Raw genomic sequence first — 57671 nt, 5'->3', positions numbered from 1 at the left:
GAAGTGACCGGCTATCGTTATTATGATTACGATAAAATGAAAGAGCTGAATACTATTCAGGTTCTAAAAGATTGTCACTTTTCATTAAAAGAAATTGAACAGGTTATAAAAAGGGAAAATGATAAGCAAGATTTAGAGCTAAGATTACATAATAAAGTTCAGGAGTTAGAGCACCAACAAGAAATAATCGCTGAACAAATTCAAAATATTGTCCAAGTAAAAAATTCTATAAAGAACGCTGAGACATTTAATCCAAAGCCAACATTATCAAGTTGTTACATAGAAGAACGACCAGAAATACAGGTGCTTTTCATTCGGGGGAAAATCAATATTATTGAAATGGACAGGCTAGTACAAAAATTATTTGAACGAATTTATGCATATCAATTAGAGGTAGTTGGGGAGCTTACTGCAATTTTTCATCAACAGGATAGGAAGCAAAATGTAGCAGATGTTGAACTACTGTTGCCAGTAAAAGTAACTCAACCGGCAAATTATATTAAACTAATACCAGCAGGCAGATATGCTTGTATAAATGTAAAGGGACCGTATTCAGAGTTGAATTTTGGCTATAGTCGCTTGCAGGAATGGTTGACGGAGCAATCTCTTGAGACAGAAGGGGTGTTTATGGAGCAATACATAAAGGGGTTAATTCCATCTGAAGTAGTAAATCCAATTAATATTAGGCCAAATATTGAGATCCATCCAAACGATTTTTTGACAACAGTGTTTGTGAAAATAAGAAACTAGCTAAAGTCTCCAGTAAATGGAGACTTTATTCTGTAATTAGCAAGGTAACAACGTCTTGCTAGTAACATACAGAATGGAGTACATCAATGACAACAAATACAGGACAGTTTGCATTTCTTAAAGGTAGTTCGTATGAGATTGGACATCAACAAGCGCGAGAATTTCAAAAAAACCCTTTTGCGAAATCTCTATTCTTTACGGAAAAATTAGCTTCGGACAAAGCTTATTTTCAAATGAAAGCACAAATAGAGCAGTATTGCCCAAGTTTAAATAAAGAATTGGAAGGCTTTGCAGAAGGCTTTGGCTATAAGCCCGAGCAACTACATTTTTATCAAAATGCGTGGTTAATTCCTGGAGGATGTAGTTTAGGGGCTATTTTGCCTGGAAAAATGGCGGATGGTAAAACATATGTCATAAGAAATTATGATTTATCGCCCTCTATTTCAGATATGTGTTTATGTACGACAGTCGTCGAAGGGAAATATACTCATACAGGATTTTCTGTTTCTACATTCGGTCGAAGCGAAGGCTTAAATGAGAAAGGGCTATGTGTTGCGTATGCATCGTGTGGTATGCCCATTGGCAAATATCCTGGTATGAGACCACCAGTAGTACCTGGGTTTCAGTTTATGGTTATTGTCAGAGCTCTATTAGAAAATTGTAAAAATGTAGAAGAAGCTATTTATATGGTAAACAATATGCCAGTAGGAACGAATATGAATTTACTGATAGCTGATGCAAATGGCGACGCAGCATTGATTGGAACATATGACGGAATAAAAGAAGTGAAACGTGCAGAACTAGATTATCTTATTGCCACTAATCATGGTCTATTTTCTTCAATACAAAAAATGGAGCCTGGTAAGCTCGAACATTCTCAATTAAGATATGATATTTTAGAGGGAAAATTGAAGGAAAGTGGCAAAAGATCTGTTAATGAAATCCAAGAGCTTCTTTTTACAGAGTTCCCTAAAGGATTATCCGTCCATAATTACAACGAAAGCTTTGGAACCGTGCATTCAATTATGTTTAACCTTACTGACTTACAACTGGAATTTTCATTTGGCTCACCATTACAAAATCAGGTAAACAAGATAGAAGTCGGAGACAACTTGGCAAAAACACAAATACCTGTTGAATTTACTAATAATAGCTATGGAACGGAATTTTGGAAAATAATAAAATCCTAACTAACAAAAAGACCTCCCACCGTGAGAGGTCTTTTTGCTGTACCCGAAAGGTAAGGCATATTGTGTCCAACTGAAATAGCACTTGCCAATTACACACTTATTTAATAACTTAATTCGTACGTTACTACTTCGATAAATTTATCTCGATCATGTGATTCAAAAATAGTAATCCCTTTATCTCTAGAAAGTTGTAGTAACTTTTGAATATTAGCTTCATCTTTCTCCATAAAGGCTTTTTTTACATATTTTAAATCTTGCAAGATATGATGAATAAATGTATCTCCTTCTCTTTTTATATCTATAGCAATAAAGTCGAAAGATAATTTTGTTTTAGGTGGAGTAATAATTGTATCAAACAAATAGTTTAAAGCTTTAAAGGGGACATAAGGGATCCCTTTTTTATATTCATATTTCTCTATAATAGGTAAAACCTTATCAATAAATTTTTGTATTGTATCAATATTGTAAAGCTTTGTATCTTCTAAATTATTCCTCTTAATAATTTGTTGTATTTTTTCATATTGCTTTTGTTCTAGCAGTTCTTTCATATATAACAGTTCTTTTTTGAATTTTGATCGTTCTTTTTTACTTAATTGTCGATGTTCAATAACAGCGTATTCGATTAGCTCCCATCCTATTTTTAAACCAAAATGAGGTTCTAAAAAATACTTAAGTTCTTCAAAATCGCGCACTTAGGTAACTCCTTTTAAGTTAGTATTATTAATCTTGTAGGGAAAATAAGATAAAAATTTCTTGCCTTAACCGCTCATCAAACATCTTGTGTCAGAGCCATATTAAGATAATATTCCTTTTCCTTTACTTAATTCCCAATAATTATGTATTTTACATAAAAAAATAATTTTATAGAAATATATAATTTTATTTCATTTTTAAAAAAAATAAAATGAACCTTTTCCATTTGCCGTTTGTATAGTCATTGAACATAGAGATAAGGAGGGATTATTTTGGAGCTTATAGTGAAGGATATTGTGAAAAAATATAATGGTGTGAACGTTTTGGATGGTGTGTCGGCCACATTTGAAATGGGGTATTGTTATTTATTATTAGGTCAAAATGGAGCGGGTAAATCTACATTATCAAAATGTATAGCTGGAGATGTAAAACCTGATGCAGGTACTATTGTATTCAATGAAGCGTCTCAACATGTACAAGAACAAGTTGCGCTACAGTACCAATTTTTTTCGAGTTATCAGCATCTGAAAATTCGTGAAGTGATCACTCTTTTTACTAAATTGACGAACAATAAAGTTGATTTGGGAGAGCTATATGAAATATTAGGGTTACCGACTTATGACCACATCTTATTGAAAAATGCGTCAGGCGGTCAGAGAAAAGCAGTATCGATTTTCCTTTCATTTTTATTAAATAAACCAATTATCATTTTAGATGAGCCATTTGCTGATTTAGATTTAACGAAGAAAAAGCAATTGATGTTTTACTTACAAGGTGAAATTCGTCAACGTAACAAAATGATTATTATTATTAGCCATGAGGTAGCAGGATTAGAATCTTTATTTGATTATGTAGTGATTTTAAAAGACGGAAAACTCATTGAAAATAGCACACAGGATGAACTTTATAGAAAATACGCAGAGGCGAAATTGCCGGGAATCGAAGGTCTCTACTATGAAGTGACAGGCCAAATTTTAGGAGGAAGAGCAGGATGATGAAGCAAATTGCACGCATGTATATGTTAGAAAATATTCGTAGCCTAGGAATGACTATTGGGAATTTGTTACCAGCTTATATCTTTTTAGGAATATCATTTTTTGCTAAAAGCGCGATGACTGAAGAATCATTTGATTTTTTGATTAAAGGTCAGTTTTTACCGATTTCTATAATAATGTTAATCTTCTTCTTTTGTTTTTCCAGTGCTACAATCTATTTAACAGATATGAAAGCCAATAAAACCCTCCAATGGGTGCAGCGTACAGGCATTAAGCCACACACTTACTTTATAGGGATGGGAATCGGTGTTTTTACTTTATTAAATCTATTCTTAGTGTTGCTACTCATTGGCTACTCTTTTATTATTGATATTTCATTATCTTCATTTTTGCTAATTATTTTAATGAGTAACTTTGTGTTACTGGCATTATATCCATTGAGTTTTATATTGGCCGGTCTATTTAAAAATGAAAAAGTGGCAACAAGTATGTTGCAACCGATTATGTTGATATTTATGTTTTCAATACAAATGTCAACGATGTTTTTAACATTAGCGAAAAAAAACCCCCAGGATTATTTTATTTTCTTAATCTGGAATCCGATGCTATATTTATTTGATAGCTTGCAAGTGTCTTTAAATTTAATAGGCGAAACTTGGCTTCCGCAATATCAGTATTTTATGATTTTAACAATTCTTAGCTTGGTGCTAGCAGCTATCGCTAAGAAAGTATATACCAGTAAGTAGGTGATTTTATGGGAATTGGATTTATTGTATCTTTAATTGCAAATGTAGTTTTGACTATTATTATTTTGGGAATTACAATCCCGATGGATAAAAAATATGTTGTACGCGAAAATAGAAAAATTAATTATAAAAAAACAACAATTTATTTACGTTGGAATGTATTTGATACTTTAACGCTCGTTTTAGCCATTTATACAATACTTTGTGTGCAGGCAGTTTTCATACTTTTGACTTCCTCTCAAACAATCGAAAATCCATATTTGCAGTTTTTTGCAAATCAATCGTCAACATGGGTCATTGTAATAGTTGGATACTTAGTTTCACGTCTTTCTATGACATTAAAGTCCATTAAGGCTCATTGGGGGGATGAGCAAGATGATGAGTAATGAAGAGTGGATGGAGGCCTATAAAAACGGCGATGTCGAGGGCTTTGAACAGCTCTATAGTCGTTTGTATGAGCCATTATACTGCTTTTTATTTCGCTATACTCGAGAAGATCAGCTAAGCATAGATATTGTGCAAGATACCTTTGAGCGTTTACAATATATAAAAGAAGATTTTGATGAGCAAAAGGGTACAGTGAAAGCATTTTTATTTCAAATCGCCTATCGCTTAATGATTAATAAATTGAATCGGCGCAAAAAATGGCGTACGCTGTTCCCGTTTTTAGTACCGACGTCCAGTCATCGAATGTCTGCTGACGAGAAATTAACGATACAAGAAGCGATTCTTCAATTACCCGAAAAGCAACGGGCTGTTATTTTGCTTGTCTATTATCATGATTTACCGCAGGAGGAAATTGCACAAATTTTGTCCATTCCCCTTGGTACAGTTAAATCAAGGCTACATAATGCGATAAAGACTTTAAAGGAAGAGCTAAAGGAGGATTTCGATGCTTAAGGATGAATTTCAAAAGGAACAATGGTTAAAAGACAACTTAGATCAAGATAAAGTGGAGATACCTAAGCAGCTAATGACATACAAGAAAAGTCGCTGGCAACGTTTTCTTCAATATTTAGCTTCACCAACGAAGGATCCGTTAGAGCCAATATGTACATCTTCAGTCGGCTATACCTCTTTAAAAATAGTGCCCATTGTTGTGGCTGTATTTATAACAATTCTCCAAATTTTATTGCAATAATTTTTATCAACTAATCAATTATGCCTTGGCATAATTGCGTCCGGAATCGGCTTTGTGCTTAGGCCTGCACGAGGGCCGACACGATGTCGGTCATTTCGGTAGTGCCACAGGACGTGGCGTTAATTACCGATGCAGGTCAGTTAGCCGTTATCGCATGGATGCGATGATTTTAGGCTAACATCCCCTAAGAACTCCTTTCTGATTTCGTGACATCTGCCGGAGGCAAACTTCTTTCATTTAGATGTATGGACACCCGCTGAAAAGTAAATGAAACACGCATTCATCTCACCGCTTATAGAGGTGGGAGACTTCTGTAGCTGACGTTTTACTTTTACTACCAAAACATTTGCTGAAAAAAGTTAAATTTCTCACTGCCACAATCATTCGGTTGTGGTATTTTTAATGAATAAAATACTATTTATTGCCCATTTTTAGGAAATGTTTAGATTAATTTGGAGGTTGGTGCTTTGAGGGTTTTGAAAAAATTTCCACGACCAAACGCGATAAAAGGTCAGCTACATCGAGCGCTTTTATGGATTACTTTTATTATTGGTCTATGTATTTTTATTCCAACGCTTTACATTGAATATCGGCAAACTATTCAGCATCAGAATGAAGAGATGACGCATTATTTGGATGCTCAAACATATTTTTTTGAAAGCTGGTTATCAGAACGATCCAGTGATATACATACAATAGCTAATTTAGATTTTGTAAAGAATTATAATTATGAAAAATCGCAAGCTTTTTTTCTAGATTTTAAAGAAAAAACAGATTTTACAGACTTAATATTCGTTAATAGAGAAGGCATCGTACAATTTGATACAGTTACTAAATATAGTACAACTGGTGTTGGTGTTGGAATGGATGTAAAGAATCGTAAGTATTTTCAGGTTGCTACAAAAACGAAACAACCATATATAACAGATATTTTAATTAGTAAAGTTACGAAGAAGCCTATTCTTGTATTTGCTTCACCGATTCTAAATGCACAACAACAATTCAATGGTGTAGTTTTTGGTGCAGTAAATTTAGACACAATCGATCAACTGCTACATGAATCAAGAGTTGGCTTTTTAGGAAAAGCTTATATAATAGATCAGAAAGGTACTATGCTCACCGAATTTAATAATAAACAGCACCGGACTTCTAGCAAATATTTAGTGGATGAGCATATCTTGAACGCAGCTAAAAAAAATACAATAAGTGACCTAGAGCTTTATAAAGATGCGAATAATAAGCGAGTTCTTGCTAAAAGTAAGCCTATAAATGAAGGAAAATGGTTTATCATCTCAGAAATAGGTCTGTTTGAGGCGTATCAGCCATTAATCATTAGAATTTTATTGATAACCTTATGTTTAGTTGTAGGTTCGTTTTTTACGATTAAAATGATGTTACATCTTTCTAAAAAAATTGAAGAACCAATCCAACAGCTTCTTACAGGCGTTAGAAAAGTAGAACAAGGATTTTATGATTATCAAATAGATGAACAACAGCTGGCACCTTATGCACATGAATTTCAGGAGCTCTGTTCGTCCTTCAACGAAATGAGTGCTAAGGTGAAAACAGATACTATCTTACTGAAAGAATTATCAGTTACTTGTCAGTTGACGAAGCTGTATAATCGCCGTTATTTGATTGAACATGGGGAGCTTGTTTTTCAAAAATGTTTAGAGGAACAAAATCATTGTTCATGTATAGCGATTGATATTGATTTTTTCAAAAAGGTCAATGATACATATGGGCATTTAATCGGTGATGAAGTTCTAAAACACGTCGCAAATATCATTACAAATTCTGTGCGAGGAATCGACATTATTACAAGATATGGGGGAGAGGAGTTTGTCATTTTATCTCCAAATACTACGTTAGAGAGCGCAGTAAAGATAGCGGAAAGAGTTCGAAAGCATGTTGAACATCATCCTTATTATGCGGACGATGTTGAGATCAATGTGACAGTGAGTATTGGCATCGCAGGGTACGGTCATTCTAAAAACATTTCAACATTTTATGAGTTACTTGACAAGGCGGATCAAGCACTTTATATTGCAAAGGAAAGCGGTCGAAACCAACTGAGAGTATGTGATTATACTGGTAAAGTTGATTCAAACCAGATGCTTTAGAAGACTAAATTTGGAAAGTGGTATTTACATGAAGGAAATTATACTAAGTAAATTAAAAGAAATTGAAAAAGAGTATCAAGTGAAAATTTTATATGCAGTAGAATCAGGTAGTCGTGCTTGGGGATTTCCTTCCAAGGATAGCGATTATGATGTTCGTTTCATATATATTCATTAACCTCAGTGGTATCTTTCAATTGACCCTCAAGGAATTGGTGCTAAGAGGGATGTTATAGAATTACCTATTAATGATTTGTTGGATATTAGTGGATGGGAAATAACAAAGGCATTAAGGCTATTTCGCAAAAGTAATCCACCTCTATTAGAATGGTTACGAAGCAATATTGTGTATGACCAACAATATTCATTTATTGACAATGTACTATTACTGGAAAGTGAAGTTTTTTATCCGAATGCAAGTTTATATCACTATTTAAACATGGCTAAAAACAATTATCGAGAGTATTTACAGGGATCAGAAGTGAAAATAAAAAAATATTTCTATGTCCTCAGACCAGTTTTAGCATGTAAATGGATAGAGAAAAACAATACGGTTCCACCAATTGATTTTCAGGAATTGTTAAATGCAATTATTTCTGAAGGTCCTTTAAAAGCCGAAATTGAGCAACTTTTGCAGAGGAAAATGGCTGGTGACGAACTAAATATGGAGCCACGTATTGAAAGTATTAATGAGTATTTAGATAAAGAAATAGAACATATTGAGACATACTGTAAGAGTCTTCACGTTAAAGTCGATGATCCTACACAAAAATTAGATGTGTTATTTAGAAGTACATTGCAAGAAGTGTGGGGATAGAAAACTGAATAATTTTAAATCGCAAGGTCATACTAAAAAAGGTTTCACTTATGAAATCTAATATTGATGAGGAGGATGGCGCGAATGAGTAGGTTCGAACATTTAGACCCAAAATCTCAAAAAATCCACCGCAACTGGTCAAGGATTAAGCATTCAAAATCTCAAGTAAATGGTGAAACGGAGATTACTCTCCATAACCGTATCTTGAGAAGTGAAGCAAAAGCCCGACAGTTTTAATCATGCTAGAAAAGTAAGTGTCATCAAGCCCAGAACATATTCTGGGTTTTTTTGTTTGTTGTTTACGGGGTTTTTCATTCTTGTTTTGATAAAATGAATATATGAAAAATAAATACAATTTTAGGAGGGGAAAGTAAATGAGCAGCGTAGAAAAACTAAAAAAGGGATTAAAGGAATTTGGCCTAGAGCATAAAACGGAGGAATTATTACCTCTCGCAAAGGAATCCATTCGAATGATGGTAAATCAAATACCTGAAGAAAAAATACAGATTGGCGTCTCCAAAGTTGGTGGCTGTCCGGATGTACCATCTGATTTCTCATGGCCACATATAAACGACAATAGAGCGTTGTATTTTCTTTGCCAACTAAATCTAGTAGAAATCAAGCCTTATGATACAAACAGCTTATTACCTGTGGATGGTGTGCTATCCTTTTTCTATGATGCTGTCGAGCAACCTTGGGGATACGATCCGAAAGATTATGATGGCTTTAAAGTTTTCTATTTCTCTCAAGAGACTAGTAGCCTGAATAGAATGGAAATTCCTGTATCATTACTCGAGCATGGTAACATCGACAGCGCGGCGCTACAATTTAAGAATGAATTGACACTTCCATCATGGGATTCGCCATACTCGATGTATTTAGAAGAGATATTAAGTGAAGAAGAAGCTGATAAATACAGAGATTTTGAATATGAGTGGATGGAGGAAGGTGATTTGTCTATGGCTACTCACCGGATAGACGGATATCCAGATGCGATTCAAGGTGATATGTATTTAGAATGCCAACTGGTGACAAATGGTTTATATTGTGGAGACTCAACAGGATATAGCGATCCTTTACGAAAGGAATTAGAGGAAGGCGCAACTGATTGGCGATTATTACTCCAATTTGATACGGAGGATGATCTAGGGCTTATGTGGGGCGATAGTGGCAGATTGTACTTCTGGATACGTGAGGAAGATTGTAAAAATAAACAATTCGATAAAGCATGGGTTGTTTTACAGTGCTTTTAAAGGAGACTGATGGAATGCGTGATATTACATTTATTCAAAACTATTTAACGAATCTTGATGATGAACTATTAGAGGAACACGTTTTTTGGATTGACTGGTGTGAAGACAATGCTGATATTGTCCATTATAGCGAGAAACTATTACACACAGGGAAGCTAACGTATGAGCATGTTGTAAACAATGAGAGAGGTGTTGATTTATATATTATCTATGGTGATAAAAAATCCCTTGTGGTGATGGAGACGGATGATAGCTGTGATCCAACTATCATTGCCTTAAACGAGATTTTACAGCCTGATTATGAAATACGCATGTGGATGGAATCAATAGGCTCAGATACACTAGGCTTTATTTTCCTAACGCCTGATGAATGGTCAGCCCTTGAACAGCAATTCGGATTAGAAAACGTAAAAGAGTATTTTATGAGTATTACGGCTGATACAAAAATATTCCGACTTACCTATGATGATGTCGAGCAGCTATTGTAGAATTTATTTTAATGTATAAAATGGTTCGCAAATAATAAATTTTTGCTTTTGATAAGAGGAAGGAGCATGCAAATTACATGAAAAAATATAATTTTACACAAGAATTGGCCAATCAAATCAATAATTATCAATCGATAGATGCTTTTTATACGAAAATCATGAAAACGGTGGAGCCTGCTAATATTGGCTTCATTTATATAGAACCTGGTGGTGTTGTTGGGATGCACGAGGCGCCCGTAACACAGTTATTTATTGTAATTCAAGGCGAAGGATGGGTTTGTGGTGAGGACCAAGAGAAAATAATTTTAAAGGCTGGGGAAGGTGTTCTTTGGCAAACAGAAGAGGCACATGAATCTGGGAGTCAATCAGGCTTGACAGCACTTGTCATCCAATCCGAGCCAATCCATCTTGCATAGATTACATATAAAATGTTTTAACGGAGTAAGTTTTAACTCCGTTGCACTAAGCAGTAAGAGTTAAGCAAAGTTTAACTGTTTTCAAGAAGTGTCCATCAAATAACTCGTCAAATTCCTCTATTTTTTTTAAAGCCCTTAACCTCGTAAAAGTTCATACCAATCGTATTTTCCTTTTCTACACATACTAAAAGGGATGTTAAATCTGGAAGCATTTTGATCCCTTCCTGTAATAGAGCTGTACCAATTCCTTTGCCCTGAGTTTCAGGAAGCAAATATATTGAGAACAGTTCTGCCTCTCCATTTACAACATTTGAAAAATTGGCAAAGCCTACAATCGTTTCTCCAATTATAGCAACTAAGAATAAACTTTTTTCCAAACGACCTTGCAATCGGTCTCTACTATAAGCGGCTTGTAAAAAACGATCTTGAACCTCATGAGGGATAATTCCTTCATATGTTTGGTGCCAACTCTTTTTGGCAATTTCTTGCACAGAAATGATGTCATTCTTTTGCATATGTCGTATAATAATTGAACTCAATACTTTTTCACCTACAATTCCAATTTTTCTATTTATTGTAACGTAAATCACGAGAAGGGGGATGACTTCATGCAAGTTATTGAAAAAGCATTTGGCTATATTACGAGAGAGCATGAGGGTCAGTTACAAGTGCTAGTATTTGAGCAAAATATAGCAGGAGCAGGGATTCAAATTCCGAAAGGCACGGTAGAGGAAGGGGAAACACCGCTAGAAGCAGTAACACGGGAGATGTTTGAGGAGACGGGGTTAAACTATTTAGTAGTGAAGGGGTTAATTGCCCAAGATTATTTTAATCATCATTCAGGGGTATTACAAAAGCGCTATTTTTATCATTTAACGGCAAATGAAAAAAGAGATTCATGGAGGCATTGTCCGACAGGTGTAAACGAGGCAGACTTAGAATTTTCATTTTACTGGATATCAGATGAACAAGAAGTAACACTAGCAAAGGGACATGGAGATTATTTATATCGAGTACTAGCTCGTGTGAACAATTGAATCATCTAGAAGGTCCATAATAAATAAAACGCGTTTCCGAATTTAGGAAACGCGTTTGTTCTATTATATTGTCTTTGCGGCAACCTCTAATGCTTGAGCGAAATCTGCAATCAGATCGTCAACATGCTCAAGCCCTACTGAGAAACGTAATAAACCATCAGTAATACCGCGTTTTGCGCGTTCCTCAGGCTCCATTGCTGCATGACTCATTTTAGCAGGGTAGGATAAAATCGATTCTACGCCACCTAGAGAGACAGCGAACACTGGAATTTTCATCGCTTCTACAAGTACTTTTGCGGCTTCATAGTTTGGTAGGCGGAAGGATAATACTGCACCTGTACTAGTTGACTGATTTTGATGAATTTCATAACCAGGATGTGATGCAAGCCCAGGGTAGTATACTTGCTCGACAAGTGCATTTGTGTCTAAAAACTCCGCAATCTTTTGTGCCGATTGAGTAGATCGACTAAAACGCACATCTGTTGTTTTCATGTTTTGCAATAAAGTAAAGCAGTCCTGTACACCTAATATATTGCCGAATGAATTTTGGATAAAGTAAAGATCCTGACCGATCTTTTCATCAGCAGTGACTGTTAATCCTGCAATAATATCGGAATGCCCAGATAAAAACTTTGTAGCACTATGAATAACAACGTCAACACCTAGTTCAAGTGGACGTTGGTGTAAAGGTGTCATAAAGGTATTGTCTAAAAACGTTAAGCAGTTATGCTGCTTGGCAAGTGTTACTACTCCACGAATATCTGTGATGCCAAGTGTTGGATTCGACGGTGTTTCCATATAGAGTAGCTTTGTAGCTGGTGTAATGGCTGCTTCTATCGCCGCTAAATCTGTGAAGTCGACGAAAGTATGTGAAATACCGAAGCGTGGTAAGACTTTTGAGACGAAGCGGTATGTTCCTCCATAAACATCCTCTGTAATGACTATATGATCACCCTGTGATAATAGCATTAATGCTGCAGATACTGCGGCAATTCCAGAAGAATATGCATGAGCTCTGACCCCACCTTCAAGCTCTGCTACTGCTTTTTCTAATGCATCCCGCGTAGGGTTGCCAGAACGTGCATAATCATATTCGCCGAATTCATCGATACGCTCCTGATGGAAAGTAGATGATAAATACATAGGTACATTGACTGCACCTTTTTTATTTTCATAACCGTCACGAACACCTGCGTGAATTAAGCTTGTTTCAATATGCTGTTTCATCATTAAGCCTCTTTTCTAAGGGTATCGAATACTTGTTTTAAATCCGCAATTAAATCTTCAGCTTCTTCAACGCCAATAGAGAAGCGGAGTAATCGGTCACAAACACCACGTTCAATGCGCTCTTCATAAGGCATATCCGCATGTGTTTGAGTAGCAGGATATGTAATAAAACTTTCAACACCACCAAGACTTTCAGCGAATGTAATTAATTTCAAGTTTCGAAGGAATGGATCTATCCACTCGGCCTTTTTCAAACGGAATGAAAGCATACCACCTTTTCCTGTGTAGAGCACGTCTGTTACAAGCTCTTCTTCTTCTAAATAGACAGCAATTGCTTTTGCGTTTGCATCGTGTTGCTTTAATCGAAGATGCAATGTTTTTAATCCACGAATAAGTAACCAGGAATCCATCGGACCTAATACCATACCGCTACCATTGTGAATAAAGCCAATGCGTTCTGCTAATTCAGCGCCCTTAGCGACAACTAAACCAGCTAACACATCATTATGACCGCCAATATATTTAGTTGCTGAATGAATGACAATGTCTGCACCTAATTCGATTGGACGTTGGAAATAAGGTGTATAGAACGTGTTATCGACAATTAACCATGCCCCATGCTTGTGAGCTAATTCCGCATATAATTGCAAATCAAATTCCTGCATAAGCGGATTTGTCGGCGTTTCAATAAATAGGGCACGCGTATTGTCGGTGATTAATGCTTCTACCTGTTCAACCGATTCGAATTTTGAGTAGACAGGCTTAATATTATATGTTTCTTCAAAGAAATTAAAAAGTCGATATGTACCACCATATAAATCATCAGGCACCACTAATTCATCACCAGGCTTAAACAATGATAAAACTAATTGAATCGCCGCCATACCAGAGCTACAGGCAAAGCCCATATCTCCGCCCTCTAAATCCGCAATTCCGGCTTCTAATAGGGCACGAGTTGGATTTTTTGTTCGTGTGTAATCAAAACCAGTGGATTCACCGATACCTGTATGTTTGTAAGCTGTCGATAAATGGATTGGTGGGTTAACAGCACCTGTTAACGGATCACTTAAATTGCCAAGTTGTACAAGTTTTGTTTCAATACTTCTGCTGTTTGTCATGTCGTCACTCTTTTCTTCATCATAATAATGGGGAGTCAAAATATCTAAAAGATTAGAACTTCTTGTCCCAATATTCTCAATAATAGTTACCAATTTAACATGTATACTAAAGAAGAACAAGATGATTTCAGAAAATTAGAGAGATTATTTAAATTTAATCATCTAGGAATAGTAGGAGATAAGTGAGGGAGGAAAATAAAATGAAAAAATGGTTAGTGATAGGTGGGACAGGAATGCTAAAGGATGTTTCTTTATGGCTTATACAGCAAGGTAATCATGTAACCGTTATCGGGAGACAACAAAAGAAAATGCAAAATTTGATAGATGAAAATAAAAATGGTTCGAAATTGTCAGCTATATTAGTTGATTATACGAATTACAATCGCTTTAAATTGGCCTTAACAGAGTCTCAGTAAAATAATGGATCTTTTGATTGTATTATTGCTTGGATTCATGGCTCTGATAAAAGAGTGTGGGAGTCACTTTTAGAAGCAATTCCTACTACAAAAAATAAGATTTTATACCATATAAAAGGCAGTAGCCCTTTCATAAAAAATGACGGTATAAAAAGTTATTTACCTTCTAATATGGTTTATCGAGAAGTGAGACTTGGATTTGTCATAGAAAAGAACAACTCTTCAAGATGGCTAACAAATAGTGAAATTGCAAAAGGAATTATTGATGCAATAAAACAAGAAATACCGGAAAAACATGTGGGCGTATTTGAACCATGGAATTTGCGTCCATAAATAAATCTATTCAATAAAAAAGAATCTGCCCATTACCTCGGCTTATCCGTGGTAATGGGCAGATTCTTTTTTGAATATGGTTTAAGCTTGTTCTTTTTTTAATAAATCTCGAATTTCTTTTAGAAGCTCTTCTTTAGAATCTAATTCTGGTGCTGGCTCTTCCACAACAGCCTCTTCTTTTTTGCGAGATAGTTTGGTCATAATTCGTAATGCCATGAAAATTGCAAAGGCGATAATTAAAAAGTCAAGAATCGACTGTAAGAATACGCCTAACTGAATTTGAGCTTCACCTGAACCATACTTAAAGCTTTTTGTTAAATCAATACCACCAGTTAAGATACCGACTAATGGCATAATGATATTTTCAACTAAGGAGGTAACAATTTTACCGAAAGCACCACCGATTACTACTGCCACTGCTAGATCGACAATATTGCCTTTCATAGCAAACTCTTTAAAGTCTTTCCACAAAACAAATTCCTCCCTATAATTATCCATAAAATTAATCGAATTATATTTTACTATATTTTTCCCTATCTTTTCAACTACTAAAATAGTGGTAAATATATTCGGAAAAATCTACTACATATAACGGTAATTTTGGTAAAATAGAAATAGTATTAGAGAGATTAGGTGTGACATATGGCGAATAAAAAGAAGAAAAAACAACCGAAGCTATCGCCTTCCGTTCAATTAGGCATGATAGCTTTACTAATACCAATTGCGATAACTGTTTGTGTTTTCGCCTTTTTTGCATGGAAGGAGCTACAAACATTAACTATATTTGAAAAATTAGCAAAGCAAAAAGAACTAGAAGAAATTCAACAAAATTTCGATATGAACATTCCTGAGAAATATATTCCCATCTATGTAGCAGCGGAAGAGAAATACGGTGTGCCTTGGACGTTGCTGGCCGCCCATCATAGAATTGAAACACGCTTCTCTACTATGAAATCGCTCGTTTCATCAGCTGGTGCAGAAGGGCATTTGCAATTTATGCCTTGTACATTTGTCGGCTGGAAACATTCATCCTGCTCGGGGTTAGGGAAAGGGGATATTTCGAAGTCTGAATTAATGAATCCAGAAATCATTCAAAAATATGGTGGATACGGAGTAGATGCAAATGGAGATGGTATAGCAGATCCTTATGATATTGAGGACGCTATATTTAGTGCCGCGAATTATTTATCGAAAAATGGTGCAGCAGATGGTCATATTCAGCAGGCGGTCTATACATACAATCACAGTGAGGAATATGTTGATAAGGTGTTACATTATTTCAATTTGTATAATGATTATCATGATGAGCTTAAAGAAGTAGTCCTATATAAAGAAAAGTAACTGCTCGTATATAATGGCTTTATTCTTTCGGCAAAATGAATGGTTGATTTCCGTTCCTCTATTGCTGATCCCCAAGGAGTCGTGCAGTCTCCACTCCAATCAACCACAACATTTACCTCCGAAATGTTTTTTTACAACAAGTAAAGAGCCATCAAAAATGATGGCTCTTTATTACATATTTAGGTTGCTTTACGCATACCTTTTAAAATAAGGCTTACGATGAAGATCAGCACGACAGCACCAATTAATGCTGGGAATACGTAAAAATTACTAACTCGCCAACCCCAGTTGCCAAGAACCATACTACCGATCCACGAACCGACAACCCCTGCAACAATATTTCCAATAATGCCGCCAGGTACATCTTTACCTAAAATTACGCCAGCTAACCAACCTAAAACTCCGCCGATGATTAAATACCAAATGAAGCTAATCATTTTTTTCATCTCCTTAAACTAAGATATAATGGCGATTGCTTAGTTATGCCCTGAATGGAGTATATTAAACGCGCCTCGCTTCTTTAGTAATTATTACAAATTCACAAGAAGGTTTTATCTCTATTTAGCTTATGCTGATACCTCATTTTTGTGCAAAAAACATTTGTAAGTGTTTTCTGTAGCGAAGAAACTACAATTACGCTAACGCGAAATGGATTACTTAATAACAGTTGTACCTAATGTATATTCAAAATGACGCAATGCCCATTCATGACCTGCAGCATCAAAACTTGCAACACCATCTGCATAAATGATCGTTGAAATGCCCAAATTATAAGCATCAACCGCAGTGTGTAAAATACAAATATCAGTACAAACACCAACTAAATGAATTTCTTTAATCCCTCGCTCATTCAATAAAATCGATAAATTGGTTCCGGCAAATGCGCTATAACGCGTTTTATCGAGCCACATCACTTTATTTTTGTGAAGGTTATACAGTTCACCAACTTGCCCGTATAAATGGCGTCCTTTAGAGCCACGAATATTATGAGGAGGAAAGAGTTTGGTTTCAGGGTGGAATGGGTCATCTTCCTCATGTAAATCATTCGCAAAAACAACAAATTCTTTTTCAGCAATAAATTGTTGAATTAAAGAAGAAATTTTTTGATCTAATGCTTGACCGGGCTCTCCACATGTTAGTTTTCCATCAGAAGCGACAAAATCATACGTATAATCAATTACTAATAAAGCCTTTTTCAACCTTTTCACACTCCTTATAGGTATAATTTCACTTATTATCATGCCATATTTGGGCCTGTTTGTCAGAAAAATGAATCAAATTTAATATTACGAATAGTTTGAAAATTGATTTTTCTGAGCGTATAATGTGAAAAAAGGAGAGTGGTCTATATGAATATGACAGCTATGAAACGTTTAAATCGCCAAGGATTTCTTATTGCAGGCTTGCATCTGCTAGTGTTATTAAATTTAGCAGCGGATTTTATATTCTCCTCGTAATCTCTTAAAAAATAGAAAGGTGAGTTAAATGCTTGTCCATTATTAAAACAACCGTGAAGGCATATTTTATTACATGTCCACGGTTGTTTTTTATTTGTTCTCATAGAATTTGCATAGAATTAAATGGAATTTCTACGGTAAATGTCAAAGACAAAATACAAACAAAGGAGGGGTAGGATGACCATTAGATTTGATCGAGCGTTCCATGAGCTAGAGCGCCCTTTTGCTTGGTTGGACTTTGATGCACTGGATCACAATATAGCGACTGTTCATGACTCCTGTGGACAGAAAAATATACGTATTGCTACGAAATCGATTCGTTCTATCGAGATATTACGCTATATACAAAATAATCTCCCCAATGTGAAGGGATTTATGACATTTACTGCGTCAGAAACAATATTTTTACTTCAACAGCATTTTGATGATTTACTGCTCGGATATCCGGTGATGGAAGAAGCTGCTGTACGTCAGTTATTGCACTTCGTAAAAGCAGAAAAAACTGTCACTTTTATGGTCGATAGATGGGAACATGTCCGATTTTTGGCGGAACTAGGGCGAGAGCTTGGCATTCGTGTGCGAGTATGTATTGATATTAATGTATCCACTGATTTTAAGATGCTTTATTTTGGTACAAAACGCTCTTCGCTCCATTCACTTGAGACACTAACACCATTCCTCGAATATATTAAAAATCAAGCTTTTATTGAAGTAGTTGGAGCGATGGGCTACGAGGCTCAAATTGCAGGAGTTGGTAATCGTCCAGCTAATGCTGTGAAAGGAAAATTTATTGAAGCTATGCAATTGCAAGCTAAAAAGCAAGTTACTCAGTTTCGTAGATTAGCCATTGCACATATAAAAGCATATTTTCCAAGCTTGCACTTAGTAAATGGTGGCGGTTCAGGAAGTATGGCATACACAGCACAACAAAAGGAGGTAACAGAAATTACGGTTGGCTCTGCATTTTATGCACCTGCTTTATTCGATCAATTTTCGCATTTACAGCTGGAAAAGGCAGCTGGATTTGCTTTAAGTGTCACAAGAAAGCCAGAAAAAAATATTGTTGTTTGTCACGGCGGAGGCTATACGGCGTCAGGGGCAATTAGTGCTGATCGCTTACCGGTATTCTATGACCCAACCTTTTTTTCATATCTTAACCTAGAAGGCGCAGGAGAAGTTCAGACACCCGTTAAGGTAAAACATAAAAATGTTCATGTAGGGGACACGCTTTATTTCCGGCACGCGAAGGCTGGAGAACTTTGCGAAAGATTTCAAGAACTACATGGAGTTAGAGGAGACAAGTATGTAGGAGCTTATACAACCTATAGGGGGGATGGACAGTGTTTTCTATAGATAAGTGGAAAAATGGTGAGAAGTGGACAAACTGGGCAGGTAATGTAATCTCTTATCCATCTGAGATGTACTTACCACGGTCGATTGAAGAGGTTACAAATATCGTGGGGCATGCACGTGAATTTGGAAAAACGATTCGTGTCACAGGTGCAGCTCACTCCTTTAGTGCTGTTGCGATGCCTGAGCATATAGCATTGTCTTTACATAATATGCGTGGGCTTATAGCGGTGAATGAGGAGAAACAAGAAGCGACTCTTTGGGCCGGAACGTATTTATATGAAATAGGCCCATTACTTGCGAAGCATGGCTTTGCTCTAATAAATATGGGCGATATTCAAGAGCAAACGATTGCAGGAGCAGTGTCAACAGGGACCCATGGAACTGGTGTAACACTCGGCTCGTTATCCTCAGCTGTAATAAAGTGGGGTTTTGTAGATGGTACAGGTACTTATAGGGAACATATGAGAGGAATGGATGATTTATCTGAAGCTTTACATGTTTCATTAGGGATGCTTGGTGTGCTTGTGAAAGTGACGATCAAAGTAATCCCTCTTTACAGTTTACATTATGTAAGCACAAGAGATACTTTAGCAAATGGGCTGGCGAAATTTGCTGAAGATATTCGACTGCATCGACATGTTGAGTGGTTTTATTTCCCTAGTAGTGAAACAATTCAAGTAAAGCGTATGAACGCTATAGAACCTGTTTATCAGAGTGAATGGAGTAAAAGAATTGAAACATTGAAACTTCAAATAGTAGAGAACGGTGCTTTTTTTGCTATGTCAGAACTTTGTAAATGGAAACCATCGTTTAGTGGTGCTATGAGTAAGTTAGCTGCAGCAAATGTTGTAGAAGGGGAAAAAATGGGGATAAGCTATGAAATTTATCCGTCTCCACGTAGCGTAAAGTTTCAAGAAAGTGAATATGCTATTCCATTAATGCAATTTGAGTCATGTATGGAGGAGATCCATGCAACTTTTAAAAGTGGAATTTTTAATGTGCATTTTCCGTTAGAATGTCGTACAACAGCAGGTGAAGCAGGTTTTTTAAGTCCTACCCAAGGTCAAGAATCAGCGTTTATTGCCTTTCATATGTATAAAGGAATGCAGGAAGGGCCTTATTTTGAATGGGTCCATACGATGATGAAGAAATATAAGGGGCGACCACATTGGGGCAAACTAAATCATTTAGCTGCTAATTATGTATACGAGTTATACCCGGATGTTGAAAAATTTTTAGCCATTCGAAGTCAATGTGATCCTGATAATGTGTTTTTGACAGGGTACTTAAGAAAATTATTTACATTATAAGCGCTATTTCTTTAATTGCAGTTCATCTCTTTTGATAGATTAAGCAAAAGTGTTGAAAGATTATTAAAAAAATTAAAATTTGAACGAAATGTCAAAATATTCACGGAAGCGAGATAAAAACGACAATTAGTCAGCATGAAAACGATTTCAAATTTTGCGTATTATTTAAATTGTTTAGATAATTCAAAAAATACTGTTGACGAGACCTTTTTTTCGTACTATGATAACAACAATTTAACAAGTTCGTTACATCAATTAGTTGCCTTAGGCGATTAACATATACGCAAAAATAAAATAGACAGAACATTTCGTATATAGCAACGAACATAGCAATAAATGAGGGGCGTTTAAAATGAGAAGTGACATGATTAAAGTAGGCGTAGATCGTGCGCCACATCGAAGTCTTTTATATGCAACAGGCAAAGTAAAAGCGAAAGATTTAGGCAAGCCATTTATCGGGGTTTGTAATTCTTATATCGACATTATACCAGGTCACGTTCATTTACGTACATTTGCTGATGTTGTCAAAGAGGCCATTATTGAAGCGGGTGGAATTCCATTCGAATTTAACACAATCGGTGTAGATGATGGTATTGCAATGGGGCACATTGGTATGCGTTACTCGTTACCAAGCCGTGAAATTATCGCAGACTCTGCTGAAACAGTTATTAATGCACACTGGTTTGATGGCGTATTTTATATTCCTAACTGTGACAAAATCACACCGGGGATGTTAATGGCAGCAGTTCGTACTAACGTACCATCAATTTTCGTATCTGGTGGTCCAATGGAGGCGGGTACTTCTGCTACTGGCAAGCAACTTTCATTAACTTCAGTTTTTGAAGGTGTAGGAGCTCTTAAATCAGGCAAAATGTCATCTGAAGAGCTGTTAGATATTGAAAACAATGCATGCCCAACATGTGGTTCATGTTCAGGAATGTTTACTGCAAACTCTATGAACTGCTTAATGGAAATGCTAGGAGTAGCTTTACCTGGTAATGGAACAATCCTAGCTACTTCTGATGAGCGCCATAAGCTTATTAAAGAAGCTGCTAAACAATTAGTCCATATGATCAAAGAGGACATCAAGCCTCGAGACATTATTACTAAAGAAGCAATTGATGATGCATTTGCACTTGATATGGCGATGGGTGGTTCGACAAATACAGTCCTCCATACATTAGCAATCGCCAATGAAGCTGAAATCGATTATAACATTGAAGATATTAATAAAGTAGCAGAGCGTGTTCCGTATCTAGCGAAAATTATGCCTGCTTCAGATATTTCAATGGATGATATAAATAAAGCGGGTGGCGTTAGTGCCATTATTAATGAATTAGTATCTATTCCAGGTGCTATTCACCCAGATCGACCAACAGTTGCAGGAGTGACAATGGGCGAACTTGTAAAGGATTATCATATTACAAATGATGAAGTAATTCGTACGAAAGATAATCCTTATAGCCCAGTTGGTGGTTTATCGGTTTTATTTGGTAATATCGCGCCAGACGGTTCAGTTATTAAAGTAGGAGCTGTAGACCCTTCTATCAAAGTATTCAAAGGTGAAGCAATCATCTTTGATTCACAAGATGCTGCACAGGAAAATATTGATAACGGAACTGTAAAAGAGGGTCATGTAGTCGTCATTCGCTACGAAGGACCAAAAGGTGGCCCTGGGATGCCTGAAATGCTAGCACCAACCTCTGCAATTCAAGGTCGCGGTCTTGGTACAAAGGTTGCGTTAATTACGGATGGACGCTTCTCCGGTGCATCTCGCGGTATTTCAATCGGACATATTTCACCAGAGGCAGCAGAAGGCGGTCCTATCGCTTTAGTAGAGAATGGCGATGTGATCACAATTGATCTACCAAATCGTACGATCAATTTAGAAGTTTCAGATGAAGTATTAGCGGAGCGCCGTGCAAAATTACCGGTATTTGAGCCGAAAATTAAGCGTGGTTGGCTAGCAAGATATTCAAAATTAGTAACAAGCGCCTCTACAGGTGGCGTTATGAAAATTTAAAAAGTTAAAACGTTGATGAGGTTAAAGGTTCTAGAGCCTTGTATCTACCAGAGAGCCGGTCGTGCTGGAAGCCGGCGATACAACTAGATCCGACATCCCCTCGGAGTGAGCTATTAAACGCATGTACGCAATTAGATAGCTCCGGGCATAATCGAAAGTGCTCGTTATTAATGGATAAATGATTTATGACATCGTCTTGGATACGAGTGATTTCGCATGGGTGCATAAATAGTTACATTTATTCGCGAGGTAGCAATTATTTGCTATAAAAAAGGGTGGTACCATGGAAAGTCTTTTTCATCCCTACGCAAGGTAGTTCTTTGCGTGTGGAGAAAAGGGCTTTTTATTTTTTAAAACGACGTTTGGAAGAGTCTGTCATCTCTTTTCAAGGAGAGAACCAGCTAGTAACACTTCAATGATGCGCATTACTGATGTGAAATTGAATGATAAGAAGGAGGCATATTTGATGAGTACGAATGTTTCTATCAATGAAAAAGAAGAATTAGCAACATCAGCAAAAGCTGAACAAACCTATCAAGCGAAAGATGGTGCCGACGTATTAGTGCAGGCACTACATGAGCAAGGTGTTGAAATTATTTTTGGTTACCCAGGTGGAGCGGTACTACCAATTTATGATGCCATTTATAAAAATCCGATTCGTCATATTTTAACTAGACATGAACAAGGTGCAATTCACGCTGCGGAAGGTTATGCACGAGTTTCCAATAAACCTGGTGTTGTTATTGCAACTAGTGGACCAGGGGCAACGAACTTAGTAACTGGTATTGCCGATGCGATGATTGATTCTATTCCATTAGTTGTTTTCACAGGTCAAGTTTCAACGGCTGTAATTGGTACAGATGCTTTCCAAGAAGCGGATATTATGGGGATTACGACACCAATTACGAAGCACAATTATCAGGTGCAGGATGTTAATGATATCCCGCGTATTGTTAAAGAGGCATTCCATATTGCAAGTACTGGCCGAAAGGGTCCTGTTGTAGTTGATTTTCCGAAAAACGTATCTCAAATGCTATTTGATGTAGAGACACCACCACAGGCTCCGGAAGAAATATATTTACCAGGTTATCAGCCAACGTACAAACCAAATTATTTACAAGTTCAAAAGGCTATACAGGCGATTTCATTGGCCAAAAAACCAGTTATTTTAGCTGGAGCTGGTGTTCTTTTTGCAGATGCCAAAGAAGAGTTAACAGCATTCTCTGAAAAATATGAAATTCCAGTAGCAAACACTTTACTGGGACTTGGTTCAATCCATGGAGAGCATGAATTATTCATCGGTATGGCAGGAATGCATGGAACTGTAACAGCGAATACAGCTATTACAAAATCAGACTTATTGTTGAATATCGGAGCTCGCTTTGATGACCGTTTAACTGGTAATTTGGCGACATTTGCTCCAAATGCGACAATCATACACATCGATATTGATCCAGCGGAAATTGGAAAAAACGTGCCGACAGACATTCCAATCGTTGCAGATGCTAAAGAAGCTTTAAAAGCATTATTGAAAAAAGACTTCGATGGTCCGGATACAGCAGAATGGTTAACATTCTTAAATAATCATACAAAGGAATATCCATTATGGTACAGCAAGGAGCCGGGGGACAAAGAAGTATTACCGCAGGAAGCATTAGAGCTTGTGCATAAAATTACTGAAGGTGATGCAATTGTCACGACAGATGTAGGTCAGCATCAAATGTGGGCTGCACAATATTATCGATTAAACAATGATCATGGATGGGTAACGTCTGGTGGACTTGGTACGATGGGCTTCGGCTTCCCAGCTGCAATTGGCGCCCAGTTTGCGAAGCCAGACAAAAAAGTTGTTTCCATTGTAGGTGATGCAGGATTCCAAATGACTGCGCAAGAGCTTTCTATCCTGCAAGAATTCAACTTACCGGTAAAAATTGTGATTATAAATAACAGCTGTTTAGGAATGGTTCGCCAATGGCAAGAAACATTTTATGAGGAGCGCTATTCATCTTCACTTATGCCGGTTCAACCAGATTTTGTTAAATTAGCTGATGCATATAATTTGAAGGGCTATCGAATTAACACAATAGATGAAGCTGAAAGTATTTTCCGCGAGGCACTACTTTCTGATGAGCCGGCGTTAATTGATTGTCGTGTAAAACAACTTCAATGTGTATACCCAATGGTAGCACCAGGCAAAGGCTTACATGAAATGATTGGGGTGAAAAAGAATTGAAACGAGTAATTACAGTAACAGTGATTAACCAAAGCGGTGTTTTAAACCGTGTAACAGGTTTACTTATGAAGCGTCAATTCAATATTGAATCAATCACAGTTGGTCATACTGAACAGCCAAACTTTTCGAAAATGACCTTTGTTGTAAACGTAGAGGATGAGCGTAAAATTGAACAGCTAGTGAAGCAATTATCAAAGCAAATTGATGTGTTAAAGGTCAATGACATAACAGATAAATCAATCGTGCTACGTGAGTTAGCGCTTGTAAAGGTAATTTCACCACCAAATTTACGACTGGAAATGAATTCAATTGTTGAACCATTCCGTCCACAAATTATTGATACAGCGAAAAATGTTGTCACCTATCAAGTTGTAGGAGATCCAGATAAGATTGATGCTTTTATTGAACTTATTCGACCTTATGGTATTAAAGAATTAACGCGTACAGGGGCTACTGCATCTGTTCGTGAAACACAAAAAATCTCAAATTCGCAGCTCTCTATTTTAAAATAGTTTGCATATAAAATGAAAGCTTTGGATACATAGCCCTTAGTGGTTTACTGGCATCCGAAGTTTAAAAAAACAAAACAAAAATTAGGAGGAAACAACAATGGCTACTATGTATTATGATCAAAACATCAACGAGGAAGTATTAAAAGGGAAGAAAATCGCAATCATCGGTTACGGTTCACAAGGTCATGCACATGCCTTAAATCTTAAAGAATCAGGATTCGATGTAGTAGTAGGAGTTCGTCCAGGCGGATCTTTCGATGCAGCAAAAGCGGATGGAGTAGATGTAAAGACTGTTGCTGAAGCAGCGCAAGAAGCAGATGTTATCCAAATTTTACTTCCGGATGAGCGTCAAAAAGCTGTATATGAGGCTGAAATCGCTCCACATCTTGAAGCAGGTAAAGCACTTATGTTTGCACATGGCTTCAACATTCACTTCGGTCAAATTACACCACCAGCAGATGTGGACGTATTCTTAGTTGCACCGAAAGGTCCGGGACACTTAGTTCGTCGTCAGTTCCAAGAAGGTGCTGGTGTACCAGGCTTATTCGCAATCCATCAAGATGCAACTGGTCAAGCAAAAGATTTAGCTCTAGCTTACGGTAAAGGAATCGGTGCAGCTCGTGGCGGTTTACTTGAAACATCATTCAAAGAAGAAACTGAAACTGATTTATTCGGTGAGCAAGCAGTACTTTGCGGTGGTGCTACACAATTAGTAAGAGCAGGTTTTGAAACATTAGTAGAGGCAGGCTACCAACCAGAGTTAGCTTACTTTGAAACACTTCACGAACTAAAATTAATTGTCGACCTAATGTTTGAAGGTGGTATGGCAACAATGCGTTACTCAGTATCAGATACAGCTGAGTGGGGTGACTATGTTGCAGGACCACGTATTATCGACGACTCCGTAAAAGCTCGTATGAAAGATGTTTTAACGGATATCCAAGATGGTACATTCGCTCGTCGCTGGATTCAAGAAAACGAAAACGGTCGTCCAGACTATACAAAATTCAAAGAAGCTGGTGCAAATCACCAAATCGAAGAAGTTGGGGCTAAATTACGTGCTATGATGCCATTCATCAATGAAGGTAAAGAAAAAGTTGTGAGAGAAGTGGCTACAAGTGCGAAAAATTAATATTTTCGATACAACACAAATAGCCAAGTAACTGAAGCACCTGGGAGTGACAATTATTGAAGCAGGTTTTCCTGCTTCGTCACCCGGTGACTTTGATGCGGTACATCGTATTGCAGGAACAGTGAAAAAGTCTACCGTAACAGGATTAGCCTGCTGTGTACAGAAAGATATCGGCACAACTTGGGAAGCAATCGGCAAAAGCTTATTTAAATGCCATTAACCGTCATTTGATACAAAGCCTTCGTGCACAGCCTGTAAGTTAATCGATCTTTAAGCTTCTGTGTAAATATCGCAGGTTTTGATGGTAGTGTATGGAATCAGCATAATGCACATTTCAAACGCAATTATGCCAATAACGTGTAGTCGTAATATTGATGACCTCACCTATTAAAATAGGTGGGAGTCTTACTAAAATAGCGTAGTCAACGCTATACAAAGAAAGGTGTTTTGACGATGGAGAAAAAAATTACAGTACTTCCTGGTGACGGAATTGGGCCAGAGGTTGTTGCTTCTGCTGTACGTGTATTACAGGTGATTGGTAAGCGATTCAACCATACATTCCATTTAGGTTATGCAACAATCGGAGGCGCTGCCATCGACCAACACAATAATCCACTACCAGATGAAACAATTGAGATGTGCGAAAACAGTGATGCAGTTTTACTTGGAGCGGTAGGTGGTCCGAAATGGGATAACAACCCACCTGAATTACGTCCAGAAAAAGGTTTGCTACGTATTCGCAAACATTTTGACTTATTCGCAAATCTTCGTCCAGTAAAGGCGTTCCCGAGTTTACTAGATGCTTCCCCATTAAAGCGTGAAGTAGCTGAAAATGTCGATTTAATAATTGTACGTGAATTAACAGGCGGCGTATACTTCGGGGAACCACGTATGCGTACTGAAAATGGCGCGATTGATACAACGGTTTACTCAACTGCAGAAGTTGAGCGTATCGTTGAAAATGCCTTTGAATTAGCACGTTTACGTGGAGGCAAATTATGCTCTGTTGATAAAGCAAATGTACTTGAAACAAGTCGTTTATGGCGCGAAGTAGTAGAAGCGAAGAAAAAGGATTATCCAGATGTGCATGTAGAGCATAATTTAGTTGACTCAGTTGCTATGAAATTAATTACAAATCCTAGTCAATATGATGTGGTAGTTACTGAAAATATGTTTGGAGATATTTTAAGTGATGAAGCATCTGTTATTACAGGCTCTTTAGGCGTACTACCTTCTGCGTCCATTCGCGGAGATAATTTTGGTCTATATGAACCAGTACATGGCTCAGCACCAGAAATTGCAGGTCAAGGTGTCGCTAACCCAGCAGCAACAATTCTTTCAGTTGCTATGATGCTACAATATTCATTTGGCTTAAAAGAAGAAGCAGCAGAAATTGAACGTGCTGTAAGTGCAGTATTTGATGATGGTTATTTCACTGCAGATCTTGCACGTGACGGCGCTCGTATAATGTCGACAAATGAATGGACAGATAAAGTAATTAACGAAATAGATACAAGCTTTGTTTCAGAAAGCATTATGACAACATACATTTAAGAAATGAGTGAAGATAATGGGAAAAAATATAATTGAAAAGATTTGGGTAACTAAACTGTTACAATAAATTTAGACAAAACTATACAAACCTGTATAGAAGCATAGATTTATAATAGAATACCCTTCGTATCAAGCGATTGGTGCGAACTCCACGTTAATTGCTTTTAACTCCTAAAGCCTTGTGACCAAAGCGGAGCTGGAAACGGCTGACGTAACGGTGCGAAAGCAGAAAAAACAACAAGGATGGCATAAGCTGAAAAAAAATCACTCAGTGTCCGTGAAGGATCATCGTGACAATGGAAAACGGTGGCGCTAAGTGCTTTGGCAATGGATGTTTAGCAGCGAAAGTCCTAAATCTCTACTGAGACAAGGAAGACGTTCAACGACTATCTCCTTGAGGGAGAGTAAAACCGCAAGCGAATGGCGGAAGAAAAATGTGGCTCTTATTAGAAGATAAGATGAAGATATAGTCTGCGCTTATGTGAAAGCATAAGAGGTCTACTCGTGAGAGAAAGACTGCATGAAGGGTTGCGCCTTCGTGTGAACAAGAAAAATATATACAACTATAAAAATGTTAACAACCTCTCTAAATAGGGTAAAACCCTAGTGAAAGAGAGGTGGTATGCATGGAATTAATGTCCATTGGGAAATTTGCGAAACATGTTGGTGTAAATGTTGTAATCCGTAATTTATATAAGCGACTTCATGACATCCGAACAAATCATTTACATCAATGTTCTAATGAGATTGTGAAAACCAAACCATCTCGTATTGTTATGGAACATTTAAATGTAAAAGGTTTGATGAAAAATAAACATCTGGCGAAGGCGGTAGCCGAGCAGAAGTTATATGAATTCAAACGGCAAATTCAATACAAATGTGAAAAATATGGAATTGAATTTGTTGAAGCCGACAGATGGTTTCCTTCATCAAAAACTTGTTCTAGTTGTGGACAAATCAAATCCGGTTTGAGACTGAAAGACAGATTATTTATCTGCTCTTGCGGATTAAAACTGGATAGAGATTTGAACGCAAGCATTAACTTAGCAAATTATTCAATCTAAGGAGCTTAACTGAAACTAAGTCTTAGATGTGTACGCAACGATACTGTGGAATTTAAGCCTTTGGAGAGTCATACTAAATGGTAATAGCTTCGGCGAAACCAGACTCGTAGAATAAGGAAGACACAAAACGAAATTCGGAAGATATAAGTTGTGTCACTGTAGGGGTGTTAACATTTCTTAAGAGATGTATATATTTTTCGTATCGGATAAACACGTCGTTTATCAGGAAGAGGGCAAACCGGACCTGTTATATATAGATCTCCATTTAATTCATGAAGTCACTTCTCCGCAAGCTTTTGAAGGTTTACGTTTGAACGGACGTCAAGTGCGTCGTACAGATTTAAGCTTTGCGACAATGGATCATAACGTGCCTACAAAAAATCTACCGACGATTCATGATCCAATTGCACGTAATCAAATTGAGACGTTAGCTAAAAACGCTGAAGAATTTGGCGTCGAGCTTGCAGGAATGGGGCACCCTGACCAAGGTATTGTTCACGTAATTGGACCTGAGCTAGGTTTAACTCAACCTGGCAAAACGATTGTTTGTGGGGACTCTCATACGTCTACACATGGAGCGTTCGGAGCGATTGCCTTCGGTATTGGTACATCTGAGGTAGAGCATGTATTGTCAACACAAACCCTATGGCAAAACAAGCCAAAAACAATGGAAATTCGTGTTGAAGGTGAGCTCCCTGTAGGCGTAGCTGCAAAAGATATTATTCTAGCGATTATTTCTAAATTCGGTATCGGTGTAGGCACAGGACATATTGTGGAATTCACTGGAGAGGCTATCCACAAACTTTCTATGGAAGAACGGATGACAATTTGTAACATGTCGATTGAGGCGGGTGCAAAGGCAGGGTTAATTTCTCCTGACGAAACGACTGTTGATTATATCCGTGGACGTAAACATGCACCTCAAGGAGAAAAGTTTGAGGAAGCGGCAAATTATTGGTTAAGCTTAGCATCCGATGAAGATGCGACATATGATACAGTTCGAATCATTCAAGCAGAAGACATAGAGCCAATCATTACTTGGGGAACGAATCCGTCAATGGGTTCAGGTGTGTCAAGTCATGTTCCAACACAAACAGATTATGAGGATGAATCAGATAAAGCTGCTCTTCGAAAAGCACTTTCTTATATGGGCTTAGAGGAAGGTCAACCATTAACATCAATCGATATTCAACACGTATTTATCGGTTCCTGCACAAATTCACGCATTAGTGATTTACGTGCAGCAGCAGATGTCATCAAAGGACGTAAGGTGCATGAAAATGTAACAGCGATTGTTGTACCTGGCTCCTATTCGACGAAACAACAAGCAGAAGCAGAAGGATTAGATAAAGTCTTTACAGATGCTGGATTTGAATGGCGTGAGACAGGTTGCTCTATGTGTCTGGCGATGAATGATGATGTAGTACCAGCTGGTGAACGATGTGCATCAACATCAAACCGCAACTTTGAAGGACGCCAGGGAGCGGGTTCTCGTACACACTTAGTTTCACCGCCAATGGCAGCAGCGGCAGCAATTGCTGGTCATTTTGTGGATGTTCGTGAATTCGTAAAGAAAACTGTGTAAATTCCATTTACACGGAAGGGATGATTGCAAATGGAACCAATTAATATCGTAAAAAGTGTGATAACACCACTTGATCGTAAAAATGTCGATACAGACCAAATTATTTCGAAAGAGTTTTTAAAGCGTATTGAGCGTACAGGGTTTGGACAGTATTTATTTTACCATTGGCGCTTCGACGCAGAGGGTAATGAAATAAAAGACTTTGTGTTAAACAAACCTGAATTCAAAAACTCTAAGATTTTAGTAGCACAAGATAACTTCGGCTGTGGTTCTTCTCGTGAACATGCACCGTGGGCAATCTTAGATTACGGCTTCAATGTAGTGATTGCACCATCATTCGCAGATATTTTCCATAATAACTGCTTCAAAAATGGGATATTACCAATCAAATTAACTGAAGCAGAGTGTGATGAAATTTTAACAAAAGGCTTAGAAAAACCATACGCGATGGAAGTCAATCTGGAAGCACAAACAGTAACGGGTGAAGATGGTGTAGTTTATAAATTTAACATCGATCCTTACTATAAGGAAACATTGCTGAATGGATGGGATGAGATTGCTCTTACCTTTAAATACGAAGAACAAATCGCTGCTTATGAAGCAAAACGTATTGCTTTTTAATTGATGTAGCGATGAGTTTTAGACTGAAGACATACTAGTTGTCTTCAGTTTTTTTAATGCTGAGAAAAGGAATTATGATTCGAAGGACAAACATTAAGAGGCCAAGAAAATATCACTTCCCCTCCAGTACCGATATTCTTGTGTATATGTTTCAAATATTAAATATTTGAATGTTTATTTTTAGTAAAATTACACAATAAATTGATGCAATATTTTGATAAAATAAAATTAGAGGTGGGGGGAATGAATGATAGCTTTTTTAGAAATATAGGGCAGTTAATTAAACATCAACGAAAAAAACAGCAGATTAAACAAGATGATCTGGCAATAGGTATATGTACATCTTCGTATTTGAGTCGTATTGAAAATGGTCTAGTGGTTGCTGATAAAGCAATTTATGAAATGTTACTACAACGATTAAATATTGATTTACATCAACATACCGAAAACCAAGAACAGATAAATGAACAGTTGGAGCTGATTTGGGAGAAAATCATTCTTCATCGACCATTAACTTCAAAAGAATATGAGAAGATTATTGCATATCCAAAAACTGAGTATATAGATGAAATACAACTAAAATATGCAATTGTACTTTGTCGTTATTTCCTTTTTGACAACAAGATGATGGAAGCCGAAAAGCTTTTAGAAAAAATTATGCCGTTTATTGATTGGGAATCCAATCGTATCACGCAAATGTATATTTTAACAATCGGTAATTATTATTTAAAAACTGAACTATATGCAGAACTAATTAACATGAATCAACAGTTTGATGTCGAGCAATATTATAAAAATGGAAAAAGCTTCGAGCATGCTTATTGTTTATATAATTTAGCGTTTGCTTATAACCGAGAATATCAAAATCAGGAAGCACTTAATTATATTGAAGCTGCGAGTAATGTATTTACACATTATTACGCACCATTATTTCAATTGAATTTATATTTAATGAATGCAGTTATTTTAAATTCACTATATCAATTTGAAAAAGCAATTAAAGAATATGAAGCTAGTTTAGATTTAGTTGAACATGTTGTAGATTTACAAACACCAAATCAAATGAGTTCTATTTATAATAATTTAGGTTATTGCTACGAATGCCAGGAATTATTTGAACAAGCCATCGAGAATTATGAAAAATCTTTAATTTTTGAATGTCAGTCACTTACTGTTGTAAATTATATTCGAACTTTATATCGTCATAATAACCTTGAAAAGATGAAGCAAATGATTGAATGTTTTAAAGATTTATCTTTTCAAAAGAGGCATGAAAAATATCAATTTGAAGTACTTAGTTTTATTTCTAACGAGAAAATTGAACAATTGTCATTAAAAGCATTAGAAGAAAAAACATTATGTTATTTTGAACAACAAAAATATTATTCTTTAATTTTGTTTTATGCACCATTATTTGCTGAACTTTATAGAACTCTTCTTGCATATAAACAAGCGAGTAATTGTTATGAAAGAGCATTTATGGCAAGTGAAAAGGTTCGGGTAATAATGAGTAGTTAACATAAGGGGGGAATAGCATAAAACTCATTCGAAAATACAGCTTGTTAATTTTGGGCTTAGGTTTTTCTAAATTAGGGGACTGGATTTATCTTGTAGCGCTCAATTTATTTGTCTGGCATTTAACACAATCGCCGGCAGCGATGGCTGGAATCTTTATTGTCGGACCAATTGCAAGAGTTTTAACAAGTTTGGTAGCTGGTTCTTTCATTGATCGTATGAATAAACGCAAGTTGATGATTACAACGGATATTATCAGAGGCTTGATTGTTTTTTGTATGCCGTTTCTGGAATCTATTTGGCTCATCTATACGCTGTTATTTATTGCGAATATAGCAAGTAGTTTCTTTGGACCTAGTAGTACATATTATATTACAAAGTTTGTTCCTTCGAAAGATAGACAACGTTTTAACGCAATACTTGGCACGTTCAATTCAGGCTCGTTTTTAATAGGTCCAGCACTAGCAGGGCTCCTCATCATTCTTTTTAATACAACAGTGACGATTTGGTTCAATAGCTTTACATTTTTGGTTTGTGCTTTGATCATCTCCTTTTTACCAGATGTAGATGATATGAAGGAAATTTCACGGCAACGTATTACGTGGCAACTATTAAAAAGTGACTATCTAGCTGTACTAGCTTTCATTCGACAAAATTTATTATTTATAACGATATATTTACTCTTTCAAAGTGCATTAATGATTGCATTTGCGTTAGATTCTCAAGAAGCCACATTTATCAAGCAAGATTTAGCTTTATCTGATAGCTTATATGGGGCCTTTGTGAGTAGTGCAGGAGCAGGAGCGATTTTCGGTGGGATAGTTGCCGCAAGCTTCGCCAAAAAATGGTCCACTCGATCATATATAGCTTTTGGTTTGTTTCTGACAATGCTATTTTACACTGCCTTTTATGCCTCGACATCAAGTATTTTGGCATTTGTAAGTTTAGTTTTTCTAGGATTTTTTATGGCATTTAGTAATTCTGGTTATGAAACATTTTATCAGCAAAATGTACCGCCTGAAATAATGGGTAGATTCGGTAGTTTTGCGAATATATTTCAAAATATTTTGCAAATCTCCTTAACCTTATTATTAGGACTGTTTGCAGAATTATTTACGCTTCAAATGACTGCAATTATTTTCGGTATTATTAGTATTTTATTTTCGATTTCATTATATTTTGTTCTATATTCTCAAAAAAACTATATCGGCTTAAAGGAGGAAATAGTATGATTAGCTATTCGCTGCGTTGTATTTTTTGTAAGAAAACATTTGAGGTTGTAGAAGGATCAAAGAAATATAGACTGTATAAACAAAATATGGAAGGCAAATTTTCTTGTGAAGATTGTGATAGAAAAATTGAATTGGAGTCAAGGAAAGGTTTATTGGGAAAACTTTAAATTGAAGCTTGTGCTCAATTGGTGAACATCTATAAGAAGATTAGTACTCCATAATTTCCTAATGGTATGCCCTGTCATTCTAAGGATTTCTCAGTTAAAATGAAAAAATAAGATGGAAGGCAGGGTATAAAGATGATTACAGTTATCGGTAGCATAAATATGGATTTAGTTGTACAAATGGGGATTTTTCCAAAGCAGGGAGAAACGATCCTCGGTAAAGATTTTCAAACGATTCCAGGGGGAAAAGGGGCTAATCAGGCAATAGCTGCAGCACGTCTTGGAAGTGAAGTCACAATGATCGGCTGTGTGGGCTCGGATAGTTTTGGTGAAACATTACGCACTGTTTTACAACAAGAGCATGTTCAAACTGAAGCTATTACAAGTGTATCGGCACCTACTGGGATTGCTAATATTTTACTCTATAATAATGATAACCGTATCATTGTAGTGCCTGGCGCTAATTATGAATTAAAGCCTGCACATATAGAGGCAGCGAAAGAAGTCATACAAAAAAGTCAGATGGTCATTATGCAGCTAGAAATTCCAAGGGAAACGACCGCGTATGCAATAAAACTTTGTAAAGAAGCAAATGTACCTGTTTTATTAAATCCAGCACCAGCCACAAATTTTGATGTGCAATGGATGGAGGATATTACTTATATCACACCGAATGAAACGGAGTGTGCCGAAATTTTTGGAGATAATATAGAGCAGGTTTTAGAAAAATATCCTAATAAAATGATTATGACGCTAGGTAGTGATGGCGCACGCTATTTTGATGGTGAATATCCTATTCATGTTCCGGGTTATATGACGAGAGCGGTAGATACAACAGGAGCAGGTGATACGTTTAACGGTGCACTCGCTTATGCTTTAGTTGAAGGGCAATCATTAGATCAGGCAGTGTATTTTGCAAATATTGCTGCTTCGTTATCAGTGGAGAAATTCGGCGCACAAGGTGGTATGCCAACACTTGGAGCAGTTTATGCACGTATGGCTGGAGTTGAAGAATAAAGAGAAGATCAACTCACTACAATTAAATACTTATAATTATTATTTCTTTTAGTCTGAATGAGGAATAATATCTGCGATAGAAGGTTTTGTAGAATAAGATTTTTTACCTATTTGTGACGGCTGTATTTAAGTATATTGTCCTTTTTTATCGTTAATTCTTAGTACTATGTATTAATAAAGGAATCTTTTCATTTATAATAACTTTAGATACATAGAAAAGAGGTATTGAGGATGACAGATATTGATAATGTGCCGATCGAATATACAGCCTCAGCGAATAATATTTTGCCACAGCTTGTTGATCATTTGCGACAATTACATGGCATTATTGTACAAAATACATATGTAAAAGATACAGCTAAACACTTAAATCGTATCATTCAAGATGCTGACAACGAAACAATGATTCTTATTGTTGGGAAAGAGCGTGTCGGAAAAACAACATTGGTAAATGGATTACTAGGGCGTCAAGTTTTGCCTGTTAGTGAGCAGCATCCAACTGGGGTAAATACATTTTTGCGATACGGTGAACATGAGGAAATAAAGGCGTACTTTTTAGATGGTGTTATAGCCGTATTCGATATGAGTAAGCTAGAATTATTGACGACTGGCGATACGTTCGCCTCTCAAATACTACGAGAACATTTAGATTATCTAGAAGTATATTTAAAAAATGATTTATTAAAATCAGTGACAATTATTGATTCTGTTTCATTGGAAGCAGGGGGAGGAGAAATGGCCTACTTCCCAGAAGCATTGATGAACCGTGTGGACGAAATATTTTGGGTGCTGCGTTCAGGTTCGATGGCTATTTATCCAGAAATATTATTAATGGAAACGTTAAAAAACAAAGGTGTTGAGCCTCTTTGTGTCATTAATGCCATAGATTCAAATGAAAATACGAAGGCGTTTATTGATGCTGAGAGAGAACGATTTGGTCATTTAATAAGTGATTTTGTTGCGATCTCTGCAAGAGAAGCAATTGAAGCTAAACAGATTAATAGTGATGAGCTTTGGCAAAAAAGTGAGTACGAGCAATTAATTTCAGAGATTCATCGAGTTGCAGAAAATAGTGATAAGAAAACGTATGGCATTTTAATTCGCTTCATGCAATGGCTTGAACGCTTCCGCTTCGAATTAGCTGTTATTCCACAAAGAGACCCATTCCAATCTGCTGTTAAGAACATTGAAAAGTATACAGGCGATACACAATACGAATTTTCGCGCTATCAACGTGATTTAGCGATTGTGACCGAATATGAGCAAGAATACGAACAGGTTGCCAATGTATTTAAAAATGTTCAAACATTATACCAACTTTTACAAATCATTTCACAAACTGATTATTTGCAGGATGAAATTGTAGAAGGCTTTACAGAAAAGGCTGTATCGTATCAACAAATGTTACGAGAATATCGAAATATGCATAGTGAATATTTACGTGAATATGATCGATTGGATGCGCAGCATAAAAAAATTCACGGAAAAGGTCTTATGAAGGCTATCTTTGGTCAGCATACACAAAATGGATTTTTCAAGGAACGTGTTAACAAGTTAAATGAGCAGCAATTGGCTTGTATTGCGCAATATGAAAAAGTGCAAGAAGCGGAGGAATTAATGCTTCATTCCATTCATTCCATACAAAGTTATCTTATGGAGTTAACGAAAATACGTTTAGCACGTATTGAGGAAAAAGTACTAGAGCTAAATCAACAACGTTCAAAAGAAAAATCCCAATTACAATTATACGCAAATAAATTGAATGAATTTTCTTGTTTAATGGAGGCGCAGGGCTATATTAAAGACAATGTTCAACCGTTTTTAATGGACGAACAAATGCCGCTTAAAGCAAAGGATATTGAAATGCTAAAAGAAACGGTTAACAGTATTATGAGCATTGATCTGTCGAATAATGGCCTACTTGCACGTAGTCAGATGAACAATAAAATGGAGAATGCTGTAATTCCTTTCGATGTTCAGAAGAAATATCCATTTTATCCGTTAGCTTTAGCAGAAGTAGATGTAAAATCAAACGATATACCAGAAATTCCGAAAAAATTAGATATTCAGTATGAAGATTAAACAATAAAGGAAATGTTCTAAAAGTAATTTATACTTTTAGAGCATTTTTTAGTATTTCGTTTTTGGGGCTCATCATCCAAAGTTGTGGATGACATTAAGACGTATACTTTGTATACAAAGTGGGTGGCGGTTGTACGGCTCCTTGGGCACATCGGACGTCCTCAGGAAAGCGCTCAGTCGGAATGGAAATCAACAACAAGTAATATTGATACCCTTTGATTTTTAAAAATTGGGATTAAATTGAAACGAAATGAAATGTTTTTTCGTACAAATAGAAGGAGGGATATAAATGATACGAATTAACGGACGTTTTACGGAAGCGAAAATTTATTCAAATACAGCATTACAATCAGCTATCGATCAAATTAAAGAATTGGCAAATCAGGCTTTTATGGAAGGAACAAAAGTACGGATTATGCCAGATTATCATGCAGGTAAGGGCTGTGTTATTGGCACAACGATTCAGCTTCAAAATCGTGTAGTGCCTAACCTTGTGGGCATTGATGTTGGTTGCGGGGTATTTGTAGCTGAGTTAAATGAAGTGGATATAGATTTTTCTAAACTCGATGCTACAATTCGAGCACATATACCAAGCGGGAAGGATATCCATCAGGAAGTATCTCCTGCACGCTATTTTGCTGAATTCGAGGGGAGACAGTTTGTAGCAAGTGGCTTAAAGGATGACTATACAAATTTATCGCTTGGTACACTTGGGGGAGGCAACCATTTTATAGAGCTTGCAAAAGATAAAGCAGGTATACAATACTTACTTATCCATACTGGCTCGCGTTACGTCGGAGCTAAGGTAGCAAATTGGCATCAAAAAAGAGCTTTTGAAACATTGCAACGGGAAGATTTAAAAGTAAAAATAGCCGAACTGAAAGATCAGGGGCGCGAAAAAGAAATTCAAGCGATGATTAAAGCTCATAAAGAGCAAAATCCAATTGTACCAAAAGATTTAGCCTATTTAGAGGGCGAATATTTCCATGATTATATTCACGATATGAAAATCGCTCAGCAATATGCTCGGATGAATCGCTGGACAATTGCCGAAACAATTGCCAAGCATATGAACTGGCATTTTAGTGAAACGTTTGATACGATCCATAACTATATAGATACGGAAACAATGACGTTAAGAAAAGGCGCCGTTCGAGCGAATAAAGGGGAGAAGCTCGTTATTCCTATGAATATGCGAGATGGTTCGCTCATTTGTATGGGGAAAGGGAATGCAGATTGGAATTACTCAGCACCACATGGGGCAGGTCGTATGTATTCTCGACGTGCTGCAAAAGAAGCTCTAAATATGGAAGATTTTAAAGAAACGATGCAAGGTATTTGGACAACATCCGTAAACGAAGAAACATTGGACGAAGCCCCAATGGCATATAAACCGATGTCAGAAATTACATCTGTTCTAGAGGAAACTGCGGATATATTAAAAGTGATTACACCCGTTTATAATTTCAAAGCTAGTGAAGCAGCTAAGCCATATGAGCGGAAAAATAATTCCTAATAATAGAAATTAGTGATACTTGCACTTATCCTTATCTATTAACATAATATCTGTAATAGTATAAAATAGGCTTACAAAGATGAAATGGGTGGTTTTTTTGGTATCTTCAAAAGATGTGGCAAAGTATGCGGGTGTCTCTCAAACAACAGTTTCAAGAGTGTTAAATACGCCTGAACTCGTAAAGCCGAAAACAATTGAAAAAGTGATGAAGGCGATTGAAGAGTTAAACTATATTCCAAATGATATTGCAAGGTCACTTGTTCAGAAAAAAACAGGCATTATTACATTGATTTCGGGGCCATTACATAATCCTTTTTTTGTCGATACAACAACTGCAATCGTTAATTATGTTAATGCTCGAGGCTATAAAGTAAATGTTTATTTTGGTACGGAAGATAATTTAGATTCTATTTATAATGCTGTTTTGGAAACGAAGGCTGATGCGATTATTTTATCGTCTATGTTATATGAAGATGACTTATTTTTTAAGCTTGAAAAATTAGGTATCCCATTTATTATGTATAATCGCAAGCATCAGGAAAATAGGCATTTTGTAGAAATTGATAATGTGAAAGCTGGTTATATAGCGACGAATCATATTTTATCTTTAGGTCATCAAGATATATGCTGGATTGGTGGTCCACATGAAATAAGTACTTTTTATGGAAGGTACAAAGGCTTTAAAAATGCATTAAAGGACAGCGGTATAGATGTGAAAACAGTCCCAGCGTTTTTAACAAATACTAACAAAAACGATATTAAACGAGCATTTGAAGAAATACTTGAGCTTCCTAAAAAACCTACAGCTATTTGTGCTGCAACAGACGCAATTGCCATTGAAATATTAAATCTTTGTTTAGAACGAGGCTTTCAAGTTCCTAAAGATTTTAATGTTATTGGCATTGATAATGTGGAGCTTAGTAAACACCATTCGATTGCATTAACAACAGTAGGCTTAGAATCCGAGAAAAGTCTCGGATTTATTGCTATTGAAAAATTATTTGAGGTAATGGAGAAAAAAAGCACTTGCATCCAACAAACAGAATCTGTTAAACTTTTCCCAAGAAATACTACGAGTGAAAAATGAACTGATGTACATCAGTTTGTTTTTTACTCAAAAATGGTTACGTATTCATTTTTTATTTTCTAAAATGAATACGTAACCATTTGGAGGGAGGAGTGAGTGAGGTCTTGAAAAAGGGCTTATTTATTAATGGACAATGGCAAATGACAGAAGAGTATATGGAGGTTCAAGCCCCTTACTCAAAAGAGGTTGTAGCACAATTTGCGATGGCAACTGAAGATGATGTACAGCATGCAATTGAAAGTGCTTATGCAGCAGAATCCGAAATGGCAGCATTAACAGCATTTCAAAGAGCAGAGATTTTAGAACGGTTATCTGATCTATTTACAGAAAATCGAGATGAGGCAGCTAGCATTATTTCGCTAGAATCAGCAAAGCCGTTAAAGTATGCCTATGCTGAAATTGATCGAACGATTGAAACTTACAAATTTGCAGCAGAAGAAGCGAAGCGACTATCTGGTGAAATGATTCCGATGGATGCATCTAAAAGCGGAGAAGGTAGATTTGGTTATACAATACGTGAACCATTGGGCGTTATTGCGGCCATTACACCTTTTAATTTTCCTCAAAATTTAGTAGCCCATAAAGTTGGACCGGCATTAGCAGCTGGTAATACGATTGTTTTGAAACCCGCGACACAAACAGCTTTATCTGCTCATTTTCTAGCAAACTTATTGGCACAAACAAATCTACCAACAGGTGCATTTAACTTAGTTACTGGGCAAGGAAAACTAATAGGGGATGCTTTTTTAGCACATCCAAAAGTGAAAATGATTACGTTTACCGGGAGCCCAGCTGTAGGTATTTCCCTTCGCAATCGCGCTGGCTTAAAGAAAGTCACATTAGAACTTGGTTCGAATGCTGGTGTTATTGTGGATGAAGGGGTTCAACTCGATAAAATTATGGACCGCATTGTTATGGGTGCTTTTTCAAATCAAGGTCAAGTTTGCATCTCACTACAGCGTATATATGTAAAAGAAAAAATAATGGATGTATTTTTAGAGCAGCTAAAAGAAAAAGTAGAGCGCTTAACAATTGGGGACCCACTTGATGCAACAACAGATTTAGCGATGATGATTTCAGAAACTGAGCAACAGCGTGCTGTCACATGGATTGAAGAGGCGGTAGCAGAAGGTGCGGAGGTACTGACAGGTGGCCGTATTGAAAATAATATTTTACTTCCAACAGTGTTATTGAATGTATCTTCTACTAGCCGTGTATCTTGTGAGGAAATATTTGCACCAGTAGTTATTGTCAATACTGTTTCATCAGTAGAAGAAGCCATTGATGCTGTTAATGACTCAAATTATGGCTTACAGGCAGGGATATTTACACCTTCCATCGAGACGGCCTTTAAAGCTTCAAAGAAATTACAAGTTGGAGGTGTCATTATAAATGACGTTCCGACATATCGTGTAGATCAAATGCCATATGGTGGCGTTAAAGAAAGCGGAACCGGTCGTGAAGGAATCAAATATGCAGTTGAGGAAATGACAGAAATGAAGCTAGTGATTTGGAATAACAATTAACTTCATTCAGCGGTTGTTTCGACACCCGCTAAAATAGAGGGACTCAGTTTAAGAACGCCACGTCCTGTGGCAACGACTGAGTGACCACCTTCTTATTGTTGCTGTCGCTGCGCTTTCGCACAAACAAAACCCTCTGCTGCCGCTACGTTGCACTACGCTTTCGCACAGAAAACATTTGTTGGCCTAAAGCCTTCGGCGGATGTCACGGAATCGGAATGGCGTTCATATAGGATGTTAGCCTAAAATCATCGCATCCATGCGATAACGGCTAACTGACCTGCATCGGTAAAAACGCCACGCCCTGTGGCATTACCGACATCGTGTCGGCCCTCACGCAGGCCTAAGCACAAAGCCGATTCCTGACGTAATTATGCCGAGGCATAATTAATCACGAATGGAGATGGTTGTAAATGAACACTATCAAACAACACCCGAAATTGTATGTTATGGACAATGGAACAATGCGAATGGATAAAAACTTTATGATTGCCATGCATAATCCTGCAACGATTGATTATCCAAACAAGCCAAATGAATTTGTAGAGTTTCCAGTTTATACAGTATTAATTGATCATCCAGAAGGAAAAATATTATTTGATACAGCATGTAACCCAAATTCAATGGGATCTGAAGGACGCTGGGGTGAATTTACTCAGAAAGCATTTCCAATTAATATGCCAGAAGAATGCTATTTACATCATCGATTAGAAGAGTTAAATGTGCGTCCAGAAGATATTAAATATGTTGTAGCTTCACATTTACATTTAGATCATGCAGGCTGTTTAGAGCTTTTTACGAATGCAACGATTATTGTACAGGAAGATGAATTCAATGGAACTTTACAAACATACGCAAGAAATGTAAAAGAAGGTGCCTATATTTGGGGTGACATTGATATGTGGATAAAAAACAATTTACAATGGCGATTAATTAAACGAGGTGAGGATAATGTAAAACTTGCAGAAGGAATCCAAGTTTTGAATTTTGGAAGCGGTCATGCTTGGGGAATGCTAGGTTTGCATATTAATATGCCAGAAACCGGGGGGATTATATTAGCTTCGGATGCCATTTACAGTGCCGAAAGCTTTGGTCCACCTGTCAAGCCGCCTGGTATACTATATGATTCTGTTGGCTATAATTCTACAGTCGAACGAATTAGAAGATTAGCAAATGAAACAAATTCGCAAGTGTGGTTTGGCCATGATCCAGTCCAATTTAAGTCATTTAGAAAATCGACAGAAGGCTATTATGAATAGATAGGAGTAGAACAATTATGCATAAATTAACCTTTACTCCTGCGAGTTATACAGGCTGGGGTTGCTTGAATCAGCTACTACCGGAAGTAGAAAAATTGAAAGTAAATAATATTTTAATCATCACAGATCCATTTTTAAAAGAGTTAGGTTTAACAGACCATCTTGAAAAGCCTTTACTTGAAAATGGCTACGCTACAACTATTTATACCGATATTGCCCCTGAGCCACCGCTCGCAATTGGTGAAAAACTAGTTGAATTTACAAGAAAGCATCATTTTGATTTAGTGATTGGTTTAGGGGGAGGAAGTGCATTAGACTTAGCGAAACTTGCTGCGGTTTTAGCAACACATGATGGGAAAGTGGCAGATTACTTAAATTTAACGGGAACAAAAAATCTTGAAAATAAAGGATTACCTAAAATTTTAATTCCAACTACATCTGGAACAGGCTCAGAAGTGACAAATATTTCAGTACTGTCACTTGAAACGACGAAGGATGTTGTGACACATGATTACTTATTAGCAGATGTCGCTATTGTAGATCCTGCGTTAACAATTTCCTTACCACCAAAAGTGACTGCTGCTACAGGTGTAGATGCTTTAACACATGCAATTGAGGCCTATGTTTCTGTAAATGCAAACGAAGTAACTAATGCACTTGCACTACAAGCTATTAAATTAATTAGTGGCTCTATCCGAGCTGCTGTGCATGATGGTCAAAATAAGCAGGCACGCTCGGATATGAGTTATGGTAGTTATTTGGCGGGATTAGCCTTTTTCAATGCTGGTGTTGCAGGAGTACATGCTTTAGCTTATCCTCTTGGTGGACAGTTCCATATTGCTCATGGAGATTCGAACGCAGTATTATTACCTTATGTCATGGGCTATATTCGCCAAAGTTGTGAAAAACGAATGAAAGATATTTTAGATGCAATGGGTATTTCATCTGCGTATTTATCGCAAGAAGAGGCTTCTTATAAATGTGTAGATGCATTGAAGCAACTTGTGCATGATGTTAATATTCCGTCAACATTAAAGGGATTTAATATACCTGAAATAGCACTGGAACAACTAACGGATGATGCGACAAAGCAAACAAGAATTCTAGCACGTAGTCCGATGCCACTTAAGCGAACAGACATCTATACTATTTATCGTGCTGCATTTGATGGAGAAGTTCGAGAACCTCAGCCATTATAAAAGAAAAGAGAAACGTTGAATGCCGGCGTTTCTCTTTTCTTGCTACATGTTTTTTGTAGTGAAAGCAAAGCGGTACAAGAAGCTGCTTATCGAAGACTAAAAATATGGAATTTTAATAGATGGAACTCAAAAAAATGATTTTCCACTGAAATAAACAAAAAAGAATCTGCTCATACAGATTCTTTTTTGTTTAAAATTATATTTTATGCTTCAGCATCAGGTGAAAATGAACGTGTCGCTAATTCTGCGTCAAGCATAAAGATTGCGTTGGAGTCATTTTCAATGCGTTCGATTTTTCGAATTAACGTGTCAAACGTTGATTCTTCCTCTACTTGCTCGTCAATGAACCATTTTAAGAAAGCCATAGTCGCGTGCTCGCGTTCATCTAAAGCGATATCCGATAAATGATAAATACGGCGCGTTACTTCTTTCTCATGTGAAAGGCCAGTTTTGAAGGCATGTAAAATAGACTCGAAATGATTATCTGGACTATCGAAGCCATGGATTGTTGCACGGTAGCCCATATCACTTAGGAAATTATAAAATTTCATCGCATGGAAACGTTCTTCTTCAGCCTGTACTAAAAAGAAGTTGGCAAAGCCATCGTAATCTTGATCTGTGCAATATGCCGCCATCGCCATATAAGCATGCGCAGAGTAGAATTCAAAATTCATTTGATCGTTTAGTGCTGTGTGTAGTTTTTCAGATAACATAAATATTTTCCTCCCTTTACAGTAAATATTTACTGCTTCTCCTATAGTATACAGCGAAGAATGGCAGTATGGCAAAGTTTAATTGATTTTTATTCTCAATTAGGGGGTTTAATCAAATTCATTCTTTAAACGCCAAATGACTTCTAAAAGATTGACAAATAAATTAATGAAATCTAAGTATAGATTTAAAGCCATACCAACGACTTCAGCATCTGAAACGTGATTATGTCGAATTTTATTAAAGTCATAAACCGTATAGAGACTAAAAAGTAGTACAGTAATTCCCGCAATAATCAATCCGACTATGTTGCTAACAGGGATGAACATAAAGACTAGTGAAAATATAATTACGACGATTAACACAGTGAATAAATAGCTTCCCCAATTAGAAATATCTTTATTCATCATTATACCGATCAGTGCTAGTACAATGAAAATAGCAACTGTCGCTACGAAGACAAGTAAAACAAGCTGTTGTCCTAGCTCCGCAATGTAAAATTGTGTTGACCAAAATAGTAAAATTCCCATTAAAAAGGGGATTGCATACATAATGGAATTAGCAAGCTTCAGACTTCGCACAAAGCAGGCGATGATAAGAAGTATAAGAGTAATAATAGATAGCGGCATGACAACCGCTGGTGGTAATAATGTTGCTATGTACATTCCGACAACCGTCAACACCCACATAAAAGCAAAGTGTTTTAAAATTTTGTTTAAGTTTTGATTTTTAGCATAAGCCATATAGAAAATAATCCTTTCTTTTTTATAATAACTTTTATATAGTAACATACGTTTCAATTTAGAAAAAGATTCAATTATAAAAAATTTGTATTATTAACATAATGTGGGTTCAACTTCCCTTGACTAGGTGCCGAGTTATCCTCGGTTTGGTCATACAAAAACCTGGTCTTCGCTAGGACCAGGTAATGTTTTTCAGATTATTCGACATTTTTTCTTTGGTTTTTCACACCAACTAAATAACCACCAAGGGCAATTCCAATTAAGACAATCCAGAAAATAGCCTTCCATATCGTTGAATGTGGGAATTCATGTGGGATTATGCCTAATTTTTCGTGTGCTAATGTTAAAACAGCTAGCTTTACACCAACCCAACCAACGATTAAGAAGGCAGCTGTTTCAAGTGATGGGAATTTATCGAGAACTTTTACGAACCAACGAGCAGCAAAACGCATCATAACAACACCGATAAGACCTCCTAGGAACATCACTGAGAATTGACCTGCATTAATGCCGCCAACATCAAAATTTCCAATATGAGGTAGTGTCACTGCGATGGCAACAGCTGCTAAAATTGAATCTACAGCAAAGGCAATATCGGCTAGTTCTACTTTGATGACGGTCATCCAGAAGCCTGATTGCTTTTTAGTCTCATGAATTTCTTCGGGATTTTCTGCAGCCTTCCGCGAATCATAAATATGCTTACCAGACATGATTAATAAGTATGCAGCACCAAGAGCTTGAATTTGCCAGAAATTAACGAGCGTAGTAATAAGAAATAATGCAGCAAAGCGGAAAACAAATGCGCCCACTAAACCATATAACAGTGCTTTCTGCTGTTGTGCCTTTGGTAAATGCTTAACCATAACGGCCATAACAACTGCATTATCGGCAGCTAATAAACCTTCTAGAACAATTAATACGACGAGTACCCATGCGTATTCTAATAAAATTGCCTCCAAATTTATTTCCTCCTTTATACTTAGAACAGAAATGAACATACTGCTTTTAACTTAGTCTTTGCTATTTAGGCAAAATAAAAAGACCCCTGCCTAAAAATAGGCAAAGGTCTTGCTAAGCGATAACTGTTATACAGAAAATATCTTGTTCGCCAAGATATGCCTTCACACCCGATGGTAAATAACCATGTAATGACGAATGTGAAATCAGATGCTCGTTCACATCTGCTAGCTACTCCCCTTTGACAAAATTGTCAAAAGCTATTCAATTCTTTATACATGGATTATAACATGCTGGTTGTCGATTGCAAATAAAAATGTGAGGCTATGTTAAAAAAATTTGACGATTGATCTCAGGGCAAGACTATTTGAGCTATTCTACAGGTATACTATTCAAATAATTTTTTGAGCATTGTAAAGAAACAAACTAAGAAAATAGGCAGGATATTCAAAAAGGCATAGATAAACAAAAGTGGAATTTTAAATGCCATTTGTAAAACGTATTCCTTATATAAGTTAATAGTGGTAGAGGCTGGTCAACCTCTTGGGGGATAGCGTCACAGATGCTTCCCTTGAAATATGAGAATGAATAAATTTCTATTCAGATTTAATCGATAAATTAAAATATCCTCTCAAATAGGTAGTGACCCCTTTGAGGGATATTTTAATTTTAATGATTTATTGTTCGAGTAAATGTTTTACGACCGGATTTTAATTGGTTAATGTTTATATCTAATTTACTAATAGAACTAGGTGTTAATGGGATCTTCCCATCCTTCTCAAGCTTTTTCCATACTTTCACATTTTTTCGATATAGATGTTCAGAAAGGCGATAAATATCAATATCTTTTGCAAGTGCTTCGTTATATGTTGTTCTAATTTCTTTTTTCACTTCTTTTATTAATTTTTTTCTTATTTCTTCTTCTGAAACATTAGTTTTGAAACCGTTTATCCTTGCATTTAATGTTATCTCTACATCAAATGTTACTTGATCCTTTTTAACAATTGGTTTGATATCTACCTTGATTTTTTCCAATGTTGTCGTTAAATAATCATTTTCATCTAGCTTAAAGGTTGTTTCACCTCTTTGCGTTCTATCATGCATCCATTGCGTTCCTCTAGCATCATCATTCTTAATAAAGCCTTTAAACCCATCTTTGGAAAGTACGCCGATCCCTATAAAGGCAGTTTCCTGTTCTTGACGATTTTCCGTTCCCCAGTTTTTGTTAATGGTTACATAAGGGATGCCAATTTCGTAGTTCGGTTCATTTAAGCCAATAACTAGATTTCGGAGATTAATGGGTTTGACGAATGTTTCTTTATCTTCTGTATTTAAAGGATTACTAAGCTTTGACGTTGTAAGCGGCTTATTCAAAACTGGCGTTACTAGAAGAATGTCTTTAATAGGGTCTTGTGTACAATAGGTCCATATTTGATACCTTGTTTCCCTATATCTCAACACACTGTCTATAATGGGGACAGTATTTTTATCTTTCATTGCTTCTTCAGAGAAAATAATATAGGTCATATGCCCCCAAAATATGTTTTGGTCGATGGAACGAAATAATTTAAAGAGTGCTTCTTCCAACGTCTTTCCCTTAGATTGTCCAACCTCAGCTGGTGCCACCTGAGGGTTAGGATATTCGGTTTTTGCAACATCGGTGAAATTAATTAATTGCAAGTAGATTTCGTACTGACCATCTTTATAATCGATACCAAGTCCATCAACATAATACATTTTTTGAGGTTCGGTAGCATCCCAACACCCCGAAAGAAGTAGTGAAGTAGCTAAGCTTGATAGTAAAATAATTTTTATCTTCATTGCTTCTTCTTCTTACTCATAGAAGTACGAGTGTTATCTTGGGGTGCAAGTTCTTTATTACGTTCAGTGTAACCTTTTGGTGATAAGCGGAATATCGATTTTTTAATAGTCATCCAATTTAAATCTGTTGCAAGATTCATGTAAGAGTAACCATAGATCCGGATGTTACATAAGTAAAGCAGTGTAAAGTATAGTGAGATGAAAAATCCAAATAAACCAAAAAAAGCACTGGCAAGAATGAATGTAATGCGCAATAAACTGATGGTTGTGACAAGGGATTGATTCACAAGAGTAAATGATGCAATTGTAGAAATCGCAATAACTACAATCATTTCTGGACTTGTTACACCTGCGCGAATGGCCGCATCACCAATAATTAAACCGCCAACAACGCTTATCGTTCCTCCAATAACGGAAGGCAGACGTAAGCCAGCTTCTCGAAACAATTCAAACATTAGTAGCATTATTAGCATCTCCAGAGAGGAGGGGAGAGGTAAACCTGTTTTTGCTTGGACAACTGTTGCTAAAAGTTGGAATGGTAGCTGATTCTGGTGATAGGTCGTCAGTGAGAGCCAAAATGCAGGCAATAGCAACCCAATTAAAATGCCAAGGATCCTCAAAAGTCGTTCTATAGAACTGAAAATGATAGGATATTCATTATCTTCAGCGGATTTTAATAATAAAAATAAATTGACCGGTGTGATCATGGCATAAGCTACTCCGTCGACGAACATGAGAAAACGTCCTCTAATTAGCGCTTGAATAGCATAATCGGGTCGTCCGGTGTAATCGAATTTTGGGAAGAGCTTAGAGTTTTTATTAATTCTCTCCATTAAAACGTCCCCGCTAAAGACAATATCTGTATCGACTGCAGCAAGTTGTTTTTTTATTCCGTGTAAAATATCCATATCGACAATATCGTCAAAATAAAGAATAGCAACGGTTGTTTTTGAACGTTTTCCTAACTCCACTTTCTCAACACAAAATGAATTCGTAGGTAAACGTTTTCGCAATAGTGCAATGTTGACGCGAATATCTTCAATAAAGTTATCCCTAGGCCCCTTAACGAGGACTTCCATCCTAGTTTCTTCAGGATTTCGATTAGGCTTTTTAGCGATATTACTAGCATATAAAAGTCCGTCTTCTTCAAAATAAAGCAGTAGGAAACCAGTATAGACAAAGGTAATGGCTTCTTCTTTATCTTTGACCTTTTGGAGAGTCGGGATGTGAAGCTGATTTGTAATATTTTCTTCAAAGGAAGGTTCATCTAAATGATCATAAAGAAATTGAATACGCCGAATAATGACTTCGTTGAGCATTTGCTGGTCTATCATCGCATCACAGGTAATGAAATGAACCTTTTTTTGATTAAAAACATACTCCTGAAATTGGATATCTGCTGATTTTTGAAATAGTTTTTTTAAAGTGTTTAGGTCGATCGCCTTCTCCTGCTGAGGCATTATGATTCACCACTTTCCATGTCTTGTTTTTCAGATTTCCCCTTTTTGGAAGATTTACCTGAAAAGAAAGCTACTAGTAAGAAAAAAATTGTCAAAAGAAAAAAGAAAACAAAAGTAACTGTTAATATATAGTTCCCTTTCACCTTCAAAAATATGTTTTCATTTAAAATAATTAGCGGCAGACATAGAAGAAAGAAGGGTGGAGCGATCATTCTCCATATTTGCTTTGGATCACCAGTCATTTTGAACAAATCTGCTATCACATATAAGAGGAAGCTAACTCGTATAAATGTACCTGTTAGCCATTGGTAAATTGAGAAAAAGTCAAGATGCTCAATATAGCGACCAATCGATACTAATCCCCATTCCTCATAGGCAGGATATCTTTGCTTTGCAGCTTCGGTTGGACCAAATTCTGCAATTGCGCCCATGAGTGGTCCTAGCGTAAGCCCCATTAATATGAAAAGCATAATGCCAAAATGATACCAACGAATGCGATCTTTAAATTGATGCTGTAAAAATAAAAGTATTATTAATTCAATAAATCCTGATGCAGGATAAACCATCCCTTTTATAACAGGTTGGAAGCCATGCTCGAAAAAAGGACGTAGTAGCTCGTAGTCTTTTACCTGTATATTTGTAAATGCTACAAAAAAACCAAAGACTATTACGCCAAATAAGACAAAGACATTTAAAATAACGATGGTTTGTAAACTTGTTGTAACGAGAAAAATACAAAGAACTGTATAAATGAGTAATAATATAGTGGCCGGTGTTTGAGGTAAAAATGTTGTGTTTACCCATTGCAATGTTTCAACCATCGTAAAGGCAGCGAGAATGAATAAAAATATAGCTATAATATATATGACAATTGTAGAGCCAGTTTTTCCGATTTTCCCATCTAACCAGTCCCGAATAGGCTCCTGATTCGTCTTTTTTTGAATATAAACTAACAAAAATAGCCAGAAGAATAGAATTACTGCAGCCATTATGACAGATACCCAACCATCTCTCCCTACAACATCTAGTAGCGGGGGAATAATGGTCACGTGATTTTTTAAGCCAATAACAGTCATAGATAAGAAAATAACATGTAAAATACTAATTGATCCTACACCTTTCATATGAAAACCCTCTAACGTTAATTGATACACTTTAGCTTAGACAAAAAGTGAGAGGATTATAAGTATGAACAACTACTTGTAAAAGAAGAATTTAAATCCGTATTCCATCACATTCATGAAAAATTTATCGCCGAAAAAAGCGAGTTATTTGACGAATGAGATGTCAAATAACTCGCTTTTGGAAATATATTTTCGAATCATAATGGCATGTTGTAAAAACCCGATTGGGAAAGACGAATAATCCGTAGAGGATAAAGAAAACCCCTACGGATTATAGTTTTACATTACAAATGATTAATGAATATACATAGAGCTTACAAGGTCATTTTTCAAGACATCTGTTGGGATTTCAAATTCCACGACACCCATATAGCCAGGAGCAACTTCGTATTTATCGAAGGAGATAACAAGCTTACCTTCATTGGAAATATAGAATTGTTGATCAGCTTTAACAGCTGTAAATTCATCTGAAACTTCTTCATCAGGAAGACCTGCTCCTTTTAACCAGTACACCTTTTCTTGGTTAGATGCAGCAGCTTGTTCGCGCATTTGTTCCTTAATGTTTTCACTGATCGTTTTAAGATAAGTATCATCTTTAAATAGCATCGGTAATGTAATTAAAATATCATTTTTTTTATCAATTGTGTCGTAGTGCATTACTGTAGAAGAAGATCCAACAGTATTGACGATATAACGACCAATCGATAAGATCTGATCATTATCTGTTTTCACTTCGTAGCCACTATCTACGCCCAAATGACCGCCACCTTTAGCTTTTAAATCACCTACTTCGGCAATAAAGTCATCATAAAGAGCTTTTCCTTCTGAACGGTATTTTTCATTTAAAGTAGTAGCAAGATCTTTATTGTCTAGGTTTTCGATAGAAGGTACTTTTATGTCAGCATCATATGAGTCATCTGCTACTTTATATTCAGTCCATGTTAAGACTTTTACGACACTACCAACAACAGGAATATCTGATAGTGTTCGTGCCATTGCAGGACTGACATTTAAACCAGCTGTAAAAAGCATTGCAGCTGCCGCAGATCCTAGCAACCATTGTGGAGCTCGTTTTTTTCTTTTCTTTTTACCTTGTTTTAATGCGTTTTCAACCACAAAGTCAAGCTCCTTTGGAATAGATACCTCATTATATTGTTTTTCTAATTCTTTTATTTTTTCATCCATGTGCTGTTTCTCCCTTCACATCTTCTAATTGTATTTTCAATAGCTTTAGCGCTTTATAAAGACGTGATTTAGCGGTACTCAGCTTAATGTTAAGGATATTTGCAACATCAGCGAGCTTTAAGTCTTCAAAATAGTGTAAAATGACAACTTCACGATACATAATTGGTAATTCATCTAACGCATGCTCTAAATCAACGTTTTCGTAAATATCCTCTTGTGCAGGAGTTAAATATTGCAATGTATCATCGTCTGTCACGTGTAAGCGTTTATGCTTACGTAAAAAATCTATGGATGTACGTACGACGATTTTATAAAACCAGCTTTTCATATACTCGACATTTTCTAGTCGATCTAGAGAAAGCATTGCTTTTTGAATACTGTCTTGTACAACATCAAGTGCGTCCTGTTCATTTTTCGTATAGCTATACGCGAGCAAATAAAAACGCTCTTTCTGTTCACGAATTAACTGGACAAACACCTCTTCATGTTGAAATGCATTTCTTGTTTTCATGTCCAAAGAAGCTCCTTTTTAACATTTTCAAATTGTATACAACTAATAGACGTATGAAAGGGGAAAAAAAGTTGATAGCATAAAAAACTTATCTTTTTCTGTTAATTTCAAAGATAAGTCATTGGCAATTGGTAATTTACCCTATATTAACTTCTGTGATAATCATCAGCGGGGATGAAGAAATCCTCCACTTGTAAAGTTACGCTTTTCTGTACATTTTATTGTGATGAAAAAGCATAGCAAATTATAAACCTTTTACAATTGCTTAGAAAGGGGAAAAAGTAAATTGGTCACAATTACAAATAAAATTGCCCGGAGGAGGATCTAAATAACTGGCATTGCAATCGAAGAAAATATCCTAAAATAGTATCGAACTGAGAAAGTGTCAATGGACCTTTTTCTACATGAACTATCCCATACATATAGTAGATTGAAAATACAAGCAAGTAAGCTATACTTCTTATAATCAGATTTGAAGAGGAGGAATGCCTATTGAAAAGGGGAGTGGAAAACACAATTAAATGGCGCCGTTCTTCGATATAGAGCAGCACCATCTTGGCTCTGGAAAAGATAAATTTTTTCGCAATTATAAAAGCAGAAAGGAGCATTAGGTATGAAAAAGTCAAGCGACGCTAAAGATTTAATAGATAGTTTAATTCCATTGGGAATGATTTTTGGAAGTGCTCTCGGTGTGGTTTTTGGCATGTTTTTCAAACCAAACTTTCTAGTATTTACAATTGTTATAGGGGCTGGAATAGGCTATTTATTTGGAGTTATTGCTTACGGAATTTTTAGTAAGCAAGAATAATTATAGACGGGGAAGTTTGGATAACAAAATTATTTTAGAAGCATGCAGTATTTTTAGCATGCTTCTATTTAGTCGATATATTGATAAGTACGAGACTTCATTATAACTTCTTTCAATGGCTGTCCAAACATCTGCATGCATAAGCACAAAGCGGATTCTAGACGCATTGTTTATCTGTGCGAATTAGTGAAGCGACAGCAACAATTATGCCGAGCATAATGGATCTACATTAATTTGTAGATATAATGAATCAATCATGAAAAATAGTCATATGTATTTTTCAAAAGTAATAAAATTGTCACAACGATAAATAATTTACGTACATACCCGCTGCCACGTTTAATGGCAAATTTAGAACCAACTATTGCCCAAGCAATTTGTGCAAGTCCCATAGGTAAACCATAGGCATAATTTATTTGCCCTAAGTATATAAACATAAGAAGGGCTGCGATATTACTTCCGAAATTTAAAAATTTAGCATTCCCTGCCGATTTTAAAAAGTCGAAGCCAACTATTAAAAAGGCAAACAGTAGAAATGAGCCTGTCCCCGGACCTAAAAAGCCATCATAGAAGCCGATTAATGTAATAATCGCCACAAAAAATGCGTAACGTTTAGGTGTTAATTTTTTATAGGTAGAAATGCTACCCCAGTCTTTCTTGAAAATAGTATAAATAGCCACAGCTGCTAGCATGACAAGCATAAGTGGTTTTAGAAGACTAGGATCCATAAGATGGACAATCCATGCACCGATCATGGAGCCTATAAAAACAAAAGGGAACAGTTTGTAAACGGCTTTAATATCCAATTTACCAGAGCGATAAAATGTTATGGTGCTCGTTAATGACCCCATAGTGCCTGCTAACTTGTTCGTAGCCACGGCTGCAGATGGTGGAAGACCAACAAACATAAGAGCTGGTAAAGAAATAAGCCCGCCGCCTCCTACAACAGAATCAATAAATGCGGCTAGAAAGCCAAAAAAAATAAGGATGAGTAAAATGTCTACATCTAAATCAAAAGGCACAGCAGTTCATCTCTTTTCTATAATAATAATTTGATAGTAGCGAAATGAAAAGTAACTGTAAATAGCTCCAATAATTTTTTTCTGTTAATTTCGAGGATTCAATCTCTTTTGATATTTTTAAATTCTACAAAAAGCTTAAATATTCTACTTTATGTATGTATTTTGATGTATTATGTAGGTGATAGTGTTTTTTGCGTAAAGGGGACGTGATGACATTTGAGTTTAGGAAATCATGTAAGAGTACTTGTTTGTGTTGTATGTATGGGGCTACTTGTCGGATGTGTGTATAATGCCAAAAAAGATATAACTGATCATGAGTTTATCGATACTGTAAAAGAAGGGTATTTAGGGGATTTTTCAGATGTATCTGTTCGAAATGCATTTAATTACGCATTTTTTGAACCATATTGGCGCTATTACCAGGCAAAAACTGGCGAGCATGTTGTCGAATTATCAGGTGATATTACATTTGAAAATGAAAAAGGACATGCTATTTTACAGTTCGTAGTGGACGAACAAACAAATCAATTTTCTATTTATGCAATGAAATTTAATGATGTTGTATTGAGTCCCGAACAAAAACGGTTCCTTATTGGCATGGTTTATGACATATGGCATACAAAGCGGCTTGCCTATGAGTAAGGTCTTTTACTTTGTATAAAGAGCTTACTATATTACAGTAGAGAGGGGTGCTTAGATAGAGAGGGTGTTTTCAATGAGATTAAGTATATTAGATCAAATGCCTATACCAAAAGGTCATACTGCTGAGGAGGCCTTTCAGCGTACAGAACAAATAGCGCTTTTAGGTGAAGAGCTTGGCTATCATCGAATGTGGTTAGCGGAGCACCATAATAGCCATTCACTGGCAAGTTCAGCTCCAGAGGTTACAGCTGCTTTCCTAGCGGCGAAAACAAAACATCTTCGCATCGGTACTGGAGGCGTAATGATGATGCATTATTCTCCATATAAGCTGGCAGAGGTCTTTAAAACATTAAGTGGCTTAGCACCGAATCGTATTGATTTTGGCGTCGGCAGAGCCCCTGGTGGTGACCATGCCTCTATTTATGCACTAGCAGAGGGACGAAGACAACGATTTACAGAGCAATACGATAAGCTTGAGATTATTTTAAAGCTGATGAATAATCAAAAAACAGGGGAAGATGTCTATGATCAAGTAATTGCGGCACCAGTGAATATCCAATTGCCTGAAGCTTGGTTACTTGGGTCAAGTGGTCAAAGCGCTATGCAGGCAGGTCGATTTGGTGTAGGTTATTCATATGCACAATTTTTCACTGGCAATATGTCAAAGGATATATTTGATACGTATAGAGATTACTTTATACCTTCCTATTATATGGAGAAGCCACAAATTATCGTTACTTATGCTGCGACGGTTGCAGATACGTTAGAGGAAGCGGAATATTTGGCGAAACCGATTGATATTACACGTCTTCATCTCATGAAGGGTCAAATTATTCAAGCGATGTCACCCGAGGAAGCAAAGGATTACCCACTTACGGAGTTGGATAAAATGACAATCGCCAATAATCGAAAAGCCAATCTGGTCGGAACACCGAAGGAAGTCGCTGAATTTTTAGTAGCAGAGCAAGAGCAATATGGATTTGACGAAGTGATGCTAAACTGCAACCAATACGCACTAGAAAGTCGCTTAAATACTTTTAAGTTAATGGCAAAGGAGTTAATAAGAACACCTTAGCTTTAGTATTATATTTGAATCTACTTATCAACAAGTGTAGCTCCGAAATTACTAGGGAATAAATTCTATGAATTTACGTAAAAAGAAGTACTGCAAATAATCAAGACACCTTGTATATATGGATTAAAAAGAAGTCATGTTCAAGTAAATGAACATGGCTTTTTTAATTAAACTTGTATGTAACGATGAAAGCGAAAACTTACGCGCAGCATTTAATACATGGGAATCAATTTTATTTATGAAACTGAGGTTTATGAACTATCATTTTACTCTTTTGATAACTATAGACGTCACAGACTATTAGGAATTGAAACTATGGTTTGAAGCCATTGAGACAATTTTAATTCATATGTGGAGAGCAAAATTGAAAGCTGAGGACAAATATAATTTATTCAAAGATAAGATTACTAAAGGAAAGTGTATATTTATAGTAGTAAACATATAAGAGAAAAAGATATTGTTAATGAAGTGTTTAAAATAGGTATTAGGTTAATGAATAGAGAAGAAGCAAATAAATTAATAAATAATATTAAAGTGATTGATACAGAAGGAACTTTTGAAATACAATATAAATTTTAGGGAAAAGAAGATAATATAGACTAGCACTTTAAAATCTCCTTTATCTATGAGAAAATCATAGGATAGAAAGGGAGATTTTTTTTTATGAAAACACTAGAGAAACCATATGATGAATGGGAAAGCTATCATGATATTGATAAGCATGGAAAACTAACTTTATCAAATATTGAATTTACAACAACTAATCTTTGTAATATGCGTTGCGCTCATTGTGCAGTAGGTTATACATTGCAAACAAAAGAAGATGAAGCTATTCCTACATCAGAGTTGATAAAACATTTAGATACTGTAGAAACACTTAGAGTAATGAGTTTTACAGGTGGAGAACCTTTATTAACAAAACGTGGGATAAGAAACAATTTACTTCCACTTCTTAAATATGCAAAAAGTAGAGGAATTAAAACTCAAATAAATTCTAATTTAACTTTGCCTATGGAGCATTATGAAATGGTTGCACCATACTTAGATGTTATGCACATTTCACATAATTGGTGTGATGAAAAAGAGTTTGTTGAAACAGGTTTCGCGATAATGGAAAGAAAACCAACAGTTCAACAAAGAGCAGAACTATATAGAAATATTTTTGATAATGCTAGAGAACTTTCAAAGGGTGGTATGTTTGTATCCGCAGAAACAATGTTAAATCGCAACACGGTTCCTTACATTGAAAAGATTCATAATGAGGTTGCTAATGAAATGCTTTGTAAGCGACATGAGATTCATCCTATGTATTCTAGTGATTTTGCAAGTAATTTAGAAACAATAATTCTTGATGAATATAGAGAAGTAGTGAACAATATACTTGATTTTAGAAATGAGGATATATGGGTACTATTTGGCACATTGCCTTTCTATGCTTGTAGCTCTGATCAACGTGATTTAGCTTTATTAGAAAAGATTAATAAAACACCAAATATCACAGTAAGAAATGATGTGGATGGTCGCTCTCGAATGAACTTGAATATATTCACAGGTGATATATCAGTATCAGATTTCTCAGATGATGGCTCTGCATTAGGTAATATCAAAACAGAATCATTGGAGAATATTTATAATAGATGGTTGGATACAAATATTTCTAATAGTATTAATTGTCATTGTCCTGCTGTAAAATGTTTAGGTTCTAATATAATTGTGAAAAATATGTATTATCCTGATAATGTCTTTACAAGTGGTTCTGTCAAATAAACAAAAAATCTCCTTAACAAAAGCGTTAAGGAGATTTTTAAATTTCAATTAATTTATGCTTTATTATTGAGTCAACCCAAAGAATTTTCAAGTCTTTTATTTTTTGAAGATATTGTTTAGCAGAAGCATAATGTGCCTGTTTGGAAGTAGAACTTACCTAGGCCTTTATTGATTGTGATGCAACCATTGTTGACAAGTTTGTTTTACGTAACCTTTTGTGATTAGGCTTTGTCTGCTCTCACGATAATATCAAAAGAACCGTTTGCGTCAGGTGTTGCGCCTAATTCAGATTTTAGTCGAATGAAGAATGGTATTTCTTCGTTGTT

53 protein-coding genes and 4 pseudogenes (1 of these 57 running past the window's edge) are annotated in these 57671 nt (G+C 36.3%); 41 read left to right on the top strand and 16 right to left on the bottom strand.

All coding sequences use genetic code 11. The annotated features are described in order from the left end of the window. Positions 1–750: the 3' portion of a MerR family transcriptional regulator gene (locus ACQKN4_RS11665; RefSeq protein ID WP_079562046.1), read on the top strand. The gene continues 99 nt to the left of window position 1, outside the view; the window shows 750 of its 849 coding nt (coding positions 100–849); its start codon lies off the left edge, out of view; its stop codon occupies positions 748–750. A gap of 86 nt (positions 751–836) precedes the next feature. Further along, positions 837–1940 (top strand): C45 family autoproteolytic acyltransferase/hydolase, encoded by a 1104-nt coding sequence (locus ACQKN4_RS11660; protein ID WP_427483734.1) that lies wholly within the window; start codon positions 837–839, stop codon positions 1938–1940. A 101-nt stretch (positions 1941–2041) separates the two neighbouring features. Here the strand turns inward: ACQKN4_RS11660 and ACQKN4_RS11655 are convergent, their stop codons facing one another. Then, positions 2042–2632, bottom strand: coding sequence for a hypothetical protein (locus ACQKN4_RS11655; protein ID WP_427483733.1), 591 nt, complete (start codon positions 2630–2632; stop codon positions 2042–2044). A 273-nt stretch (positions 2633–2905) separates the two neighbouring features. Here ACQKN4_RS11655 and ACQKN4_RS11650 point away from each other — a divergent pair, with 273 nt between their 5' ends. The 11 genes and pseudogenes from ACQKN4_RS11650 to ACQKN4_RS11600 all read left to right on the top strand — a co-directional run bounded on the left by ACQKN4_RS11650 (position 2906) and on the right by ACQKN4_RS11600 (position 10609). Beyond that, on the top strand, positions 2906–3628 hold the full coding sequence (locus ACQKN4_RS11650) for an ABC transporter ATP-binding protein (RefSeq protein ID WP_079562049.1): 723 nt from the start codon (positions 2906–2908) through the stop codon (positions 3626–3628). Continuing rightward, positions 3625–4374, top strand: a complete 750-nt coding sequence (locus ACQKN4_RS11645) for an ABC transporter permease (protein WP_079562050.1) — start codon at positions 3625–3627, stop codon at positions 4372–4374. Before ACQKN4_RS11650 ends, ACQKN4_RS11645 begins: the two co-directional genes overlap by 4 nt. Before the next feature lie 8 nt (positions 4375–4382). After that, positions 4383–4760, top strand: a complete 378-nt coding sequence (locus ACQKN4_RS11640) for a group-specific protein (RefSeq protein WP_079562051.1) — start codon at positions 4383–4385, stop codon at positions 4758–4760. After that, positions 4741–5274 carry an RNA polymerase sigma factor gene (locus ACQKN4_RS11635; RefSeq protein ID WP_079562052.1) on the top strand — a complete coding sequence of 178 codons (534 nt, stop codon included), beginning with the start codon at positions 4741–4743 and terminating at the stop codon, positions 5272–5274. The genes ACQKN4_RS11640 and ACQKN4_RS11635 overlap by 20 nt, the downstream gene beginning before the upstream one ends. Beyond that, complete coding sequence (locus tag ACQKN4_RS11630; RefSeq protein ID WP_079562053.1) at positions 5267–5515, top strand: hypothetical protein; 249 nt, start codon at positions 5267–5269, stop codon at positions 5513–5515. The genes ACQKN4_RS11635 and ACQKN4_RS11630 overlap by 8 nt, the downstream gene beginning before the upstream one ends. 476 nt (positions 5516–5991) lie before the next feature. Next, positions 5992–7638 carry a sensor domain-containing diguanylate cyclase gene (locus ACQKN4_RS11625; RefSeq protein ID WP_427483732.1) on the top strand — a complete coding sequence of 549 codons (1647 nt, stop codon included), beginning with the start codon at positions 5992–5994 and terminating at the stop codon, positions 7636–7638. A 28-nt stretch (positions 7639–7666) separates the two neighbouring features. Further along, a pseudogene (locus tag ACQKN4_RS11620) lies at positions 7667–8452 on the top strand (nucleotidyltransferase domain-containing protein). 84 nt (positions 8453–8536) lie between these two features. Next, complete coding sequence (locus ACQKN4_RS11615; protein WP_068984661.1) at positions 8537–8689, top strand: YpzG family protein; 153 nt, start codon at positions 8537–8539, stop codon at positions 8687–8689. Positions 8690–8826: 137 nt separating this feature from the next. Next, positions 8827–9705 carry a YwqG family protein gene (locus tag ACQKN4_RS11610; protein WP_079562056.1) on the top strand — a complete coding sequence of 293 codons (879 nt, stop codon included), beginning with the start codon at positions 8827–8829 and terminating at the stop codon, positions 9703–9705. Positions 9706–9719: 14 nt separating this feature from the next. Further along, on the top strand, positions 9720–10193 hold the full coding sequence (locus tag ACQKN4_RS11605) for a hypothetical protein (RefSeq protein ID WP_427483731.1): 474 nt from the start codon (positions 9720–9722) through the stop codon (positions 10191–10193). Between the two features lie 77 nt (positions 10194–10270). Next, entirely contained in the window at positions 10271–10609 is a 339-nt protein-coding gene (locus ACQKN4_RS11600) for a cupin domain-containing protein (RefSeq protein ID WP_427483730.1), read from the top strand. 46 nt (positions 10610–10655) lie between these two features. Here the strand turns inward: ACQKN4_RS11600 and ACQKN4_RS11595 are convergent. Next, positions 10656–11124 (bottom strand): annotated as a pseudogene (locus ACQKN4_RS11595) (N-acetyltransferase family protein). A gap of 93 nt (positions 11125–11217) precedes the next feature. Between ACQKN4_RS11595 and ACQKN4_RS11590 the strand changes: the two are divergent. Next, positions 11218–11646 (top strand): NUDIX hydrolase, encoded by a 429-nt coding sequence (locus ACQKN4_RS11590; RefSeq protein ID WP_079562059.1) that lies wholly within the window; start codon positions 11218–11220, stop codon positions 11644–11646. Positions 11647–11709: 63 nt separating this feature from the next. Here ACQKN4_RS11590 and ACQKN4_RS11585 read toward each other — a convergent pair whose 3' ends face one another. Both ACQKN4_RS11585 and ACQKN4_RS11580 read right to left on the bottom strand, forming a co-directional pair. Continuing rightward, entirely contained in the window at positions 11710–12873 is a 1164-nt protein-coding gene (locus tag ACQKN4_RS11585; protein ID WP_079562060.1) for an aminotransferase class I/II-fold pyridoxal phosphate-dependent enzyme, read from the bottom strand. Between the two features lie 2 nt (positions 12874–12875). Next, positions 12876–13991 (bottom strand): methionine biosynthesis PLP-dependent protein, encoded by a 1116-nt coding sequence (locus ACQKN4_RS11580; protein WP_427483827.1) that lies wholly within the window; start codon positions 13989–13991, stop codon positions 12876–12878. Between the two features lie 200 nt (positions 13992–14191). Here ACQKN4_RS11580 and ACQKN4_RS11575 point away from each other — a divergent pair, with 200 nt between their 5' ends. Next, complete coding sequence (locus tag ACQKN4_RS11575) at positions 14192–14407, top strand: hypothetical protein (RefSeq protein WP_079562062.1); 216 nt, start codon at positions 14192–14194, stop codon at positions 14405–14407. A 171-nt stretch (positions 14408–14578) separates the two neighbouring features. After that, positions 14579–14740: a hypothetical protein gene (locus ACQKN4_RS11570; protein WP_427483729.1), complete on the top strand. Its 162-nt coding sequence runs from the start codon at positions 14579–14581 to the stop codon at positions 14738–14740. Between the two features lie 81 nt (positions 14741–14821). Here the strand turns inward: ACQKN4_RS11570 and mscL are convergent, their stop codons facing one another. Then, positions 14822–15211, bottom strand: a complete 390-nt coding sequence (mscL, locus tag ACQKN4_RS11565; RefSeq protein WP_079562063.1) for a large conductance mechanosensitive channel protein MscL — start codon at positions 15209–15211, stop codon at positions 14822–14824. 171 nt (positions 15212–15382) lie between these two features. Here mscL and ACQKN4_RS11560 point away from each other — a divergent pair, with 171 nt between their 5' ends. After that, complete coding sequence (locus tag ACQKN4_RS11560; RefSeq protein ID WP_427483728.1) at positions 15383–16081, top strand: lytic transglycosylase domain-containing protein; 699 nt, start codon at positions 15383–15385, stop codon at positions 16079–16081. Positions 16082–16260: 179 nt separating this feature from the next. On the opposite strand, the gene ACQKN4_RS11555 is transcribed toward ACQKN4_RS11560, so the two are convergent. After that, complete coding sequence (locus ACQKN4_RS11555; protein ID WP_079562065.1) at positions 16261–16518, bottom strand: GlsB/YeaQ/YmgE family stress response membrane protein; 258 nt, start codon at positions 16516–16518, stop codon at positions 16261–16263. A 216-nt stretch (positions 16519–16734) separates the two neighbouring features. Beyond that, entirely contained in the window at positions 16735–17280 is a 546-nt protein-coding gene (locus ACQKN4_RS11550; protein WP_427483727.1) for a cysteine hydrolase family protein, read from the bottom strand. 435 nt (positions 17281–17715) lie between these two features. On the opposite strand from ACQKN4_RS11550, the gene ACQKN4_RS11545 reads away from it, so the two are divergent. From ACQKN4_RS11545 to ACQKN4_RS11450, 20 genes and pseudogenes are all read left to right on the top strand, one after another. Then, positions 17716–18891: an amino acid deaminase/aldolase gene (locus ACQKN4_RS11545; RefSeq protein WP_427483726.1), complete on the top strand. Its 1176-nt coding sequence runs from the start codon at positions 17716–17718 to the stop codon at positions 18889–18891. Next, positions 18879–20201 carry a D-arabinono-1,4-lactone oxidase gene (locus tag ACQKN4_RS11540; protein ID WP_079562068.1) on the top strand — a complete coding sequence of 441 codons (1323 nt, stop codon included), beginning with the start codon at positions 18879–18881 and terminating at the stop codon, positions 20199–20201. Before ACQKN4_RS11545 ends, ACQKN4_RS11540 begins: the two co-directional genes overlap by 13 nt. Before the next feature lie 352 nt (positions 20202–20553). Beyond that, on the top strand, positions 20554–22224 hold the full coding sequence (ilvD, locus tag ACQKN4_RS11535; protein WP_079562069.1) for a dihydroxy-acid dehydratase: 1671 nt from the start codon (positions 20554–20556) through the stop codon (positions 22222–22224). A 466-nt stretch (positions 22225–22690) separates the two neighbouring features. Further along, complete coding sequence (gene ilvB, locus ACQKN4_RS11530) at positions 22691–24457, top strand: biosynthetic-type acetolactate synthase large subunit (RefSeq protein WP_427483725.1); 1767 nt, start codon at positions 22691–22693, stop codon at positions 24455–24457. Beyond that, entirely contained in the window at positions 24454–24969 is a 516-nt protein-coding gene (gene ilvN, locus ACQKN4_RS11525) for an acetolactate synthase small subunit (RefSeq protein ID WP_079562071.1), read from the top strand. Before ilvB ends, ilvN begins: the two co-directional genes overlap by 4 nt. A 97-nt stretch (positions 24970–25066) precedes the next feature. Then, entirely contained in the window at positions 25067–26101 is a 1035-nt protein-coding gene (gene ilvC / locus ACQKN4_RS11520; RefSeq protein ID WP_197144330.1) for a ketol-acid reductoisomerase, read from the top strand. 31 nt (positions 26102–26132) lie between these two features. Further along, positions 26133–26294: pseudogene (locus ACQKN4_RS11515) on the top strand (2-isopropylmalate synthase); the annotation flags it as partial. A gap of 260 nt (positions 26295–26554) precedes the next feature. Next, positions 26555–27655, top strand: a complete 1101-nt coding sequence (leuB, locus tag ACQKN4_RS11510) for a 3-isopropylmalate dehydrogenase (protein WP_079562073.1) — start codon at positions 26555–26557, stop codon at positions 27653–27655. A 680-nt stretch (positions 27656–28335) separates the two neighbouring features. After that, a pseudogene (locus ACQKN4_RS11505) lies at positions 28336–28719 on the top strand (RNA-guided endonuclease InsQ/TnpB family protein); the annotation flags it as partial. A 184-nt stretch (positions 28720–28903) separates the two neighbouring features. Beyond that, positions 28904–30304 carry a 3-isopropylmalate dehydratase large subunit gene (gene leuC / locus ACQKN4_RS11500; protein ID WP_427483724.1) on the top strand — a complete coding sequence of 467 codons (1401 nt, stop codon included), beginning with the start codon at positions 28904–28906 and terminating at the stop codon, positions 30302–30304. Between the two features lie 30 nt (positions 30305–30334). Further along, complete coding sequence (leuD, locus tag ACQKN4_RS11495; protein WP_079562075.1) at positions 30335–30925, top strand: 3-isopropylmalate dehydratase small subunit; 591 nt, start codon at positions 30335–30337, stop codon at positions 30923–30925. 243 nt (positions 30926–31168) lie between these two features. Continuing rightward, positions 31169–32443: a hypothetical protein gene (locus ACQKN4_RS11490; RefSeq protein WP_427483723.1), complete on the top strand. Its 1275-nt coding sequence runs from the start codon at positions 31169–31171 to the stop codon at positions 32441–32443. Positions 32444–32493: 50 nt separating this feature from the next. Further along, entirely contained in the window at positions 32494–33672 is a 1179-nt protein-coding gene (locus tag ACQKN4_RS11485; RefSeq protein ID WP_427483722.1) for an MFS transporter, read from the top strand. 299 nt (positions 33673–33971) lie between these two features. After that, positions 33972–34853, top strand: a complete 882-nt coding sequence (rbsK, locus tag ACQKN4_RS11480; protein WP_427483721.1) for a ribokinase — start codon at positions 33972–33974, stop codon at positions 34851–34853. Positions 34854–35084: 231 nt separating this feature from the next. Continuing rightward, on the top strand, positions 35085–36935 hold the full coding sequence (locus tag ACQKN4_RS11475) for a dynamin family protein (RefSeq protein WP_079562079.1): 1851 nt from the start codon (positions 35085–35087) through the stop codon (positions 36933–36935). 289 nt (positions 36936–37224) lie between these two features. Next, positions 37225–38451, top strand: coding sequence for an RtcB family protein (locus tag ACQKN4_RS11470; RefSeq protein ID WP_427483720.1), 1227 nt, complete (start codon positions 37225–37227; stop codon positions 38449–38451). Between the two features lie 88 nt (positions 38452–38539). Further along, positions 38540–39538, top strand: coding sequence for a LacI family DNA-binding transcriptional regulator (locus tag ACQKN4_RS11465; RefSeq protein ID WP_427483826.1), 999 nt, complete (start codon positions 38540–38542; stop codon positions 39536–39538). 104 nt (positions 39539–39642) lie between these two features. Then, positions 39643–41064, top strand: coding sequence for an aldehyde dehydrogenase family protein (locus ACQKN4_RS11460; protein ID WP_427483825.1), 1422 nt, complete (start codon positions 39643–39645; stop codon positions 41062–41064). A gap of 410 nt (positions 41065–41474) precedes the next feature. Next, positions 41475–42320, top strand: a complete 846-nt coding sequence (gene ahlS / locus ACQKN4_RS11455; protein ID WP_079562082.1) for an AhlS family quorum-quenching N-acyl homoserine lactonase — start codon at positions 41475–41477, stop codon at positions 42318–42320. 17 nt (positions 42321–42337) lie between these two features. Next, positions 42338–43519: an iron-containing alcohol dehydrogenase gene (locus ACQKN4_RS11450; protein WP_427483719.1), complete on the top strand. Its 1182-nt coding sequence runs from the start codon at positions 42338–42340 to the stop codon at positions 43517–43519. A gap of 203 nt (positions 43520–43722) precedes the next feature. On the opposite strand, the gene ACQKN4_RS11445 is transcribed toward ACQKN4_RS11450, so the two are convergent. From ACQKN4_RS11445 to ACQKN4_RS11410, 8 genes are all read right to left on the bottom strand, one after another. Next, a complete protein-coding gene (locus ACQKN4_RS11445; protein WP_427483718.1) occupies positions 43723–44232 on the bottom strand; it encodes a ferritin in 510 nt (169 codons plus the stop codon). A gap of 108 nt (positions 44233–44340) precedes the next feature. Continuing rightward, positions 44341–44973, bottom strand: coding sequence for a Bax inhibitor-1/YccA family protein (locus ACQKN4_RS11440; RefSeq protein ID WP_427483717.1), 633 nt, complete (start codon positions 44971–44973; stop codon positions 44341–44343). 197 nt (positions 44974–45170) lie between these two features. Further along, positions 45171–45932 (bottom strand): TerC family protein, encoded by a 762-nt coding sequence (locus ACQKN4_RS11435; RefSeq protein ID WP_079562086.1) that lies wholly within the window; start codon positions 45930–45932, stop codon positions 45171–45173. A gap of 667 nt (positions 45933–46599) precedes the next feature. Beyond that, positions 46600–47751, bottom strand: coding sequence for a Ger(x)C family spore germination protein (locus tag ACQKN4_RS11430; RefSeq protein ID WP_427483716.1), 1152 nt, complete (start codon positions 47749–47751; stop codon positions 46600–46602). After that, positions 47748–49211 carry a spore germination protein gene (locus ACQKN4_RS11425; protein WP_079562088.1) on the bottom strand — a complete coding sequence of 488 codons (1464 nt, stop codon included), beginning with the start codon at positions 49209–49211 and terminating at the stop codon, positions 47748–47750. Before ACQKN4_RS11425 ends, ACQKN4_RS11430 begins: the two co-directional genes overlap by 4 nt. Continuing rightward, positions 49211–50335, bottom strand: a complete 1125-nt coding sequence (locus ACQKN4_RS11420) for an endospore germination permease (RefSeq protein ID WP_079562089.1) — start codon at positions 50333–50335, stop codon at positions 49211–49213. Before ACQKN4_RS11420 ends, ACQKN4_RS11425 begins: the two co-directional genes overlap by 1 nt. Positions 50336–50629: 294 nt before the next feature. Further along, on the bottom strand, positions 50630–51520 hold the full coding sequence (locus ACQKN4_RS11415; RefSeq protein ID WP_079562090.1) for a DUF3298 and DUF4163 domain-containing protein: 891 nt from the start codon (positions 51518–51520) through the stop codon (positions 50630–50632). Then, positions 51513–52031: a sigma-70 family RNA polymerase sigma factor gene (locus tag ACQKN4_RS11410; RefSeq protein ID WP_079562091.1), complete on the bottom strand. Its 519-nt coding sequence runs from the start codon at positions 52029–52031 to the stop codon at positions 51513–51515. The genes ACQKN4_RS11415 and ACQKN4_RS11410 overlap by 8 nt, the downstream gene beginning before the upstream one ends. Positions 52032–52644: 613 nt before the next feature. Between ACQKN4_RS11410 and ACQKN4_RS11405 the strand changes: the two genes are divergently transcribed. Beyond that, the gene (locus ACQKN4_RS11405; RefSeq protein WP_427483715.1) at positions 52645–52839 is read left to right on the top strand and encodes a hypothetical protein; all 195 of its coding nucleotides are present in this window, start codon (positions 52645–52647) and stop codon (positions 52837–52839) included. A 254-nt stretch (positions 52840–53093) separates the two neighbouring features. Here ACQKN4_RS11405 and ACQKN4_RS11400 read toward each other — a convergent pair whose 3' ends face one another. Continuing rightward, positions 53094–53861, bottom strand: coding sequence for a sulfite exporter TauE/SafE family protein (locus tag ACQKN4_RS11400; RefSeq protein ID WP_427483714.1), 768 nt, complete (start codon positions 53859–53861; stop codon positions 53094–53096). Between the two features lie 216 nt (positions 53862–54077). Between ACQKN4_RS11400 and ACQKN4_RS11395 the strand changes: the two genes are divergently transcribed. The 3 genes from ACQKN4_RS11395 to yfkAB all read left to right on the top strand — a co-directional run bounded on the left by ACQKN4_RS11395 (position 54078) and on the right by yfkAB (position 57345). Continuing rightward, positions 54078–54503 carry a hypothetical protein gene (locus ACQKN4_RS11395; protein WP_427483713.1) on the top strand — a complete coding sequence of 142 codons (426 nt, stop codon included), beginning with the start codon at positions 54078–54080 and terminating at the stop codon, positions 54501–54503. 73 nt (positions 54504–54576) lie between these two features. Further along, a complete protein-coding gene (locus tag ACQKN4_RS11390) occupies positions 54577–55578 on the top strand; it encodes an LLM class flavin-dependent oxidoreductase (RefSeq protein ID WP_427483712.1) in 1002 nt (333 codons plus the stop codon). A 663-nt stretch (positions 55579–56241) separates the two neighbouring features. Further along, positions 56242–57345 (top strand): radical SAM/CxCxxxxC motif protein YfkAB, encoded by a 1104-nt coding sequence (gene yfkAB / locus ACQKN4_RS11385; RefSeq protein ID WP_427483711.1) that lies wholly within the window; start codon positions 56242–56244, stop codon positions 57343–57345. Positions 57346–57671 lie beyond the last annotated feature (326 nt).

It is taken from the genome of Lysinibacillus sp. NPDC093692 (genome assembly GCF_050280125.1).
Lineage (GTDB): Bacteria > Bacillota > Bacilli > Bacillales_A > Planococcaceae > Lysinibacillus.
Note: the sequence above shows the minus strand (reverse complement) of the source record. Positions and strands in the feature narration are given on the sequence as shown.

What these genes read in the sequence shown, in the direction of transcription:
- ACQKN4_RS11660 (WP_427483734.1), top strand. Translation starts at nt 837, where the DNA reads ATGACAACAAATACAGGACAGTTTGCATTTCTTAAAGGTAGTTCGTAT.
- ACQKN4_RS11645 (WP_079562050.1), top strand. Translation starts at nt 3,625, where the DNA reads ATGATGAAGCAAATTGCACGCATGTATATGTTAGAAAATATTCGTAGC.
- ACQKN4_RS11640 (WP_079562051.1), top strand. Translation starts at nt 4,383, where the DNA reads ATGGGAATTGGATTTATTGTATCTTTAATTGCAAATGTAGTTTTGACT.
- ACQKN4_RS11635 (WP_079562052.1), top strand. Translation starts at nt 4,741, where the DNA reads ATGAGCAAGATGATGAGTAATGAAGAGTGGATGGAGGCCTATAAAAAC.
- ACQKN4_RS11630 (WP_079562053.1), top strand. Translation starts at nt 5,267, where the DNA reads ATGCTTAAGGATGAATTTCAAAAGGAACAATGGTTAAAAGACAACTTA.
- ACQKN4_RS11615 (WP_068984661.1), top strand. Translation starts at nt 8,537, where the DNA reads ATGAGTAGGTTCGAACATTTAGACCCAAAATCTCAAAAAATCCACCGC.
- ACQKN4_RS11610 (WP_079562056.1), top strand. Translation starts at nt 8,827, where the DNA reads ATGAGCAGCGTAGAAAAACTAAAAAAGGGATTAAAGGAATTTGGCCTA.
- ACQKN4_RS11605 (WP_427483731.1), top strand. Translation starts at nt 9,720, where the DNA reads ATGCGTGATATTACATTTATTCAAAACTATTTAACGAATCTTGATGAT.
- ACQKN4_RS11600 (WP_427483730.1), top strand. Translation starts at nt 10,271, where the DNA reads ATGAAAAAATATAATTTTACACAAGAATTGGCCAATCAAATCAATAAT.
- ACQKN4_RS11590 (WP_079562059.1), top strand. Translation starts at nt 11,218, where the DNA reads ATGCAAGTTATTGAAAAAGCATTTGGCTATATTACGAGAGAGCATGAG.
- ACQKN4_RS11585 (WP_079562060.1), bottom strand. Translation starts at nt 12,873, where the DNA reads ATGAAACAGCATATTGAAACAAGCTTAATTCACGCAGGTGTTCGTGAC.
- ACQKN4_RS11580 (WP_427483827.1), bottom strand. Translation starts at nt 13,991, where the DNA reads ATGACAAACAGCAGAAGTATTGAAACAAAACTTGTACAACTTGGCAAT.
- ACQKN4_RS11575 (WP_079562062.1), top strand. Translation starts at nt 14,192, where the DNA reads ATGAAAAAATGGTTAGTGATAGGTGGGACAGGAATGCTAAAGGATGTT.
- ACQKN4_RS11570 (WP_427483729.1), top strand. Translation starts at nt 14,579, where the DNA reads ATGGTTTATCGAGAAGTGAGACTTGGATTTGTCATAGAAAAGAACAAC.
- ACQKN4_RS11560 (WP_427483728.1), top strand. Translation starts at nt 15,383, where the DNA reads ATGGCGAATAAAAAGAAGAAAAAACAACCGAAGCTATCGCCTTCCGTT.
- ACQKN4_RS11555 (WP_079562065.1), bottom strand. Translation starts at nt 16,518, where the DNA reads ATGATTAGCTTCATTTGGTATTTAATCATCGGCGGAGTTTTAGGTTGG.
- ACQKN4_RS11545 (WP_427483726.1), top strand. Translation starts at nt 17,716, where the DNA reads ATGACCATTAGATTTGATCGAGCGTTCCATGAGCTAGAGCGCCCTTTT.
- ilvD (WP_079562069.1), top strand. Translation starts at nt 20,554, where the DNA reads ATGAGAAGTGACATGATTAAAGTAGGCGTAGATCGTGCGCCACATCGA.
- ilvB (WP_427483725.1), top strand. Translation starts at nt 22,691, where the DNA reads ATGAGTACGAATGTTTCTATCAATGAAAAAGAAGAATTAGCAACATCA.
- ilvC (WP_197144330.1), top strand. Translation starts at nt 25,067, where the DNA reads ATGGCTACTATGTATTATGATCAAAACATCAACGAGGAAGTATTAAAA.
- leuB (WP_079562073.1), top strand. Translation starts at nt 26,555, where the DNA reads ATGGAGAAAAAAATTACAGTACTTCCTGGTGACGGAATTGGGCCAGAG.
- leuC (WP_427483724.1), top strand. Translation starts at nt 28,904, where the DNA reads ATGTATATATTTTTCGTATCGGATAAACACGTCGTTTATCAGGAAGAG.
- leuD (WP_079562075.1), top strand. Translation starts at nt 30,335, where the DNA reads ATGGAACCAATTAATATCGTAAAAAGTGTGATAACACCACTTGATCGT.
- ACQKN4_RS11490 (WP_427483723.1), top strand. Translation starts at nt 31,169, where the DNA reads ATGAATGATAGCTTTTTTAGAAATATAGGGCAGTTAATTAAACATCAA.
- rbsK (WP_427483721.1), top strand. Translation starts at nt 33,972, where the DNA reads ATGATTACAGTTATCGGTAGCATAAATATGGATTTAGTTGTACAAATG.
- ACQKN4_RS11475 (WP_079562079.1), top strand. Translation starts at nt 35,085, where the DNA reads ATGACAGATATTGATAATGTGCCGATCGAATATACAGCCTCAGCGAAT.
- ACQKN4_RS11470 (WP_427483720.1), top strand. Translation starts at nt 37,225, where the DNA reads ATGATACGAATTAACGGACGTTTTACGGAAGCGAAAATTTATTCAAAT.
- ahlS (WP_079562082.1), top strand. Translation starts at nt 41,475, where the DNA reads ATGAACACTATCAAACAACACCCGAAATTGTATGTTATGGACAATGGA.
- ACQKN4_RS11450 (WP_427483719.1), top strand. Translation starts at nt 42,338, where the DNA reads ATGCATAAATTAACCTTTACTCCTGCGAGTTATACAGGCTGGGGTTGC.
- ACQKN4_RS11445 (WP_427483718.1), bottom strand. Translation starts at nt 44,232, where the DNA reads ATGTTATCTGAAAAACTACACACAGCACTAAACGATCAAATGAATTTT.
- ACQKN4_RS11440 (WP_427483717.1), bottom strand. Translation starts at nt 44,973, where the DNA reads ATGGCTTATGCTAAAAATCAAAACTTAAACAAAATTTTAAAACACTTT.
- ACQKN4_RS11430 (WP_427483716.1), bottom strand. Translation starts at nt 47,751, where the DNA reads ATGAAGATAAAAATTATTTTACTATCAAGCTTAGCTACTTCACTACTT.
- ACQKN4_RS11425 (WP_079562088.1), bottom strand. Translation starts at nt 49,211, where the DNA reads ATGCCTCAGCAGGAGAAGGCGATCGACCTAAACACTTTAAAAAAACTA.
- ACQKN4_RS11420 (WP_079562089.1), bottom strand. Translation starts at nt 50,335, where the DNA reads ATGAAAGGTGTAGGATCAATTAGTATTTTACATGTTATTTTCTTATCT.
- ACQKN4_RS11415 (WP_079562090.1), bottom strand. Translation starts at nt 51,520, where the DNA reads ATGGATGAAAAAATAAAAGAATTAGAAAAACAATATAATGAGGTATCT.
- ACQKN4_RS11410 (WP_079562091.1), bottom strand. Translation starts at nt 52,031, where the DNA reads ATGAAAACAAGAAATGCATTTCAACATGAAGAGGTGTTTGTCCAGTTA.
- ACQKN4_RS11405 (WP_427483715.1), top strand. Translation starts at nt 52,645, where the DNA reads ATGAAAAAGTCAAGCGACGCTAAAGATTTAATAGATAGTTTAATTCCA.
- ACQKN4_RS11390 (WP_427483712.1), top strand. Translation starts at nt 54,577, where the DNA reads ATGAGATTAAGTATATTAGATCAAATGCCTATACCAAAAGGTCATACT.
- yfkAB (WP_427483711.1), top strand. Translation starts at nt 56,242, where the DNA reads ATGAAAACACTAGAGAAACCATATGATGAATGGGAAAGCTATCATGAT.